The following is a 55997-nucleotide window of genomic DNA, read 5'->3' on the forward strand; positions in this document are numbered from 1 at the left end:
TTATGATGTTTGAAAAATTCCTCGCGCTGTGCAGTGGTCAATTCGAGTTGTACTCCTGAATCTGTATCATTTTTATTTACAAAATTATCATCAGATTGCGCATTAATTTCTTTCGGACTCTCTTTAACGGTAAAATCTTTCTTACGTAATGCCTTCGCAATCGCTTTTGCCATTTTAGTATCTTTTCCACCTATATACACGATAGGGTCATCTCCAGAAGAACCATGAATTGAAATTGTCTCATTTGATTTTTCTAACATATTAATTAATTTCGGTTCATCGTAATTCGTTGAAGTCACGTGAAGTTGATCATTATTATGTTTACGTAAACCTTCAAAAGAATAAAAGTTATATTTACCTACGTTCGATACACGTCTTGCAAGTTCTGTTGTACCTGGTTCTATTCCACCACCGTGAATGGCTGTAAGTAAAATATTATTATCCTTTCTATGTTTCGTCACAATTCTCCAATCCTTGTTTTTAGTGGTATTCTTTTTTAATTCTTCAAAATCACTATAGCGATCGCTTGAAGGTTTAGAAGCTGATTTTCTAGTGTTATAGAAAATCAAAACCACTACTATGATAGTGATGACAATTAACGCTATAGCTAAATAATAAAGTATTGAATATAGACTGCCTTTATTGCTCATTATATCTCCTTTGTTTTCAATAATTTAACTCATAAATGATAACAATGATTTTATTAAATAAACAAGTATTTCATCTTTTATTTTCTATATAAAAATAATTGAACTTACTTTAATAGGGTAAACAATTATTGTTAATTCAATGTATTTTTTATTTTAAAAATAATTTACGAAGGTGATAAAGTGGAGGACATTCAGATTAAAAGTGCTCAATCAAGTGATAAGGAAGGAGGAAGATTAACTCATTTAGCCATTGATGAAATGGCACAAGTTATTTTAGGAGAGACATCGAATGAACGATTAAATAAACAGTTACAGCAATTATGGCAAAAGAAGGGTAACCGATTTAGTCATGATATTTCTTATGTAGCAAAAGAAGAGGGACAAGTTTTAGGTGCTATAACTTGTACCTCATTAGTCAAATTAGAAAAATCAATGTTTCAAACTGTGCTTGAAATCATCAAAATAAAAAAATTGAAATCATTAAAAATTATTTTATCCAATTTCAAAAAGATATATTCTCTAATTACAATGGATGAAGGAGAGAAAGATGAATTTCATGTGAGTATGCTTGCAACTCTCCCGAAAGCCAGAGGTAAGGGCGTTGGTACGAAATTATTAAAATTTGCTGAACGTCTTGCTATCAATGATGGTTTTGACAAAATTTCATTAACAGTAGTTCAAGATAATAAGAAAGCTCTAAGCGTCTATAAAAAATTCGGTTTTTCGATTGTAGGAGAAATCAATCAATCGCCATTTTATTTATTTAAGATGAGAAAGAATCTTTAGTGAAAGTTCTAAGTGATATCCAAACTAAAGCGATATTTTCTAAAAATATTATGAATTAATTAAATAATTAGATTGTTTTCACACTCCCTTAACAATAATGTGCTATTTTATAATAAAGGGATGTGATGTTGTTATGGATAAAGAATTATTAAGAAGATATTTGAATGATGATAGTTTTAAAGCAGTCGCGGTGGTCGTTGGAAATAAGAAAATCGTATTGGAGAATGATATTCACGTCGATTATGAAAATGAGATTATCATCTATCCGCTTAAGAATTGCACACGAATTATCCCATTTAGCTCTATTTCTTATTTAGACCTTTTAGATAGAAATGAGCAATTCGTTAACTATTTTAAAGAAGTTTAATTTTATAAAAACCCTCCTTAAACAATAGGTTATTCATTTACCTTAACTATTGTCTGGAGGGTTTAATTTTTAATATTTTTAACTAACTTTAAACGATAGTCATGTGTAAAATTATCTTTTAATGCATATGGTGAAATGATGTATAATCCATGATCACTTACAGCATTTTTATCTACACCGTATTTGTAAGCTTGATAAATTATTTTAGTGCAATAAGTGAATTTTTGACTTTTCAAATTTAGCGTAACGAGATATCGGCTATCACTATTTTCGTAATTACGTTTTACCCAATTTGCTGCTTTTTGACCAGCATCTGGTTTTACACTACGATACACTTTTATCCAATCGTCTTTTCCAGTACCGAAACGCCGTTGATATGATTCAAATGATTCAGTTATAGGTTGATCACCAGGGCCTTCAATTTGAAGCACAGTATCTTCATCTATGGCTATACTTGAATGGCCGAAGAACCCGAATAATACAGGACCTTTAGTAATGATAATGTCGCCCGGTTTAAGTTTAAAATCTTTAGTGTCTATGCTTTCATAAGATTCTTTATCTTTATTGAAGACGTTTATTGAAAATAAAATTAAAAGTACTATAACCAAAGTTATAAATAGAATGGTAAGTTTATATTTAGTTTTCATTTATAGTGAAAACTCCTTCATTAAATATACTAAATTAATTATTATATTAAATGACTCTATATGTAAAATAAACTTCATTTTCAAAAATAAAAAAGCTAAGTCAAAAATAATGACTTAGCTAAAATCAATATTAGCGTGAGCTAACTGAACTCAAAGGTGAATTGTAATTAATATCGCTCTACTAAAAAAGGTTACAACCCGAAAATGAGTGTGTATATAAGCATAGCAAATCCAAAAATCAAGAATATTACAGTAAATCCTAAATAAGATTCTTTTCTTTCTTCTTTCTTAGTCTTAAGCATAATTGTTAAAATAATAGCTCCAGCGACAATAAATATAATTGCTAGCCATAACAATATTTGAAAATGCAAACTCACAATGATTCCCTCCTTATCTCAGTGTTACTTAATTACAAGAAGTCGTAAAAATAGGATAAATATAGTAAAGTGCTAATACAATATTTATGAAAAATATAATTTCGCTTAGCAAATCAGTGTAAATAATAGCTATTATTAGACTAGTGAATAAAGCGACGCCACAAATACATAATCCTGGTATCAACCATAATTGATTATCAACATTTGCGTTATAAGTTATAAGCACATTAAAGGCTATAAATAATATGGTCAATAAAATATTAATCACATTTATACTAAATATTTTCATAGGTGGCCACCTCATTAGACACGTATAGCATAAAGTCTTTTACATACTATAATATCATTAATTACTCACAGGTAAATCAATTACTTTTAATTATATACAATTTACATTTTAATTTACTCATACTCATAAGATATTGTAAAACAAATGAATTAGAAAGTTTACTAAATTTGTAAATGATGAAGTATTTTGTGAGAGTTTTGGACTCATTTAGGTCATGAAAAGTTAATTGTATTTAAGAGTAAATGATTACTAAATAAGAAACCAATAAAGATTATGAAATATTTTAAATGTAATTATATGTGATGAATTTTAAAAGAGCATAATAAAAAAAGTGCAAAAGTAAAATTTTGCACATAGACAATCTCGAGTAATTTGGTATGATAAAGAGTAATACTATATAACTTAGCTATTAATAAGTGGAAAAGGGGTTGAGGTGGAATGACTTTTTATGATTTTATTTTAGGTTTTATAAATGATGATACACCTTTAGGTAGTTTAGCAAATTATATTTTAGATGATATTCATTTTCCCCGTGAAGAAAAAAACAATAAAGCCATTCGTGCATACGTGCTTGATCACTATAGAGACCATCAGTTAATTGAAAGTACGAATAGAGCAATTAGTTTATATAAATTAATTTGAGTAATACCAATTATGAGTATTAAGCGCTTCCCATACATCTTTAGTCTTGAAATTAACTTCGTTATTTCTTATAGAAAAAGGTTCAATAAGATCTTTGTCTAACCATGCATTAATCAATTCTTTTGGAACGCCATCTAATAACATATCAGTTTTACTAATAATAAAACATTCCCAGTCTAACGAAACTGAATTAGGATTTACATAATTGCATTGATTATGACTATCCATAATAGACACTCCTTTAGTAAATGGAAATCTGATGTTAAGTTATACCCATACTCACAAATTTAAAACAATTTAATATGCAGATAAGCAAATTTGTATATTATTAGAAGTCGTTTACATCTCATTTTCATAGTGATTAAATGAATATTGAAATAGAAATTGCATAGAATGCTAAATAGTAAAAGTAAGTCATTGTAGTGAAGAGGTGTTTATTATGACTAAAACATTATATTTAATGAGACATGGTCAAACAGTTTTTAATTTAAAAGGAAGAATTCAAGGTGCGAGTGATTCGCCATTAACAACATTAGGGGTTAGGCAGGCTCAGTCTGCTAAAGGTTATTTTGAAAAGCATCATATTACATTTGATACAATAGTATCGTCATCACAAGAACGTGCCTGTGAAACTCTTGAAAATGCAGTGCCTAACCAAAATTATAAAAGATTAAAAGGTATTAAAGAATGGGGTTTTGGTTTATTTGAAGGAGAGAGTATTGAGTTATTAAAGGCAATTAAAAAGCCTGAGAATTTATATGGTGATTATGTAGTACCCTTTGGTGGTGAATCAAAATCTGAGGTTGAATCCAGAGTTTATGAAACACTTGAGGATGTCGTCGCTAATCAAACTAATCAAACAGCTTTGGCAGTAAGCCATGGTAGTACGATCGGTTTATTTATTAGAAAGGTGTTAGGTAATCAAGAGGGTAGTACTTATGATATCGGTAATTGTCATATCTTAAAATTTGAATATGATGATAATCAATTTAAATTCATTGAAATCATTGATCCTACAAACTAAAAATAATAAGCTCAAGCCCTTAAATAGCTATATTATGGGCTTGAGCTTATTTGTACTAAAAAAGAAGTTGACACAATTTTTTAATGATTAAAATTGCAACAGCTATAATGATAATGCAAGATAACTTGTTTATCACAACTAATAATTTACCTGATTTATCGATTCTTCCCACTGATTTACCTAATAAAGCTAAGAAGATAAACCAAATCCATGAAACAAATATACATGTTAAAGTAAAAGCGAATTTGTTATTTCTTTCGTAAGCGGACGCACTTGTACCTATAACGCCAATAGTATCCATAATTGCATGTGGATTTAACAAAGAGACAGATAAAGCAAAACTTATTTGTTTTGTTGTAGATAGTCCACCTTCTTGTTTAATAGGATCAGGCGTTTCATTCCAAAGTGTCCATGCCATATAAAGCAGAAAAATAAGTCCAATAATGTAGATCACTATTTGTAAAAGAGGTAGTGACATTAATACTAAAGAAACACCGATAACTGCTAAGCTAATTAGTATAGAATCACATATTCCTGCTGTAATAACTGCTGGGAAGGCTTTAATTAGCTTAGATTGATTTGCTCCTTGATTAAAAACGAAAACATTTTGTGCGCCTAAGGGTAAGATTAACCCTATAGCTAAGAGAAAACCGTGTATTACTGCTTCGCTCATAAAAGGGATCACCAGCCTTTAAAGATTGAAAATTCTGATAATTTAAGCTGATTATAACTTTTAAAAATAATAATGTCTAACACTTATGTATATTTATAAAAACTAAATCATAGCGGAAACATACGCCCGCAGATAGGGTATCTTCCATACCCCATTTACGCATGTTTTAAATAAACTTTCTTAAGAATTCGATGGAATGTCAGAAGTATAGTAAATGAGCCAATTCTCATCTAAATATTCATCCCCAATTTTACTAGCATTTTTTTCAAAGGCTAAATTTTCAAACCCGAGAGAACTGAAAAATATTTTAGCGCTTATGTTATTTGAAGCGATTGTGGTCATCAACATTTCAATACCTTGCGTTTTAGCGAATTCAATTATGTGATTAATGAGCTCTCTATTAATAATTTCATCATTATCTTTAACAAAATTATTCTCTAAAACGGCTTTATGACGCTTTCCAACAAATTTTATTTGCTTTAACGTACATGTTGCAACAAGATGATTGTTATCAAATGCGCCGAAAACGTTTAAATACTTTGTTTCTTCCGAGAGAATAGAGTTTAGACATTCTTCAGTAACATGTTCTAAATAATATTGATCCCAAGCATAATTATGATAGCCGTTTGACATTAATTCTTTATAAGATTCTAAATCATCAGTATTTAATACACGGATATTTTTCATGTTGACCTCCAGGTTCAAAGAAAATAAAAACATATTTAATATCTTTAGACTAAGATACTTATCAAATACATAATAAAAGAATTATTAAAAATACGCAATAATCGTTTTATATTAACAAAAAGCATTTGTGATAATTTAATTATGTGGAAATTCAAATTATAAAAATATTATTTTGAAATTTCATCTATATCCATATCTTAAAAGGGTTTAACTACATACTATTTTATCAGATATTGTAATCATACAATTATGTTTACTAAATCTTAATAAAAAATTTTAATAAACTTAAGTTTGAAAATTTCTGTTAGAAATGTACTGTTTAGAAAGAAAAAAGCTACCAACACTTCTTGTACAAAGGTTGGTAGCTATAAGCAACACTTAGATATTTAATTGAAATGACTAAAATGTTTAGTCAATAACTTCTACATTTAGATTTACATCAATGTTACCGCGAGTTGCTTTTGAATATGGACAAAACTCATGTGCATCTTGTAAATATTTTTCAGCATCTTCTTGAGATAAAACATTTTTAACTTTTGCATCAATATCTACACTCAATTTAGGACTCTCAGCATTTGGATCGTCCTCTAAACGTACTGTTAGAGTAACTTCTGGTTCAGCATCACGTACTTTGTTTTGTTTTAAAATAAGATCAAAAGCACCATTAAAGCATGAAGCGTAACCTGCTGCAAATAATTGTTCAGGATTTGTAGCATTTCCATCAGCTTGTTGTGGTGGTAATACATCAACATTTATTGCGTTATCGTCAGTGTGCACATGTCCTTTACGTCCACCAACGTTTGTAGCTTTAGTTTCATATTGAACTGCCATTATTATTACCTCCTAAATCTTTATATATTTTTACCATACCCAGTGCTAGATTTTTTAAATCATGATTAAATTCTTTAAATAAAAATCAATCTCCCAATCATCATTTGTAAGTTGTGAATAAATTAATATAAAATAATCTTAATATTATTCTTATGAATAGAGGGATATCATGACGCAAGTAGATGTTGCAGTAACCATTTCGCCAGAAGAAACAATAACGCAATTGTGCTTAGATGAATTAATAAAATATAAAGACTATATAGATATCGTAGAACTACGAATAGATCAGTGGGAGAACTTCGTTATTAAAAATGTTGATACTGTGATTCAACAATTAAGAGGATTGAATTTAGATTTTAAGATTTTAGTGACTTATCGTACCTCTAATCAAGGTGGTAAAGGAAATGTTGAAGAAACAACTTATATAGATATTCTTAAGCTATTGATTGAATATGCCCAATTTGAATTACTTGATATTGAATGGAGTGGAGCTATTAATACAGACCAATATGCTCAATTAATCACTGATGCTCAAGAAAAGAATTTAAACGTAGTGTTATCGCATCATAATTTTGAAGAAACACCATCATTAGAAGAGATTAAATTTATATATTACAAAATGCAAAAATTAGCACCACAATATTTAAAACTTGCAGTAATGCCAAACAATAAAGAAGATGTACTACATTTATTAGAGGCAATGAGTGTGACTTCTGATAATACACCTTATAAAGTTATCGGAATATCTATGTCTCATCTAGGATTAGTAAGTCGTGTTGCACAAGGGGTGTTTGGGGGATCAATTTCATACGGTTGCTTAGGTGAGCCACAAGCTCCTGGTCAAATTCATGTTAAAGCTCTGAAACAACAGCTTGAATTTTATCAATGATAAACGAATAAGTTGAATTTAACGGTTTTGTGACTTATAATTGATAATTGTTATCAACGAACGTAGAAGGAGCGAATTAAAGTGGAATTACAAGAAGCTATATCTAATAGAAGAAGTATTAAGAAATTTAAACATGATATGGTGATTGACGATAAGGCATTATATGATGCTATCGAAAAAGCTACCGACGCTCCAAATCATGGAATGCGTGAACCTTGGAGAGTCGTTCATGTTTCAAAAGACAAATTAGGTGATTTTAGTCATGACATTACTCGATTTGCATTTCCAGATCATCCCGAAAAAAGAGAAGATCATTATAATGCTGTAACAAATTTAGGTGGTTTATTATTACTCATTTTGAAAAATGATCCTAGACAAAGACAAAACAGAGAAAATTACTTTGCATTTGGAGCATTTGCTCAAAATTTAATGTTGTTACTTTACGAAGCGGGAATTGGCACATGTTGGAAAACACCTCACTATATTTTTGAACCTAAAGTACGTAGAGCTTTAGATATTCAAGATGATGAAATTTTAGCTGGTTTCATGTATCTAACGGATTTAGAAGTTGAGCCAACTAAAGCTAAACGTAAAAATAAAAATTTAATCACTAAGTTTGAGTAATTATTTTAATTTTCAAAGTACCTAAAAAAGAGCTTTCTCTACTTTAAATTTGTAGAGAAAGCTCTAATTTTATTTTTATTGATTTAAGTTTTCATCTAGGAAAGATTCGACTTGTTCTGGTGATTTCGCATTAGCCGAATGTAAATGCGCTAATTTTTCGCCATTTTGGAAAATTAAGATGCTTGGTATACCCATAACATCATTTTCAGTAGTAACATCTTCTAACTCATCACGATCTACTACATACCAATGATAGTTATTATATTTTTCTGTAATAGGGTCAATCCACATATCCATTGCTTTACAATCTGGACACCAATCTGCTTCGAATTTGATAATAACTGGTTCTTTACTATTGATTGTAGAATTAAAGTCTTCTGTTTTATGAATACCTTGCATAGTTATATGCTCCTTTTCACTATTAGTAAATTTATTATAACCAATGATATCTTTTTTATAAAAATATTAGCTTAAAAAGTAGAGCGTTTTCCTAAAGAAAATGATATATTTGTCTTAATAAAGAGAAGGAGGTAACAAACGAATGATTAAATTTTATCAATATTCAAATTGTACGACTTGTAAGAAAGCCGCTAAATTTTTAAATGAATATGGTGTGAGCTATGAACCTATTGATATCGTACAACACACACCTACTAAGAAAGAATTTGAAGATATCATTGAAAAAACAGGTGTTGAAGTAAATAAATTATTTAACACTCATGGCGCTAAATATCGTGAACTTAATTTGAAAGATAAACTTAAAGACATGTCAGATGATGAAAAATTAGATTTATTAGCATCTGATGGAATGTTGGTAAAACGTCCATTAGCTATCTCTGGAGAAAAAATCACTTTAGGATTTAAAGAAGATCAGTATAAAGATACTTGGTTATAGTATTTAAATATTTATTTTAAAAGTGAACATTAAAAACTGAAATGATGCGAATATGATATTTTACATAAATAAACACGGATTTTATCATATTAAATCTTTTAGATATTAGTTGATTGAACAATATCAGTGTGGCATCATTAAAATGTAATTAATAATTAGGAGGGGATTCTCGTGGCAGTACCGAGCGAATTTAAATATTCTAAAGAACATGAATGGGTTAAAGTAGAAGATAATGTAGCTACTATTGGTATCACAGAATATGCTCAAAATGAATTAGGTGATATCGTATTTGTTGAATTACCTGAAACAGATGAAGATTTAAATGAAGGCGATACTTTTGGTAGTGTTGAATCAGTTAAAACTGTATCAGAATTATATGCGCCTATCTCAGGTAAAATCGTCGAAGTTAACGACGAATTAGAAGATAGTCCTGAATTTGTTAACGAATCACCATATGAAAAAGCATGGATGGTAAAAGTAGAGATTAGTGATCAAAGTCAATTAGATCAATTATTATCAGCAGAGCAATATTCTGAGATGATTGGTGAATAGTATGTTTAAACTCCTCGATTAATATAATCAAGGAGTTTTTTTAGATTACCTTAGAAACACTTAGCATTAAAAATGCTAAGTGGAAAAGAGGAACGTCTGAACTGACGCTCATGCATAAGAAACACTAACCACTAAAGTGATAAGTGAAGAAAAGGAACGCCTGAGCTAAAGCTCATGCATAAGAAACACTAAGCATTAAAAATGCTAAGTGTTTCTAAAAATGTTTAGTTTTTGAGGATTCTGTGAATGATGTAAGTGACAGTTAACTATCGACTCTTAGAAGGTGGATTGACATGACTATTGTGAATAAAGTTATCATTGTTGAAGGTAAGTCGGATAAGAAACGAGTGCAACAAGTTATTGCAGAACCAGTAAGTATTATTTGTACCCATGGGACCATGAGTATAGATAAAATCGATGATATGATAGAATCACTTTATGGCAAACAAGTTTATGTTCTTGCAGATTCTGATGATGAAGGAGAAAAAATTAGAAAATGGTTTAAGCGATATTTAAGCGAAAGTGAACATATATATGTTGATAAAACATATTGTGAAGTAGCTAAATGTCCTAAAAACTATTTAGCTAATGTTTTAAATAGATACGGATTCGCAGTGCGAAAAGAGAAGAATCTAATGCCTAATTTAAACACTGAAAGGTTAGTTTTAGTTAATGAGTAGTACAATCGATCTCGAAGATATAACAGAAAACTATAATGAAGATAAACATCTTATTTTTGGATATACACCTATGTGTGGGACATGTAAAGTCTCAGAAAGAATGTTAGATATTGCTAATGATATATTACAGCTGCCTATTAAGAAGGTAGATTTAAATTTTCATCCGGATTTTAGTAAAGAAAAAGAAATAATGTCAGTTCCTGTTCTATTGGTAATGAATAAGGACAAAGAAGAAAATAGAATCTATGCATTTCAATCAGTTCCTTATTTGTTAGAAAATTTAAAATAATTATTGACGAAACTCTAGTACGATGGTAGGATTAATACAAATTAAATGATGCGACAACTCTTATCGAGAGAGGTGGAGGGATGTGCCCTATGAAGCCCGGCAACCGTCTGATATAGAAATGGTGCCAATTCACATAAAGTTCAACTTTAGAAGATGAGAGAAAGAAGATTTTTAGAATGCTTTCTCAACTCTCTATAAGTTGAGAAAGCATTTTTTAATTTATATATGCAATTTAAGGAGGCTATTAACGTGATTGAGTTAAATCAAATAGTTAAACGATATCATACTAAGAACAAAGATGTTCTTGCAGTTGATCACGTTGATTTAAATATTGAATCAGGCTCAATTTTTGGCGTTATTGGTTTCTCTGGTGCTGGTAAAAGTACACTAATTAGAATGTTCAACAACTTGGAATCTCCAACTTCAGGAGATGTAATAATTGACGGGGACAATATTAGTAAATTATCTAAATCAGAGCTACGAAAAAAACGACAAAAAGTAAGTATGATTTTCCAACATTTCAACTTATTATGGTCAAGAACCGTTTTAAAAAATATCACATTTCCACTTGAAATCGCAGGAGTCCCAAGTGGTAAAGCGAAGCAAAAAGCACTCGAATTAGTAGAATTGGTAGGTTTGAAAGGACGAGAAAGTGCTTATCCATCAGAGTTATCTGGGGGACAAAAACAAAGAGTAGGTATTGCTAGAGCATTAGCAAATGATCCTGATGTTTTACTTTGTGATGAAGCTACAAGTGCTTTAGACCCTCAAACAACTGACGAAATTTTGGACCTATTACTTAAAGTAAGAGAACAGCAAAATCTTACTATCGTTTTAATTACTCATGAAATGCACGTAATTAGACGTATATGTGATGAAGTTGCTGTAATGGAAAGCGGTAAAGTAATAGAGCAAGGTAAAGTAAGTGAAGTGTTTGAGAGTCCTCAACACGCGGTTACAAAACGCTTTGTTAAAGACGATTTAAATGATGATTTTGAAGATTCTTTAGATGAATTAGAACCATTAGCGAGTGATTCTTACATAGTGAGATTGAACTTTACTGGTGATAATGCAACTGAACCTATTGTTTCGTATATCACGAAAACACATAATATTGACGTTAATATTCTGGAAGCTGACATCAAGAATACTAGAAATGGTTCTATAGGATTCTTAGTGATTCATATTCCACACATTAATAATGATAGCTTTGAACATTTTAAAAATGATCTTCATGAGCAACATGTGAATGTGGAGGTGTTGAGACATGGGTAAGTCTTATGGCGAAATTTTTCATGAAATGTTTACAATGCCTAATGTTCAATGGCCAGATGTATGGCAAGCTATTTTAGAAACGCTGTATATGACAATTGTTTCTACTATTTTCGCCTTTATATTTGGTTTGATTTTAGGTGTGTTACTTTTCCTATCTGCGAAGAGTCATTCACCAGCAGCTCGAATTTTCTATACAATTGTCTCATTTATAGTGAACTTATTTAGAGCCATTCCGTTCATTATTTTAATTTTATTACTCATACCATTTACGAGTGTCATCTTAGGTACTATTAGTGGACCGACAGGAGCATTACCTGCACTTATAATTGGTGCAGCTCCATTCTATGCTCGTTTAGTAGAAATTGCATTTAAAGAAATTGATAAAGGTGTAATTGAAGCGGCTTGGTCAATGGGAGCTAACACATGGACTGTTGTACGCAAAGTACTACTTCCTGAAGCGATGCCAGCTTTAGTCTCAGGTATTACTGTAACCGCTATTGCTTTAGTTGGTTCAACTGCCATAGCAGGTGTAATCGGGGCAGGTGGTTTAGGTAACTTAGCATACTTAACAGGATTTACTAGGAATCAAAATGATGTCATATTAGTTTCTACTGTATTCATTTTAATTATTGTATTTATAATTCAATTCCTTGGGGATTGGCTTACAAATAAAATTGATAAACGCTAAAGAAAAGGGGAAAACGTTCAATGAAAAAAATTTTAGGTATTATTTTAGTTTTGGCATTAACAGTTGCTTTAGCTGCTTGTGGTGGCGGTGGTGACAAAGAGAAAACAATCACAGTAGGTGCTTCACCAGCCCCTCACGCTGAAATTTTAGAAAAAGCTAAACCATTACTTGAGAAAAAAGGTTATGACTTAAAGATTAAAACAATTAACGATTACACTACACCTAATAAATTATTAGATAAAGGTGAAATCGACGCAAACTTCTTCCAACATACACCATACTTGAAAACTGAAAGTAAAGAAAAAGGATACAAAATTGAATCTGCTGGAGATGTAGAATTAGAACCTATGGCAGTTTACTCTAAAAAATATAAAAGTTTGAAAGATTTACCTAAAGGTGCAACGGTCTACGTTTCAAATAATCCTGCTGAACAAGGACGTTTCTTAAAATTCTTTGTGGATGAAGGCTTAATTAAACTTAAAAAAGGCGTTAAGATTGAAGACGCTAAATTTAGTGATATCGAAGAGAATAAAAAAGATATCAAATTTAATAACAAACAATCAGCCGAATACTTACCAAAAATTTACCAAAATCAAAAAGCTGATGCAGTCATCATCAATTCTAACTACGCAATTGACCAAAAATTAAGTCCTAAAAAAGACTCAATTGCCTTAGAGAAAGCCAAAGATAATCCTTATGCTAACTTAATTGCAGTTAAAAAAGGACATAAAGATGATAAGAAAATTAAAGCTTTAATGGAAGTTCTTCAATCTAAAGAAATCAGAGATTATATCGATAAAAAATATGATGGTGCAGTCGTACCAGCTAAGTAAAACAAAAGATCACTTTCTTAACGCATATGTTAAGAGAGTGATCTTTTTATTTAAATTTTATACTACTCTATAAAGAATACCTACACCGAGACCACCGTATCCCATTTGATAATCAAATTTTAAGACTTCTATATTTGGATTTTGTTCTAAAAAACGATTAACTTTCTTATTAAGTCCACCTTCAGTCATAGATGTAATATTGACGAATTTCATAACTACACTCCTTAAAAAGTTTTTGGTAATTTTAGTATATGAAAATCACTGTATAAAGCAATCTTTTAAAATAAAAAATTAAGCGATTATCATTATATTGATGTTTATTCTAGATTTTAGAGGGTATAAATTATAAAGATAAAGTCATAAGGAGGAAATTACAATGGCTGAAGATAATAAATTTGAACAAGCTAAAGGTAATATTAAAGAAACAGTAGGTAACGCTACAGATAATAAAAATTTAGAACAAGAAGGCAAAGAAGACAAAACTTCAGGTAAAGCTAAAGAAGTTGTTGATAACGCTAAAGAAAAAGCTAACGATGTAATTGATAAACTTAAAGGCGACAAATAAATTTGTCTCTTTACTTTTAGAAAGCCCTCAGGTACAGAATCGTACGTGAGGGTTTTATTGTGTTAAAAATATTAAAATTTATTGATTATCTGATTTTGCTGTAATTAGTCCTAAGGTAAAACTAACAATAAAGCCTATAATTATTGTTAAAAATGAGATTATCCAAACTAGGCCATTTTCAGGGAAGCCTGGGAAAACGGCATAAATTGAACCAATTACAAATCCTATAATCAATGCGAACGTCATCGTTGTGTGATGGTGCAGGAAGTACTGAATCATACGGCTAGACAGCATAAATCCTGTCAAAATACCTAATCCAACGATGATTAAAATAGGTAATGCTGTGAAATTTAAGTTCACTAGCTCAGAGATTGAAAACATTACCGTCCCATAGGCACCAAATACTAATAACATAAAAGATCCAGAGATTCCGGGTAATAACATTGCACTTGAGGCGAACATACCAGCTATAAAATATTTAATAATAAGACCAAAAGATAGAGTTAATGTTTCGCCAGAATGTTTATCACCATTATTAAGAAGTGTAATGATGACCAAAATAATAATTCCAATTAAAATCATTAGATAGTGCTTGGTTTTAAAGGTTTGTTTAAAGTTAGAAGTTTTTAGTAAGTATGGAATGATTCCAATAATCAATCCTGTGAAAAAGAACATAGTTGGAATTTCGTGATAGCTTAATAAATAGTTGAATAAGTTGCTTAATAAAGCGATGGCTAAACCCATTCCTAATAAAATAGGAAGTAAAAATTTAAAACTCGGCCAAAAACGTTTCGAGAACAGTCCGCTTACAGAACTAATAAAATCATCATAGATACCTAGCAGTAAAGCTATTGTTCCACCACTTACACCAGGAATTAAATCACTTGTACCCATGCCAAAACCTTTAAGAATATTCGTCCATTTGAAGTTGTTCATGAATGGCTCCTTTCATTTAAGATTTAAAGGTTAAACTGCATAATATCACAAAATTCAAATTTTAGGGAAACAAACCCTTTATTTTGTCTAAAAATTGGCTATTGAGAAATTGAGCTTATCTTTATCATTTAATGAAATTTTACGAGTTAAATAAAAATAATTTTATTTAAAGAATTAATCTAAATAAAAGGTTTAAAAAGTTTATATTAGTGCTTAAGTGCGTTATAATAAAGAGAATTGAAATTCACTAAGTCTTTTTGACTACAGATTAAAATTATTATAAACTAGTTAAGAAAACTTTATATTTTACGGAGGGAATATAAATGTCATCAACATTAGAAATCAAAGACCTACATGTGTCTATTGAGGATAAAGAAATTTTAAAAGGTGTAAACTTAACTGTTAATACAGGAGAAATACACGCAATTATGGGCCCTAACGGCACTGGTAAATCAACATTATCATCTGCAATCATGGGACACCCTAGTTATGAAGTGACACAAGGGGAAGTATTATTAGACGGCGTTAATATTTTAGAATTAGAAGTTGATGAAAGAGCTAAAGCAGGTTTATTCCTAGCAATGCAATATCCTTCAGAAATCACTGGTGTTACAAATGCTGATTTCATGCGTTCTGCTATTAATGCTAAACGTGAAGAAGGACAAGAAATTAATTTAATGCAATTTATCAAGAAATTGGATAAAGAGATGGATTTCTTAGATATTGATCAAGATATGGCTCAACGTTACTTAAACGAAGGTTTCTCTGGTGGGGAGAAAAAACGTAACGAAATTCTACAATTAATGATGTTAGAACCGAAATTCGCTATTCTAGATGAAATTGATTCTGGTTTAGATATCGATGCTTTAAAAGTTGTATCTAAAGGAATTAATCAAATGCGTGGTGAAGACTTTGGTGCATTAATGATTACGCACTATCAACGTTTATTAAACTACATCACACCTGATAAAGTGCATGTTATGTATGGTGGTAAAGTAGTGAAATCTGGTGGCCCAGAGCTAGCTAAACGCCTTGAAGAAGAAGGTTATGAATGGGTTAAAGAAGAATTTGGTGCAGCTGAATAGTCGTCAATAGGACTTTTTACAATGAGATGTTCACTTTTAAAGATGAAAATGAACATACTAAGCAAATTATATTTCATCAAGTAGGAGGCAAAGAAAGTTATGACAACTGAAACTTTGAACATTTCTGAAGAACAACTTGTTGATTATTCAAAAGCGCACAATGAACCTTCTTGGATGACAGAATTACGTAAAAAAGCGTTGAAATTAACAGAAACTTTAGAAATGCCAAAACCTGATAAAACAAAATTACGAAAATGGAATTTTGATACATTTAAACAACATGAAACAAAAGGCAGTGCATATGAAAACCTTAGCGAATTACCAGAATCAGTAAAACAAATTATTGATGTTGAAAACTCTGAAAATTTAGTGATTCAACACAATAACGATTTAGCTTATAGTCAAGTGTCAGACCAAGCTAAAAAAGATGGTGTCATTATTGAAGGTTTATCAGAAGCATTGGTGAATCACAGTGAATTAGTTCAAAAATACTTCATGACTAAAGCTGTAGATATTGATGAACATCGTTTAACAGCGCTACACACTGCATTAATGAATGGTGGTATATTTGTATATGTACCTAAGAATGTTGTAGTTGAACATCCAATTCAATACGTTGTACTTCATGACGACGATAATGCAAGTTTCTATAACCACGTTATTCTTGTTACTGAAGAAAGTGCAGAAGTAACTTATGTAGAGAATTATTTATCTAATGCAAATGGTGAAGATAATCAAATTAATATTGTTTCAGAAGTGATTGCAGGAGCTAATTCTAATGTCACTTATGGCTCTGTAGATTACTTAGATAAAGGTTTTACCGGTCACATTATTCGTCGTGGTACAACTGAAGCAGATGCCTCTATTAATTGGGCATTAGGCTTAATGAATGAAGGTAGTCAAATTATTGATAATACTACTAACTTAATTGGTGATCGTTCAACAAGTGAATTGAAATCAGTTGTAGTTGGAACAGGTGACCAAAAAATTAATTTAACATCTAAAATTGTTCAGTATGGTAAAGAAACTGACGGTTATATCTTAAAACATGGCGTAATGACAGAAAATGCATCTTCAGTGTTTAATGGTATTGGTTATATTAAACACGGCGGTACTAAATCTATCGCTAATCAAGAATCTCGTGTACTAATGCTATCTGAAAATGCACGTGGTGACGCTAACCCTATCTTATTAATTGATGAAGACGATGTTGAAGCAGGTCACGCTGCGTCAGTAGGTCGAGTTGACCCTGAGCAACTTTATTACTTAATGAGTCGCGGTATTTCAAGAACTGAAGCTGAACGTTTAGTTATACATGGTTTCTTAGACCCAGTAGTTCGTGAATTACCAATTGAAGACGTTAAACGTCAATTAAGAGAAGTTATTGAACGTAAAGTTTCTAAATAAATCTTTAATTTAAATTTTCAAAAATTATTAACCCAATAAAACGAGATTTTTAATTATAGAAAGGTCGTGAATATAGTGGCCGAAAAAACTTTTAATGTGAACAATGTCATTAAAGATTTCCCGATTCTTGAACAACAAGTTAACGGAAAGCGCTTAGCGTATCTTGATTCAACTGCTACAAGTCAAACGCCTGTTCAAGTGTTAAATGTATTAGATGATTATTATAGACGTTATAACTCTAACGTCCACCGTGGTGTTCACACTTTAGGATCACTAGCAACAGATGGCTATGAAAGTGCTCGTGAAACTGTTCGTCGATTTATTAATGCTAAATATTTTGAAGAAATTATTTTCACTAGAGGGACAACTGCATCAATCAATATTGTTGCACGTAGTTATGGTGACGCTAACGTCGAAGAAGGCGATGAAATAGTTGTGACTGAGATGGAACATCACGCGAATATTGTTCCATGGCAGCAATTAGCTAAGCGTAAAAATGCATCACTAAAATTTATCCCAATGACTGATGAAGGCGAACTTAGAGTAGATGACATTAAAGAAACAATAAATGAAAAAACTAAGATTGTAGCTATTGCACATGTATCAAACGTCTTAGGTACAATTAATGATGTTAAAACGATTGCAGACATCGCACACGAACATGGTGCTATTATTAGTGTTGATGGCGCTCAAGCTGCACCACATATGGCCTTGGATATGCAAGATATTGATGCTGATTTTTATAGTTTTAGTGGACATAAGATGTTAGGACCTACAGGTATTGGTGTTTTATATGGTAAACGTCAATTACTTAAAGATATGGAACCTGTAGAATTCGGTGGAGATATGATTGATTTTGTTAGTAAATACGATGCTACTTGGGCCGATTTACCAACGAAATTTGAAGCTGGAACACCTCTTATTGCACAAGCAATTGGTTTAGGTGAAGCGATTCGTTACATTGAAGACCTTGGCTTTGATGCTATACACAAGCATGAGAAAGAGCTGACTGAGTATGCATACGATCAAATGTCTGCAATTGAAGGTTTAGAAATATATGGACCACCTAAAGATCGTCGAGCAGGTGTGATTACTTTCAATCTTTCAGATATTCACCCTCATGATGTTGCGACAGCAGTTGATACTGAAGGTGTGGCTGTTCGAGCTGGACATCACTGTGCACAACCACTAATGAAATGGCTTAATGTATCCTCAACTGCACGAGCAAGTTTCTATGTTTACAACACTAAAGAGGATATTGATCAGTTAGTTCAAGCATTGAAACAAACGAAGGAGTTTTTCTCTTATGAATTTTAATAATTTAGATCAACTATATCGATCTGTAATTATGGATCATTATAAGAACCCTAGAAATAAAGGTGTTTTAGATAACGGCTCAATGACAGTGGATATGAATAACCCTACTTGTGGTGACCGTATTCGTCTAACATTCGATATTCATGACGGTATAATTAATGATGCAAAGTTCGAAGGAGAAGGTTGCTCAATTTCTATGTCAAGTGCATCAATGATGACAGAAGCGGTAAAAGGTCATTCTCTTGCTGAAGCTATGCAAATGAGCCAAGAATTCACTAAGATGATGCTCGGTGAAGACTATGAAATTACGGAAGAGATGGGTGACATTGAAGCATTACAAGGTGTATCTCAATTCCCAGCACGTATCAAATGTGCAACTCTTGCTTGGAAAGCTTTAGAGAAAGGTACAGTTGAAAAAGAAGGTAAAGCAGAAGGTACAACTGAAGAAGAATAATTAATTATTAATATCTTCTTCAGTGTGTTTTAAAATGAATCGGGTAAACTTAAATTATAGCAACTATGTAGTCTTTAGATGACTACAGTATGTTGTTATAATATATATTACAACTTTAAAGAATAGTCATTTTTAAGTATTACACTTTTAACTATATAAATTAAAAATCTCATGCGCACGTTGTTTATTAATTATCAATTCAAGGAGTGATTAAAATGGCTAAAAAAGCACCTGATGTTGGAGATTATAAATATGGTTTCCACGATGAGGATGTGTCCATTTTCAGATCAGAGCGAGGTTTAACAGAAAATATCGTTACTGAAATTTCTAAGATGAAAGAAGAACCGCAATGGATGTTAGATTTCCGTCTTAAAGCATTGAAATTATTCTATAAAATGCCTATGCCACAATGGGGCGGAGACTTATCAGAATTAGACTTTGATGATATTACTTATTATGTTAAACCATCAGAGCATACAGAACGTTCTTGGGATGAAGTCCCTGAAGAAATTAAACGTACGTTTGATAAATTAGGTATTCCTGAAGCTGAACAAAAATATTTAGCTGGTGTATCTGCACAATATGAATCAGAAGTTGTTTATCATAACATGGAGAAAGAATTAGAAGAAAAAGGAATTATCTTCAAAGATACTGATAGTGCATTACGCGAAAATGAAGATTTATTCAGAGAATACTTTGCATCTGTTGTACCTGCTGCAGATAATAAATTCGCGGCATTAAATTCAGCAGTATGGTCAGGTGGATCATTTATCTATGTACCGAAAAACGTTAAATTAGACACACCTTTACAAGCATACTTCCGTATTAACTCTGAAAATATGGGTCAATTTGAGCGTACTTTAATAATTGCGGATGAAGGTGCATCAGTAAACTATGTTGAAGGTTGTACTGCACCAGTTTATTCAACAAGCTCATTACATTCGGCTGTTGTTGAGATTATAGTGCATAAAGATGCGCATGTTCGTTACACAACTATTCAAAACTGGGCAAACAATGTCTATAACTTAGTTACTAAACGTACTTTTGTTCATGAAAATGGTAACATGGAATGGGTAGACGGTAACTTAGGTTCTAAGTTAACAATGAAATACCCTAACTGTGTATTACTAGGTGAAGGTGCTAAAGGTAGTACATTATCAATTGCTTTCGCTGGTAAAGGTCAAGTTCAAGATGCCGGTGCTAAAATGATTCATAAAGCTCCTAATACATCTTCAACTATCGTTTCTAAATCCATCTCTAAAAATGGTGGTAAAGTTATTTATCGTGGTATCGTTCACTTCGGACGCAAAGCTAAAGGTGCACGTTCAAATATTGAATGTGATACGTTAATCTTAGATAATGAATCTACGTCTGATACAATTCCATATAATGAAGTATTTAATGACAATATTTCATTAGAACACGAAGCTAAAGTGTCTAAAGTGTCAGAAGAACAATTATTCTATCTTATGAGTCGTGGTATTTCTGAAGAAGAAGCCACTGAAATGATTGTTATGGGCTTCATTGAACCATTCACTAAAGAATTACCAATGGAATATGCAGTAGAAATGAACCGATTAATCAAATTCGAAATGGAAGGTTCAATCGGCTAATTATACACTAAAGTTACGAATTTAATAATTTAGAATATTAAACCTGTCATCAACCTTATATCAGAGTTGTTGGCAGGTTATTTATTTGATTCATTTATTGTCATAGTGGTTTATCGTTTCGAATGTTTATTTCTTGGGAAATAGTGTATAAAAGTTCACAATGATTACTTTATAAGGAGAATACATCATGATTGTCTCGATTATCATTTTATTTTTAGTTTCGTTTTTCTTCTCTGGAAGTGAAACGGCATTAACTGCTGCTAATCGTACTAAGTTTCAAACTGCTGCGAAGAATGGTGACAGAAAAGCTAAAGGACTTTCAAAATTATTAGATAAACCCAATGAATTTATTACGACTATTCTTATAGTTAATAACGTAGCAAATATTATTTTACCTATTCTAGTAGCTATTTTAGCTATTCGAAAGGGAGTCAATATTGTCGTTGCTTCTGTAATTATAATCATATTAATTATTTTAATTTCAGAGGTTATTCCGAAATCAATTGCTGCGACATTTCCAGATCAAATTTCACGTTTGGTTTATCCAATTATCAATATTTTAGTAATTATTTTAAAGCCTATCACATTCGTATTGAATAAAATGACAGACGGTATTAATCATTTGTTTTCTCGAGGAAAACCTGTGGAAAAGCGTTTTTCAAAAGAAGAAATACGTACATTATTAAATATTGCAGGACGAGAAGGTGCATTTAATGAAGTTGAAAATGCACGTTTACAAAATGTGATGGACTTTGAAAAATTAAAGATAACTGATGTAGATACAACACCACGCGTGAAGGTAGTGGCATTTTCAAAAGAAGTCACTTATGATGAAGCATATGAAACAGTTATGAATGAACCTTATACAAGGTATCCGGTGTATGATGAAGATATTGATGATATTATCGGTGTATTTCATTCAAAATATTTATTAGCATGGAGTAAGCATAAAGACGATAAAATTACGAATTATGCATCGAGTCCACTATTTGTAAACGAGCACAATCGAGCGGAATGGGTGCTTCGTAAAATGACTGTGACGCGTAAGCATTTAGCGATTGTGTTGGATGAATATGGTGGTACCGATGCGATCGTGTCACATGAAGACTTAATTGAAGAATTACTGGGCATGGAAATTGAGGATGAAATGGATCAAGAAGAAGAAGAAAAATTAAAAAATCAAAGACTTCCTCAAAGTATGAAAGGCCGATAACTTTATTAAGAAGGGTGAAACATGATGTGGAATGAAAATGGAATGACGAAAGTATTGGGCATACAATATCCTATCATTCAAGCAGGAATGGCTGGTAGTACGACGCCTCACCTAGTCTCTACTATAAGTGAACGTGGTGGTTTAGGCACAATTGGTGCAGGTTATTTTAATGCTGAAAAGTTGGAAAATGAAATTTTAGAGGTGCAACGATTGACTGATAAACCTTTTGGCGTGAATCTCTTTGTTCCTAGTAAAAATCGTTATCTACCAGACCAAATTAATCATATGAATGCTTGGTTGAAACCATATAGACGTGCATTTAATTTAGAGGAACCTGTTGTCAACGTCACAGAGGATATACAGTTTAAACAAGCGATTGATTTAATTATTAAGTATCGTGTGCCTGTATGTTGTTTCACATTCGGTATTCCTGATGAAGAAACAATTCAAAAACTTAAAGAAGCAAATGTCACTTTAGTCGGTACAGCTACAAGTGTTGATGAAGCAATTGAAAATGAGCGTTCAGGAATGGATATCATTGTCGCACAAGGCAGTGAAGCAGGTGGACACAGGGGTTCATTTCTCAATCATGGCGATGATGAACCTATGATAGGAACAATGTCGCTTGTACCTCAAGTGGTAGATAATGTGACGGTACCGGTTGTTGCTGCAGGCGGAATTATGGACGGTAGAGGTTTGCTTGCGAGCATGATGCTTGGCGCACAAGGTGTGCAAATGGGTACAGCATTCCTAATTTCTGATGAAAGTGCTGCGAGTGATTTATTAAAAAATGCTATTCTAGGAAGCAATGAAACAGACACTGTAGTTACTAAAGTATTTAGTGGTAAGTATGCACGAGGGATTCATAATGAGTTTATTGATGAAATGAATCAGTTTGATGGCGAAATTCCTGATTATCCAATTCAAAATCAACTGACTAATAGTATCAGAAAAGCTGCAGCTCAAGATGGTAATAGAGAACTTACACATATGTGGAGTGGACAATCTCCACGTCTTGCTGAGAAAATGCATGCTGCAATGATAATGGATAGAGTCATATCGCAAGTGAATAAGAAATTACAACTTATATAGATATAGTTCAATTAAGAGAGGGAGGGCATCCGTTGATAATAACGGAGTATCCTTCTCTTTTTTATATGAAAATCATCGATTTTTATAATAATAAAGAATATGTAAATTTTAGCTTGTTCGAGTGAACCACTCTATTATAGTGTGGTATCATGTTGATGGTGATAAAAATGATAGAAATAGGTCTTACTGGTTGGGGAGACCATGATACATTATATGAGGATTTAGACCGCAAAAGTGACAAGTTAAAGACTTACGCTAGTCATTTTCCTATAGTGGAATTAGATGCCTCATATTATGCAATTCAACCAGAACGAAACATAATGAAATGGATAAATGAAACGCCTAAACGTTTTCAATTTATTGTAAAAATACATCAAGCATTAACCCTTCATGCAGATTATAAAGAATATGCGGAAACACGTAGTGAATTATTTGAACAATTTAAAGAGATGCTTGAGCCTCTTAAAGAGCATAATAAACTTGCGATGGTCCTAGTTCAATTTCCACCATGGTTTGATTGCAACGCTCAAAATATTAACTACATTTTATATGTAAGAAAGCAATTAGAGGAAGTTCCTATGTGCGTGGAGTTCCGACACCAATCTTGGTTCGATGATCGTTTTAAAGAGCAAACTTTATCATTTTTAACAGATCATCAAATTATACATTCTGTTGTTGATGAACCTCAAGTAAAAGAAGGTAGTATTCCTCTCGTTAACAGAATTACAAACCAAGTAGCTTTTGTACGTTATCATGGCCGTAATCGTCATGGATGGACGAAAAAAGATATGACAGATCAAGAATGGCGAGATGTTAGATATTTGTATGATTATAATGAAGAAGAACTTGAAGATTTAGCACAAAAGGTTAAAATCTTAAATCAAAAAGCTAAAAAAGTTTATGTAATTTTTAATAATAATTCTGGTGGACATGCAGCTCAAAATGCTAAAACATATCAAGGTATACTAGGCATTGATTATGAAGGTTTAGCTCCACAACAATTAAAATTATTTTAAGAGGCGAATATCATGTTATTAACTATTATTTTACTTGTTTTAATAGGTGGACTCTCAGCAATCTTAGGGTCAATTGTAGGTATAGGAGGCGGCATAATTATTGTGCCGACGCTTGTATATTTAGGAGTAAATCATCATATACTTCATGGCATCACACCACAGATTGCTATTGGTACATCTTCAGTTATCCTTATCGTTACAGGATTATCATCTTCATTAGGATATTTAAAAACGAAACAAGTTGATATAAAAAACGGTTCTATTTTTCTTTTTGGCTTATTACCAGGATCACTCATAGGTTCATTTTTAAGTCAATTTTTAACTTTAGATTCATTTAATTTATACTTTGGTATTTTTATGATTTGTGTAGCAATATTGCTTATGGTGCGTCATAAAATTAAACCTTTCAAAATATTTGATAAACCACAATATGAACGTACATATGTTGATGCAGAGGGTAAAACCTATCATTACAGTGTGCCACCATTCTTTGCATTTGTCGCAACTTTATTTATAGGTATACTTACCGGTTTATTTGGTATAGGTGGAGGAGCTCTAATGACTCCATTAATGCTCATTGTATTTAGATTTCCACCACATGTTGCTGTAGGAACAAGTATGATGATGATTTTCTTTTCAAGTGTAATGAGTTCTATTGGACACATTGTACAAGGTCATGTTGCTTGGGGTTATTCAGTGGCATTGATTATTTCTAGTATTATTGGAGCGCAAATTGGAGTTAAAGTGAATCGTTCACTTAAATCAGATACTGTAGTCATGCTACTAAGAACAGTCATGTTATTATTAGGCGCATATTTAATAATTAAATCTCTCTTGTAATACTCTAAGCACTTCTACTTTTAGATAGAGATGTTAAATGCTAAAGTAACTAATAAGTATAATTGATTGATTAATTTGAGAGGGGGACGTGTCATGGAATTAACAATTTATCATACAAACGATATTCACAGTCACTTAAACGAATATGCCCGTATTCAATCTTATATGGCTAGCCATCGACCACAACTTCAACATCCCTCCCTTTATTTAGATATTGGTGATCATGTCGATTTATCAGCCCCTGTCACAGAAGCAACGATTGGTAAAAAGAATATTGAATTACTTAATCAAGCACATTGTGATATTGCGACGATTGGTAATAACGAAGGTATGACGATTTCTCATGAAGCACTACAAAATTTATACACTGACGCGAATTTTAAAGTCATATGTGCAAATGTGTTTGATGAGAAAGGATATTTACCTAATCATATAACGTCTTCATATGTTAAAGAAATTGAAGGTAGTCGTATATTATTTGTGGCTGCAACAGCACCATTCACTCCTTTTTACAGAGCACTGGATTGGGTTGTGACTGATCCATTAGCGGCAATTAAAGATGAAATTGAAGCTCATAAGGGTCAATTTGATATTTTAATTGTTATGAGCCATGTGGGTGTTTTCTTTGATGAGAAATTATGCCAAGAAATTCCTGAAATTGATGTCATTTTCGGGAGTCATACACACCATTACTTTGAAAATGGTGAATTTAACAATGGCGTACTTATGGCCGCAGCTGGGAAATATGGTCATTTCTTAGGAGAAGTCAACCTAACCATCGAACATGGTAAAGTCTCTGATAAAAAAGCGAAATTACATCCTCTTGATGCGTTACCACAAGTTGAAACGCACTTTGAAGAAGAAGGTAAAGCTTTATTAAGTGAGCCTGTCATTGACCATCATGTTAAATTACTGAAAAAAACGGATGTCATTACCGAAACTTCTTACTTATTAGTAGAGAGTGTTTATGAATTTACGCATGCAGATTGTGCATTAGTGAATGCTGGGTTAATTGTGAATAGTATAGAGGCTGATAAAGTCACGGAATATGATATTCATCGTATGTTACCGCATCCGATTAACTTAGTGAGGGTTCGTTTAACCGGTGACGAATTAATTAAAGTCATTCAAAAGAGCCAAAAACAGGAATACATGCATGAACATGCTCAAGGCTTAGGTTTTAGAGGTGACATTTTCGGTGGTTATATTCTTTATAATCTAGGATTCATAGAATCTGAAAATAGATACTTCATAAATGGTGAAGAAATTCAAACAGATCATCAATACACGTTAGGTACTGTCGATATGTATACATTTGGTAGATATTTCCCAATTTTAAAAGGCTTGCCAACAGATTATATCATGCCAGAATTTTTAAGAGACATTTTCAAGGAAAAGTTGCTTAGATTTTAAATTTAACGTATATTAGATTTTAATTTATTGTTAATTTCGTTATAATAAACGAAGAGATATTAAACAGGAGGGTATGCGTTGTTATGGCGACTAAAAATGAAGAAATTTTGCGTAAACCAGATTGGTTGAAGATTAAGCTTAACACGAACGAAAACTATACTGGTCTCAAAAAGATGATGCGTGAGAAAAATTTACACACAGTTTGTGAAGAAGCAAAGTGTCCAAACATACACGAATGTTGGGGAGCTAGACGTACAGCTACGTTTATGATTCTAGGGGCTGTTTGCACAAGAGCTTGTCGATTCTGTGCGGTTAAAACTGGTTTGCCGAACGAGTTAGATTTAAATGAACCAGAACGTGTCGCTGAATCAGTAGAGTTAATGAACTTAAAACATGTGGTTATTACTGCAGTTGCTCGTGACGATTTAAGAGATCAAGGCTCAAATGTCTATGCTGAAACAGTGCGTAAAGTTAGAGAAAGAAACCCATTTACAACGATTGAGATTTTACCATCGGATATGGGTGGAGATTATGAAGCACTTGAAACTTTAATGGCTTCAAGACCAGACATTTTAAATCATAATATTGAAACAGTTCGTCGCTTAACGCCTAGAGTACGTGCTCGTGCTACGTACGATCGTACGTTAGAATTTCTACGTCGTTCTAAAGAACTACAACCTGATATTCCAACGAAATCTAGTCTTATGGTCGGCTTAGGGGAAACAATGGAAGAAATTTATGAAACAATGGATGATTTACGTGCAAATGATGTAGACATCCTTACAATAGGACAATACTTACAACCTTCTCGTAAACATCTTAAAGTTGAGAAATATTATACACCATTAGAATTTGGTAAAATGAGAAAAGTTGCTATGGATAAAGGCTTCAAACATTGCCAAGCAGGTCCACTTGTACGTAGTTCATATCACGCAGATGAACAAGTTAACGAAGCAGCTAAAGAAAGACAACGCCAAGGTGAAGAACAATTAAGTAAATAAGATGTAATATATATTCTGAAACTTAGGTTGGTTCGTCATCAACCTAAGTTTTTATATTAATTAGATTAGGTGAAACGATGATTAAAGTAGAAGAACAATACTTTGAATTAATTGAAGAATATAGAGATTGTTTCAATGAGGAAACATTTGCAGCGAGATACTCAGATATTTTAAATAAGTATGATTATGTAGTTGGTGATTTTGGTTATGATCAATTACGTTTAAAAGGTTTTTATAAAGATAGCAATAAGAAAGCTGAGATAAGTAAACGGTTTTCAAGTATTCAAGATTACATACTAGAATACTGTAATTTTGGTTGCCCATATTTTGTAGTACGACATATACCCGAAAATGAACTAGTAGACGAAGTAGAGGATGAAGCGGATCTTATAGATAAACTTCATGATGTTAAAATACAACCTACCATTCAAGATACTGAGAAGACACATGATACTGAAGATAGATAAAGGCCCATTAAGTCGAGCACTATATCTCGATTTAATGGGCCTTTATGATGTATAAGTAGATATATATCATTTTTGCTCATTGTTGTAGTGGTATGATTACGTTCTTGTTAACAGATATATTTAATGAATCACTTCGTTCAAGTATTCAATAATTTCATCGCCTTCTTCTTCTGTGACACCAAGTATATGTGCAATATAGCCTTCTTCTTCAATATCATCTGTTCCTATAATTCCGAATTTATTTGTTTGCATATTTAATACGAGTGTTTTCCCATAGTGTCTGTCAGTTTGAACGAGCATTAAATCATAACGACTGTGTTCTCCAACAAACCCTACGAACTGAACTTGGCTTTGTTCTTCGTCATCATATAAGTACATATCAATCATGCGTTATGCGCTCCTTTATTTTCCAAAAAGTGTTACGTCTAAGTATAACGACAAATGAAGACGACTGCAAAATTATGATATGATATGCATGATAGATGTATGAAGAGGTGACGAACGAATGTATTTCGTAGATAAAGAAAAATTGACGCAGAAATTGACCTATTTACAAGGTTTGACAGAGGATTATGATAAAAATAAAGAAAATCATTATGCGTATGAACGTATTGCTCAAATGTTAATCGAATCATCAGTAGATATTGGAAATATGATTATAGATGGGTTTATTTTAAGAGATCCAGGTAACTATAAAGACGTGATTGATATTCTAGAATTAGAAAATGTAATTTCTAAGGAAACTCAAACCCATATTAATGACACTGTAGATGTCAGAAAACAATTTGCACACAATTATACAGAATTAAATGTAAAAGAAATCATGCCTTTATTTGATAAATCATTGCCATATTATAAGAAATTTATCAAAGAGGTTGCACAATTTCTTGAAAGTGAGAACGTTCCAATTACTGCATTTGGAAAAGGGGAGAACCAATAGTGAAGAATTATAAAGCCTATTTAATCGATTTAGATGGTACGATGTACAAAGGTACAGATGAAATCGATGGAGCGGCACAATTTATAGATTATTTGAATCGCAATGAAATACCACATTTATATGTTACAAACAACTCAACGAAGACGCCGGACCAAGTTGTTGACAAACTTCGTGAAATGAAAATTGATGCGAAACCTGAGGAAATTGTGACTTCAGCACTTGCTACTGCTGACTTTATTTCAGAAGAACACCCAAATGCATCAGTTTACATGCTTGGTGGTAATGGCTTGAAAACAGCTTTAACTGAAGCAGGATTAACTGTAAAAGCTAATGAACATGTAGATTATGTGGTGATTGGTTTAGATGAAGAAGTTACATATGAGAAACTTGCAGTAGCCACATTAGGAGTTAGGAATGGTGCTAAATTCCTCTCTACTAATCCTGACGTCTCCATTCCTAAGGAAAGAGGGTTCTTACCTGGAAATGGCGCTATTACAAGTGTTGTTAGTGTTTCTACTGGGGTACAACCACAATTTATTGGTAAACCTGAAACGATAATTATGGATAAAGCTCTAGAAATACTAGGTTTAAATAAAGAGGATGTAGCCATGGTAGGAGACTTGTATGATACAGATATTATGTCAGGTATTAATGTAGGCATTGATACGATTCACGTTCAAACAGGCGTAACTACTTACGAAGAAATTCAAACTAAAGAAGTACCACCCACACATTCTTTCGCAGATTTAAATGTTGCTATCACTGAACTTGAAAAGTAACCCATAGTACTGTGTAATAATTTTCTAAGGTAAGCATTAAATAATAGATGTATAAATAAACTGGGGTGAGTGGATGAACAAAATACTAATTACTCGAAAGATTCCTCAAAAATTTATTGAACAATTAGAACAAATCGGCGATGTCGTCATGTGGGATAAAGAATTAACACCAATGCCTAGAGAAACATTTTTAAGTGAAGTTAAAGACGCTACTGCCTGTTTTATTACTTTAAGTGAAAGCGTAGACGAAGAAGTATTGACAGAAGCGTCTGACCTTAAAATTATTGCAAATATGGCTGTAGGTTATGACAACATAGATGTCGTCAGAGCGAATGATCATGACATTACTGTAACTAACACACCTGATGTATTAACTGAAACGACTGCTGAATTAGGTTTTACACTTATGTTAACAGTTGCTAGACGCATTATTGAAGCGGAAAGATATGTGCAAGAGGGTCAATGGCAAAGCTGGGGGCCTTATTTACTTTCCGGAAAAGATGTTCACGGTTCGACAGTAGGTATATATGGTATGGGCGGTATTGGTAGAGCGTTTGCACGTCGTTTAAAAGGTTTTAATACTCGTATTTTATATCACAACCGTACTCAGAATCCAGAAGCTGAAAAAGAGTTAGATGCGACGTACGTTTCGTTTGAAACTTTATTAAAAGAAAGTGACTTTGTCATTTGTACAGCACCGTTAACACCACAAACTGAGAATCAATTTGATTCAAAAGCATTCAATTTGATGAAGAATGATGCCATTTTCATTAATATCGGACGAGGTGCCATTGTTGATGAAACTGCATTGGTTGAAGCGCTACGAAATCATACTATTTTAGGTTGTGGACTTGATGTATTGCGTCAAGAACCTATTGATGTGAATCATCCTCTATTGAAACTTGATAACGCGGTGATTGTACCTCATATTGGAAGCGCATCACGTCTCACAAGAGATCGAATGGTACAACTTTGTGTTAATAATATTTTAGCTGTTTTAAATCATCAACTACCTATCACTCCGGTAAAAGTTAATAACTAAAAAGGTTTTTTAAACTCACGCAATCTAGGGATAATTATCCTTTTGAGGTTGCGTGAGTTTTTAGTGATTTAATCTAACAATTTTGTTAGTCGGTATGTAATTGTTTATTAGATGTTTTAGTCTTAAAATAATGATGTTCTAATAAAAAGAGGAACTTAAGTCTTTCCCAATGCGTGACGAAAAAATGTTTTACAAAGTCTTGATATCAAAGTGAAACATGCAATAATTATAAAAAATAGAATTGAATTATAATTCAATTGTGACTATAATGAATTGTAAAACAAAAATATAGAAGTAGCATTGTATTTTTATGTTAACGATTCGAGAAAGCTTTAAATTTTGACGAATATATTTTTATATGTAAGATGATTGTTTATATACATATCAAACAATCTAAGTTTAAGAGGTGCTATATGAAAACTAAAAGTAAAGAACCTAATAAGTATTATGAAAAAATGAAGCCTTACTTACTTACATTATTATATTTAGCTATATTTATAGCTTTATACTTAATATATGGTAGTGGCGATACACATAATAACTTCATTTATAATGAATTTTAATGAGGGAGAGTAATGATGGCAGAAATTATTAATACGTTAAATCATTTCGCTAAAGAACAGCCAGATAAGATAGCTGTTAGACATATAGAAGATGTCTTGACTTATAAAGAATTAGATGAAGCTTCAAGTAAGTTAGCACATCAATTACAAGATGGTAAAAAACCAATGGTATTATATGGACACATGTCTCCGTATATGATTGTCGGGATGTTAGGAGCAATTAAAGCGGGTTGTGGTTATGTACCTATCGATACATCAGTACCAGAAGAACGTGTAAAAATGATTATCGAAAAAGTTCAACCAGAATTTATTTTTAACACTTCAGATGAAACTTTAGAGCAATCTATCGGAAAAGAAATTTCTATTAAAGATATTCAAGACTCACAAGATCCTGTTATTTTTGATAGTCAAATGAAATATAACGATGTTGTGTATACTATCTTTACATCTGGTTCGACAGGAGAACCTAAAGGGGTTCAAATTGAATATGCAAGTCTCGTTGAATTTGCCGAGTGGATGGTATCACTGAATGGAGCTGGACAAGGTCAAGAATGGCTAAACCAAGCACCATTCTCATTTGATTTATCGGTCATGGCGATATATCCATGCTTAACGTCCGGTGGTACTCTTAATTTAGTGGATAAAGATATGATTAAAAAACCTAAACTGTTAAATGAGATGTTAATGAACACACCAATTAATGTTTGGGTATCTACTCCTTCATTTATCGAAATGTGTTTATTATTACCAAATCTTAATGAGAAGCAATATAATAGTTTAAATCATTTCTTCTTCTGTGGGGAAATTCTACCTCATAGAACAGCTAAAGCTTTAGTAAGTAGATATCCTAGTGCCACAATTTACAACACGTATGGACCTACAGAAGCTACAGTGGCTGTAACAAGTATTCAAATCACTCAAGAGGTATTAGAGCAATATAATCCTCTACCAGTAGGCGTATCACGACCAGGTACAACACTATCAACTACTGATGAAGGTGAGCTTGTTATTGAAGGACAAAGTGTGAGTTTAGGTTATCTTAAGAATGAGGAGAAGACTACAGCGGTTTTCAACTTTGAAGATGGTACTAGAACTTATCACACTGGAGATAAGGCTAAAGAAGAAGATGGATTATGGTTTATTCAAGGACGTATCGATTTCCAAATAAAGTTAAACGGTTATCGAATGGAATTAGAAGAAATTGAAACGCAATTACGTCAATCACAATATGTAAGAGAAGCAATTGTCGTACCAGTTTATAAAAATGGTAAAGTTGTACATCTTATCGGTGCTGTTGTACCTTATGATAGAGTTGAAGACAACTTAGAAATTACAACGAATATCAAACATGAACTTAAATCACGCTTACCAGAGTATATGATTCCGAGAAAGTTCGAATGGATGGAAAAATTACCACTTACTTCAAATGGTAAATTAGATCGTAAGAAGATTGCAGAGGTAGTTAACGGATGATTCCATATGGAACGTTTACCTTCTTCTTAATTGCTTTTATTGTGCTTATACCAGTTATAATACTCGGATTTTTAGGTAAGCGTAGTTATATTTATAACGGTATAAGTACCGCCATTATGATTGTACTTATCTTTTCTTCAGATAAACACAATCTTCTTGGTCAAAAGTATTTAAGTGTGCAATTGTTAAGTTTTATTATTTATGTAATTTGGCAAGTCGCATTAATCATGTTCTATTATAAGTCTCGTCAAAAGAATAATACATTTGCTAAATTTACTACTGTCATGGTGTTATCTATCCTACCATTAGCGATTGTGAAGATTCTTCAAAGTTCATGGTTAGGCGGACATCAGATTCATTTTCATGAAAGTAAATTAATCGAATTTGTCGGATTCTTAGGTATATCCTACGTAACATTTAAAAGTGTTCAACTTATTATGGAAATTAGAGATGGTTCAATTAAAGAGATCAAAGTTTGGAAGTTAATTCAATTTATTTCATTCTTCCCAACAATTTCTTCTGGACCAATTGATCGTTATAAACGTTTTGTTAAAGACGATAAGAAGGTGCCTACAGGTGGAGAGTATAGAGAGCTTGTTCTTAAAGCCATCCACATGATTATGTTAGGGTTCTTGTATAAATATATTATTGCGTACTTTATTCAAGTGTATGCAGTTAACCCATTACAAATGAACTTACACGGTTTAACACATATGTGGCTTTATATGTATGCATACAGCTTATACTTATTCTTTGACTTTGCAGGATATAGCTTGTTTGCGATTGCAGTAAGTTATTTATATGGAATTAAAACACCACCGAACTTTAATCAACCATTTAAAGCTAAAAATATTAAAGATTTCTGGAACAGATGGCATATGACTTTATCGTTCTGGTTTAGAGATTGCATTTACATGAGATCATTATTCTATATGTCTCGTAAGAAGTTATTAAAAAGTCAATTTGCAATGTCTAATATGGCATTCTTCTTAAACTTCTTTATTATGGGCATATGGCATGGTCTTGAAGTATATTACATTGTTTATGGTTTATACCATGCGGCATTGTTTATAGGGTATGGTTATTATGAACGCTGGCGTAAAAAACATCCACCACGTTGGCAAAATGGATTTACTACAGCATTGAGTATTATCATTACTTTCCATTTTGTAACATTTGGATTCTTAATTTTCTCAGGTAAATTTATTTAATAAAGGAGTAATTAATTATGGAATTTAGAGATCAAGTTTTAGACTTATTAGCAGAAGTAGCTGAAAATGATATTGTAAAAGAAAACCCAGATGTAGAAATTTTTGAAGAAGGTATTATTGATTCTTTCCAAACTGTAGGTTTACTTTTAGAAATTCAAAATAAATTAGATATTGAAGTATCTATTATGGATTTTGATAGAGATGAGTGGGCAACTCCTAATAAAATTGTAGAAGCATTAGAAGAGTTACGATGAAATTTAAACCTTTCTTACCTATCTTAATTAGTGGTGTGATATTCGTTATCTTCGTCCTATTGCCAGCAAGCTGGTTTACAGGCTTAGTAACGGATAAAACGCTAGCTGATAATAGAATTTCTTTAACAGATCAAGTATTAAAAGGCACGCTCATTCAAAATAAACTATTTGAGTCAGATAAGTATTATCCAATATATGGTTCAAGTGAACTTGGTAAAGATGATCCTTTTAATCCAGGTATTGCATTGAATAAACACAATTCAAGCAAACAAACGTTTTTACTCGGGACTGGAGGATCAACGGATTTGATTAATGCTGTTGAATTGGCATCACAATACGATAATCTCAAAAGGAAGAAATTAACATTTATTATTTCTCCTCAATGGTTTACCAATCACGGTTTAACAAATCAAAACTTTGATGCTCGTATGTCACAGACTCAAATCAACCAGATGTTCAATCAAAAAAATATGCCTGCTGACTTAAAGAAACGTTATGCTCAACGATTATTACAATTCCCGCATGCTCACAATAAATCATATTTAAGAGAGCAAGCGAAACATCCAGGGGAAGTTTCAGGTAACTATATTTCTGCATTTAAAGAAAACCAACTTATAAAAATTGAAGCAATTAAATCTCTATTCTCATTTAAAAAGCCTCCATTAGCACATGTTAAACCTGCTACTGAAGAAGATGCATCTTGGAATGAGATGAAAGATAAGGCTATAGATATTGGGAAGGCTAATACTAAAACTAACAAATTTGATATTAGAGACCCATACTGGAAGTTAATTAAAGAGAATAAACGTAAAATAAAACGTGATTATGAATTTAATATTGATTCTCCAGAATTCCAAGACTTACAATTATTAGTGCAAACTCTGCATGAAGCAGGTGCAGATGTACAGTACGTAAGTATTCCATCAAATGGTAGATGGTATGATCATATCGGTATAGATAAAGATAGACGTGAGTCTATTTATAAAAAAATCCATTCTACTGTAGTAGATAATGGTGGTAAAATTTATGATATGACAAATAAAGATTATGAGAAATATGTAATTAGTGATGCTGTTCATATTGGATGGAAAGGTTGGGTGTATGTAGACCAACAAATTGCTAAACATATGGATGGTAAAGATCCTAAAAATCATAAAGTTGATTACTCCAAGAATCAGCCACCAAAAAAAGACCACAAAGCCCATGACCATCACGAAAAGAAGCATCATGATGAATAATTTATAATAATCAAGCCAGAGACTACAAATAAGTAGTTTCTGGCTTTTTAAATATAAACGTTGTCAAATTTTTAAAAGTAAATCAAAACTATATGTTAATGAAGAGTATAAAATATAAAAGAAGCAGTAAGATAATTTCTAATAAAAATTATCTTACTGCTGTTAATTTGAGAATAACATCCCAGACTCAATCTATACTCATATATTCGATTAGAATACTTGTTCTACCTCGATAACACCAGGAACTTCTTCATGTAGTGCACGTTCAATTCCGGCCTTTAAAGTGATTGTAGAACTTGGGCATGTACCACAAGCACCGTGTAATTGTAATTTAACAATACCATCTTCGACATCAACAAGTGTACAGTCACCGCCGTCGCGTAGTAAAAATGGACGTAAGCGTTCAATGACTTCAGCTACTTGATCGAACATCGTTGCGTTCTCAGTAGGCATGTGACATGTCTCCTTTCAAGTCATTTATTTCATAATCATTATTAATTCATTATAATAGATTCAGTAGTAAAAATCTATAAAACAAGATGGGGGATTTTTAATGACTAAAATAAGTGTTGTGATTTATGGAGCTGATGTAATTTGTGCAAGTTGTGTTAACGCACCAACATCGAAAGATACATATGAATGGCTTCAACCTTTGCTAAAACGGAAGTTTCCAGAGCATCATTTTGAATTTACATATATTGATATTAATCGAGATACAGAGAATTTAACAGATCATGACGAACAGTTTATTGAAAGAATTCAAGAAGATGAATTGTTTTATCCATTAGTGACGATGAACGACGAGTATGTTGCTGACGGTTACATTCAAATGAAACCAGTTGTACGCTTTATAGAAACGCATTTTGAAGCGTAGTTTAATACAGAAATAAAGGCAAGTTCTTAAATGAGTAGAACTTGCCTTTAATAAATGATTTAACCATTATGATATTTATAAAGCCAAAGCACACCAGATTTTAAAATTGAAGCTAAACGACCAGTGACTGTACGATCCATTATATATGCGAAACCTTGTTTATCTCCAAGAGAACCTAAGAAGCCTTGGATTTTAATTTCAGGCATCTTATCTGGTAGTGATTCATTATTCCATTGCTTTTTGAGTACATCGGCAATTTGATCACCTTGTAGCTCGGCTAATTGTGCACTAGGTGCATGAGGAAGATCAGCACAATCTCCTACTACATACACATTTTTATAAGTTGGAACTTGATGATATTGATTAAGAATGACACGACCTGTATTGCTTAAATCGATTGGTAAGTTACGTACAACTTCAACAGGTTGTATTCCTGCTGTCCAAACTACTAAATCAATATCTTCAGGTTGACCGTTATTATATATCTTACCGGGTTCAACACGATCAATAACTGAATTTGGTACTACAGTAACGTCGTGTTTAGAAAACCACTTTGATATGTATTTACTTAGCTTTTCAGGGAAATTTCTTAAAATACGAGGGCCTCTATCGTATAGAAGAATCTCTAAATCTGAACGACTTTCACGTAATTCACTTGCTAATTCGATACCACTGAGTCCAGCTCCTACAATTCCTACACGCGCACCGGTAGGTAATTCACTGATACTATGAAAGGTTTCACGTGATTTAGATAATGTTTGAATGCTATGTGTATATTCTTCAGCGCCAGGAACATTATGGTATATATCTTCACAACCAAGCCCTATAATGAGTTCGTCGTAGTCGATTTTTGAATTGCCTACAGAAATGATTTGTTCCTCTAGATCAATATCATTGATTTCACCATATACTGTATTAATTTGTTTATTATCTGGAAATTGCATACGTACGTCTTTGTCTGATTTTGTACCTGCTGCTAGTGCATAGAATTCAGGTTTTAATCCGTGGAAAGGCATTCGATCGACTAACGTCACTTGATACCCCTCGGGAATTGAATTTGGTAAGATACGTGACATAATTCGCATATTACCATAACCCCCGCCTAGTAAAACTAAGTTTTTCATTTTTTATACCCCTTTATTCAATTTGTTTAATTTTTGAAAAATTATTGAGACCCTTTGAGACTATCTTTTAAAATGTGCCCGTTTACACTATAGATAGTTAACGATTTACTTTCTAAACCCCTGAATTGAAAGTAAATATGTATATGTCATCATTATATCTGTTTTTCAAAATGACTACAAACAAATGTAGAATACAATTTAATTTTTAGAAATAAGGGTATACCATACATGATGGAAATCATCAAGCTGACCGATAGGCATATGATTAGTAACTTTGTTATAATGTTAAGACTAATAAAATAGTAAGAAGGTGTCTTATGTTTCCGTTAGTAGAATTTTGTGTGTCGAACATGGCAAAGGGCGGAGATATCGTCTATGAAAAATTGGAAAATGATCCGGACGTAGATGTATTAGAATACGGATGCTTGCAAAATTGTGGCATGTGCTCTAGTGGGTTGTATGTACTTGTCGATGGTGATATTGTTGAAGGTGATTCGCCAGACGATTTATTAAACAATATTTATAAACACATTGAAGAAAACGATATTACAAATATGTTTTAATATATAACATAAATTAGCAATAAAATGATGTAGAAATTATAAAATTTCTTTGAGAAATTGGGAGGTAAATTGTATGCCAACAGTAATCTTAACTGAAGCAGCTGCATATGAAGTAAAAGATATGTTAGAAAGTAATGATATGGCAGATGGCTATTTAAAAATTAAAGTGAATGGTGGCGGTTGTACAGGGCTCACATATGGAATGTCTGCCGAAGAAGCCCCTGGTGAGAACGATGAAGTATTAGAATATTTTGGACTTAAAGTACTTGTTGATAAATATGATGCACCAGTTTTAAATGGTACAACAATTGATTTCAAACAATCACTTATGGGCGGTGGCTTCCAAATAGATAACCCAAATGCAATAGCATCCTGTGGTTGTGGAAGCTCATTCAAAACGGCTAAAGTATCAGGTAACCCTGAACAATGCTAAATAAGTCAAACCAAAGAACAGTATTAAATGATGTTAAAAGATTTTAGGCAATCCTGGAAACAGGGTGCCTATTTTTATTATATTATTTGGATGTTTTACAACGTTTCTATGGCATTTGTGAGAACGACGTTAGTTAAATTAAAATCTTCACAATCTAACTCTGTTGTAGCTTGAAAATGTAGCGTAAAAGCTATAAAATTAGAATTGGATTAAAAATTGTCTTTTGTGTGAACAACTAAAGATTTAACCTTGATAAAAGACGTAATAATTTAAGATGTCGACGAAGTCTATAACAATAGGGCAATTTACCTTGTCATAAGTTTATAGCCTTTATCTTCATTTTGGTTAAAATATTATGAAAGCTTAGGTGAATTAGAGATGGCTCAAGATCGTAAGAAAGTGCTAGTTTTAGGTGCCGGTTATGCTGGTTTACAAACAGTTACTAAATTACAAAAAGAAATTTCTGCAGACGAAGCAGAAATTACTTTAATTAATAAGAATGAATATCACTATGAATCAACTTGGTTACATGAAGCTTCTGCTGGTACAATCAATTATGAAGATTTATTATATCCAGTTGAAAGTGCTGTAAAACAAGATAAAGTTAACTTCGTAGTTGCTGAAGTGACAAAAATTGACCGCAATGCTAAACGCGTCGAAACTGACAAGGGAGTATATGACTACGATATCTTAGTAGTAGCTTTAGGTTTCGTAAGTGAAACATTTGGCATTGAAGGTATGAAAGACTATGCTTTCCAAATCGAGAACGTATTAACTTCTCGTAAATTATCTCGTCACATTGAAGATAAATTTGCTAATTACGCAGCTTCTAAAGAAAAAGATGATAAAGATTTATCAATCTTAGTAGGTGGGGCTGGCTTCACTGGAATTGAATTCTTAGGTGAATTAACAGATAGAATTCCAGAATTATGCAGTAAATATGGTATCGATCAAAGTAAAGTTAAATTAACTTGTGTTGAAGCGGCACCAAAAATGTTACCAATGTTCTCTGATGAACTTGTAAACTACGCGGTTAATTACTTAGAAGACCGTGGTGTAGAATTCAAAATTGCCACTCCAATTGTTGCTTGTAACGAAAAAGGTTTCGTTGTAGAAGTAGATGGAGAAAAACAACAATTAGAAGCTGGTACTTCAGTATGGACTGCTGGTGTACGCGGTAGTAAGTTAATGGAAGAATCATTTGAAGGTGTTAAACGTGGTCGTATCATTAATAAGCAAGATTTAACTATCGAAGGTCACGATGATATTTTTGTTATTGGTGATTGTTCAGCATTCATTCCAGCTGGTGAAGAACGTCCATTACCAACAACTGCACAAATTGCAATGCAACAAGGTGAACATGTTGCCAAAAATATCAAACATATCTTAAATGGTGAATCTAAAGAAGACTTCCAATACGTAAATCGTGGTACAGTATGCTCATTAGGTGCTCATGATGGTGTAGGTATCGTTTACGGTAGAGATATTACTGGTAAAAAAGCTGCATTAATGAAAAAAGTTATTGATACACGTGCCGTATTCAAACTCGGTGGTATCGGCTTAGCATTCAAAAAAGGTAAATTCTAAACTAAGCTAATTATATATAAATGTATTTCACCCTTCTGTTTATTAAGCAGGAGGGTTTTTTAATAGGAAACCTATAATACGTTATACATAAATGGAGGTATTTTATGAACATTTACATCAATGAAAAATCTAACACATATATTGAAACGCTCATCGTAGGATTACCAGAACACATTAATCAATTAAGAGACATTAAATATAAGAATCAATCAATTATTGAACAACTTGAGACGTTGAAGCAACATCATATTATTGGAAGCTCGGTTGGAAAGATATCGTCTACTTTGCTTTACATAAATGATCAGCCAAAGCGATTGTTAACAGTGGGATTGGGTAATCTTAAAGAGCTTTCTTATCAGCGATTATTAAAAGTTTGGGGATATACGTTTCAGTATTTAAAACAAGAACATATTAATGAAGCTGAAGTTCTTATAGATACATTTATGTCTAAACATAATGACGTAGTAGAGGTGGCTAAAACTCTCGGATTGCAGAGTGAACAATCCATTTATCAATTTGATAATTATAAATCAGATAAAAAAGCGCCTTATCAACCATCTATTTATTTACAAACTGAACATGATGAGATTGCTTCTGCTATTAATGAAGGTCAACAACTAGGGATGTCTATTAATTTAGCACGTGAGCTAAGTCTAATGCCTCCTAACATATTAACACCACAATATTTTGCTGAAGAAATTGAAGGTCATTTTAAAGATAAAAAGGTATCAGTAGATATTAAAGATGCGGAAACAATTGTATCAGAGGGCTTTGGGCTTTTACATGCAGTCGGAAAAGGTTCGGTGAATGGTCCTCGTTTAATAACAATAACTTACAATGGCGGAAAGTCGAATGATGCACCCATTGCTTTAGTAGGTAAAGGTATTACATATGACTCAGGTGGATATAGCATTAAATCTAAAATCGGTATGCAGACAATGAAATTCGATATGTGTGGGGCCGCAAACGTTGTTGGAATGATAGATATTATCGAGAGATTAAAATTGCCAGTTAATGTAGTGGGAGTTATTGCTTCAGCTGAGAATATGATTAATGAAAAGTCTATGAAACCAGATGATGTTTTTACGGCACTCAGCGGCAAAACTGTTGAAATGTTAAATAGTGATGCTGAAGGACGTATGGTGCTAGGTGATGCCGTTACATATGCTACGCAATTTCAACCACAACTTATTATGGATTTCGCCACTTTAACTGGTGCAGCAATTGTGGCACTTGGAGAGGATAAAGCAGCTGCTTTTCAATCTCACGCTAAAAATGAAATCAACAGTCTGTTAGATATAGCTAAATCAGTAGATGAAAAAGTGTTTGAATTACCTATCACAGATACTGAAAAGCAGTTAATTAGAAATTCGGACATAGCAGACTTAGTCAATCATACGAATGGACAAGGTAAAGCATTATTTGCAGCAGCATTTATTACGCATTTTAGTGGTCTGACACCTCATATCCATTTTGATATTGCAGGACCAGCTACGATTAATAAATCAACTTTTAAAGGTCCAAAAGGGCCAACAGGTTATATGATTCCTACTGTAGTAGAATGGTTGAAACAACAATACCAGTAACACCCTTAGAGTTGTAAAGATGATGTTCATTATGTGTGAAAGCATAATAGTATGTAATTAGTAGTTCTGAGGTTTTCCACAATTGACTTTAATTGAAGAATGTTTTTAACAAATATTTCATCACTTACCATCTCTTGACATAAATGACTCGGGTTAAAAGAAGCTGGAATCTAGCACACTTTTAATCCAGTCATTGATTACGAGTAGGATAATTAAGACTACAACAATAAAATATTTTGCATCATATTTTATATTGACATTAAATTTGTGTCTTGGTACTATTTAAAACATAAATACTTTAGTTCGATAGAGTGGTAAAGGATGGGGAGCGACATGATCAATGCAGTTGTTATAGCAGTTATATTAATGATCGTCTTATGTTTATGTAGACTCAATGTAGTCATTAGTTTATTTATAAGTGCACTCATAGGTGGTTTAATTTCTGGTATGAGTGTAGAGAAAGTCATCAGTGTTTTTGGGAAGAATATTACCGATGGAGCAGAGGTTGCTTTAAGCTACGCTTTACTAGGTGGTTTTGCAGCACTCATTTCTTATAGCGGGATTACTGATTATCTCGTTGGAAAAATTATTGAAGGCATCCATTCAGAAAATAGCAGACTTTCACGTATAAAAGTAAAAGTTATTATTATTCTTGCTTTATTAGCAATGAGTATTATGAGCCAAAATCTTATTCCAGTACATATAGCTTTTATTCCAATAGTTATTCCTCCATTAATTAGTTTATTCAATGATTTAAAAATTGATAGACGACTCATTGGTTTAGTAATCGGCTTTGGTTTATGTTGGCCTTACGTTTTACTTCCATATGGCTTTGGTCAAATCTTCCATCAAATCATTCAAAGTGGTTTCCAAAAAGCGCATCACCCAATTGAATTCAGTATGATTTGGAAGGCGATGTTAATTCCTTCAATGGGTTATATTGTAGGACTTATATTAGGTTTTATCGTGTATCGTAAACCAAGAAACTACGTACAACGTAATGTTGATGAACGTGAAACAGTCACTGAATTAAAGCCTTATGTTTTAATCGTGACAATCATTGCGATTTTAGCGACATTTATTGTCCAAACTTTTACAGATTCAATGATTTTTGGTGCGCTTGCAGGTGTGCTCGTTTTCTTTATTTCTAGAGTTTATAAGTGGTATGAACTAGATGAACAGTTTGTTGATGGTATTAAAATCATGGCGTATATTGGGGTAGTAATACTGACAGCTAACGGCTTTGCAGGGGTTATGAATGCAACGGGTGATATTGATACATTGGTTAAAGATTTAACAAGTATCACTGGTGATCATAAATTAATTAGTATTATTGTCATGTATATTATTGGTCTTATTGTTACTTTGGGTATCGGTTCATCATTTGCAACGATACCAATTATCGCATCATTATTTATACCATTCGGCGCATCTATTGGTCTTGATACTATGGCGCTTATCGCCTTAATTGGTACGGCAAGTGCTCTTGGTGATTCAGGTTCACCAGCGAGTGATTCTACTTTAGGCCCTACGGCAGGACTCAATATCGATGGACAGCACGATCATATACGAGATACGTGTATTCCGAACTTCTTGTTTTATAATATACCTCTAATTATTTTTGGTACGATTGCAGCTATGGTACTATAAAACTTGAAATGAGGTGTGTAAAGCGTGACCAATCTTTTGGAGACATTTGAAATGCGTGTTGAAGAAGAGGATGAAGGTGTTGTAATAATTTCAATGCCTGTTACAGACAAGGTTAAACAACCATTCGGATATTTACATGGGGGTGCAAGTCTCGCCTTAGGTGAAACAGCATGTTCTTTGGGTGCTGCTAATTTAATAGATACAACTCAATATATTCCTCTTGGCTTAGAAATGAATGCTAATCACATACATTCAACAAAAGAGGGACGTGTCACAGCAATTGCTAAGATCATACATCAAGGTCGTACAACACAAGTATGGAATGTTGAAATCAAAAATGACTCGAATCAATTAATTAGTATTATGCGTGGCACTATTGCTATCAAATCAATCAAATAAAAAAGATGCTCCTTTTAATGGTTTAAAGACGATTTAGTCTACATTAGAGGGAGCACTTTTTTAGTTTATGATATCTTTTTATTTAAACGATGTAATGCTTTACTAATTCTCTCAGCACCTTCTTTTCCACCCATGATATTTCTCGCAAAGGGTCCCAATTCTAAATCAGCAAGTCCCCCCACAACAAACAATTGAGGTAGCCATTCAAGTTCCTCACTTAATGAAGGATAGCCACACGAATTTAATGGGGCTTGTTCATCATAGATAAGATGTTGAATCAAAGGTTGATTACAGATTTTATTAACAAAGCCAGTGGCAAGTAAAATATGATGATATTTATAATGACAACCATTGGAAGTGATAGTCTTATTATTTATTTCATCTATAGGTGAATGGTGAATCATTAACCGACCCGCTTGTTCTTGTTTCTTCAATCGTAAAAATAACTCCATGGGCATTGAGCCCTTATGACGTTCTTCATTAATGACGTTTAAACGCGCTTCTGGTGAAGATATTGCTAGCAAGTGATTCATGCGTTTTGGGCCCAACCACCCAGGATCTGCATCAAAATCGTGTATTTCAATGTTTTTATTAAGCCATAAATGTAATTTATTATTATTATCTTGATGATTAATTAATTTTAATGTTAAATGCGCTGCTGAAATCCCTGAACCAACTATATGATTAGCCTTTTCTTCAATTGTTTGATCATAATTCTTATCAAATATATGAGTTACTTTAGGTTTATTAATAAATTGCGAAGGTATAAATGGTTGATGATTACATCCATTTGCTATAACTACGCAATCGGTAAGGATTGACTCTCCGTTATGTAATTCAATTTGCCATTTGCCTTGTTGATTACTCATAATTTTAGAAGCAATGCTTTGAATATGACTTTTGTTTAAATCGTATTGATGTACTAAATCATGAATATGATGCATAAACATATCTCTTTGAGGACGTTTATATGGGCCGTAATATGCCGAAGTATATTGATTTAATTTAGCATATTGTTTTAAATGAAAAGGTTGGGGATGTATATGATGCACAAATGGCGATCTTAAGAAAGGCATACTTATACGTTTGGTATACTCGTTGAATTGTTCACATAGGGAAGGATAAGGATCAATAATAGTTAGTTGATTGCTACTTATTCCTTCATTTCTTAGTTTAATTGCTACAGTTGTACCTTGAATTCCGCCACCAATAATAGTCCAATGCATGTAAAGCACTCCCTTAACTTTCTTATTTTTAAATCGGAATAATTACGATTTAAATCATATCACATTTTATGCATATAGACAAAAGACTATTGATGTATTATGTCGTATAAAAAAACTCTAAGGAAATATGTTTTATTATTTCCTTAGAGTTTTAGAACTATAATTTTGTATCCTTCATATCTTCTTTAATTTCATCAACTTTTGTATCTTTACTGTAAGGTGTTTGAATATTGTAGGCTGCTTTCATAATCATGTGACTAGAAAGTGGACCAGTTATGAAAACGAAGATAATGCCGATGATTAATTGCATATTGACGTAGCCTTCAGTGCCGATGAAATACAGGAAGGCACCAAAGAGTAGAAACATCGCCCCAAGTGTTGCTGCTTTACCGGCAGCATGGGCACGTGAGTAAACATCTTTTAGTCTGATTAAGCCTATCGCTGCAAAGGCACTAATCAAAGCACCTAACATGACAAAGATTACGGCAATACTAATGATGATCGTTGTTATCATGTTTAATCACCTTACCTTCATCCATAAATTTAGAAAAAACTGCAGTACCTAAGAAAGCTAGTATACCTACCATTAAAATAACTACTAGCATGTATTTAATATTTAATAAAATACTAAATAGGGCAATCACAGCCATCAACTGTAGTCCAATAGCATCAAGTGCAACAACACGATCGGCTAAAGAAGGGCCCAGAATGACACGTACTAACATGGCTAACATTGAAGCTACAACAATAATTAATGCAATAATAATGAAAATATTATGTGTCATTCGTTTTCACCCACCTTTCTTACTACCTTTTCTAATGAAGTTTTTATACTTTCAACTTCTTCCTCTTTAGTACTAAAGTCAATCGCATGAATGTATATTTTCCTACGATCATCACTAATGCCTAATACCACAGTTCCTGGGGTTAACGTAATAAGATTTGAAAGTAAGACAATTTGCCAGTCTGTCTTAAGATCTGTTTCATACACGAAAAAACCTGGTTTATTCGTGATATTTGGTTTGAGGATGATTTTCAGAACATCGAAATTCGCTTTTATCAGTTCACTTAAAAATGTAAGAATTAATACGATGATGCGATAAATTCTTACTAAATAAAAGCGACCTGGCATTACTCGATGTAGGAGGTAAACAAGTATAAGACCAAATAGAAATCCTAGAACAAAGTTATTTAACGTGTAACTATCCGTTACAAATAACCAAATGATAGCGACCAATAAATTGACGATAAATTGTGCGGCCATATTACTTACCTCCTAAAACGCTGTGAATATAGATATTTGGATCAGTGAAAGTTTCAGAACCTTCTTTAACTATAGGGAACAGTAAGTCAGCGGACAAGCCGAATAATACTGTAATAATAGTTGAAATAACGGCGATAGTTGTTAAGTAATTGACGTTCACTTTGCGTGTCATATCATAACCTTTTGCTTCACCGAAGAAACCTTTGAGAAAGATACGTATGACTGAATATAGAACGATTAAGCTTGATAATAAGACAATGATACCGCTTAGGTAGAATCCCTTTTCAAAAGTGGCCTGTACAATATAAAACTTCCCATAGAAACCACTCAATGGTGGTATGCCTGCTAGACTAAGTGCAGCAATAAAGAATGTCCATCCTAATACAGGATAGCTCTTGATTAGACCACCGAAATGTCGCAAGTCTGTTGACTTAGTTATCTTATACATAACTCCTATAAGTAAGAATAGTGAAGCTTTCACTAGCATATCGTGAATAGTGTAGTAAATAGCACCCATCATGCCACTTTCATTCATCATAGATACACCGACTAAAATGACACCAACTGCAATCATAATGTTATATAGAATGATTTTTTTAGTATCATAATAAGCTATGGCACCTACACATCCGAAGATAATTGTAAGTAACGCTAAGAATAGAATGACGTAGTGTGAAAAGCTAACCGTACTATTAAAGAATAAGCTGAGCGTTCTAGCTATAGCGTAGACGCCCACTTTAGTAAGCAGGGCTCCAAAGAATGTGATAATGGCTACAGGTGGTGCGTAATATGCGCCTGGCAACCATACGTACATAGGGAAGACACCAGCTTTAGTTGCAAAGACAAAGATAAATAAGATGAATACGATATTGACTAAGCCACTATCATGAACTGATAAATTAGATAATCTTTCACTAATATGCGCCAAGTTAAGTGTTCCAACTACTGAATAAAGTATCGCTACACCCATAACAAAGAATGAAGAAGAAACAACATTAACTAGAACGTATTTAATCGTTTCTTGAAGTTGAATTTTTGTCGTTCCAACGACTAGTAAACAATAAGAAGACATTAGGAAGACTTCAAAGAACACGAACATATTAAAGATATCACCAGTAGTGAAAGCGCCGATAATACCGATTAACATAAACATAATTGAAAAGTAGTAATAATATCGTTCTCTTTCAATGCCTATAGAACGATAGGAATATAAAATTACTATAATCGTTATAATAATACTTGTGATAATAAGTAAAGCACTAAAAACATCTAATACAAAGACAATGCTGTATGGCGCTTTCCATGAACCTAATTCTACTTTTAAAGGTCCTGAATGTAATACATTTTTTAAATTAAAAAGAGCTACAATCAATGTCAATATTGATCCAGCAAGTGCCACGTAACGTTTAATTAGCGGACGCTTTCCGATAAAGATAAGCAAGATTGCAGTCAAAATAGGTATCACAAGTGTTAAAACGAGCAGGTTACTCTCTTTCATCTTCAGGTGCTCCTTTCATACGCTCAACATTATCTGTTCCAAGTTCCTTATAAGTTCTAAATGCAAGTACTAGGAAGAATGCTGTTGTAGCAAATGCGATAACTATTGCAGTAAGGATTAGTGCTTGAGGTATAGGATCAACATAGCTGGATGTTCCTTTTTCATAGATAGGAACAGTACCATGTTTCAATCCACCCATAGTAATTAAAAATAAATTTGCTGCGTGTGTTAGTAAAGTAGTCCCCATAATAATTCGTATCAAACTTTTAGACAAAACGAGATAGACACTTATTGCTGTGAGAATACCACTAACAAATATCATGATAATTTCCACTATTCGTTCTCTCCAATCGAAATAATAATAGTCATTACAGTTCCTACTACTGCACAAAGTACCCCAAAATCAAAGAACATTGCCGTTGTCATATGCATGGGTTCTAGTAGGGGAAGCGGTATATCAAAAGTGACATGTGTGAAAAAGTTTTTAGACATAAACCAGCTTGCAATGGGTGTACCTACGCAGAACAGTAAGCCTATGCCAATTAAAACTTTGAAGTCCAGAGGAAAAATTTTACGCATTGCTTTTACATCGAATGCGATTGTAATGACTAATAGCGCACTCGCAAACAATAAACCTCCGACGAAGCCACCCCCGGGCGTATAGTGACCTGCTAGAAATAATGAGAAACCGAAGACGATGACCATGAAGAAAATGACGACAGCGGCGTATTGAAACATTAAGTTATTCTTTTGTCTATTCATGGTCATTCACCTCGCTTGATTGATTTCTCTGTTTAAGTCGAAGTTTAATCATCGTATAAACACCTAAACCAGCTATACCTAGTACGGATGACTCAAATAAAGTATCCATGCCACGGAAGTCGACAAGTATAACGTTTACCATATTTTTACCATGAGCTAAATCATATACATGGTCTTGGTAGAATTTTGTAATTGAAGAAAAATGTCTGTTTCCATATCCGATTAAACCTAAAATAATGACTACTAAACCAACACCAACAGAAATGATAGCATTGTTAATTTTGAACGCTGGCGACTCATTATAACGATTTAAATTTGGCAAATGATAGAAACATAATAAGAATAAAGCCGTAGAAATAGATTCAACAACAAACTGAGTTAAAGCTAGGTCAGGTGCTTTAAAGAATATAAATAATACTGAAATTGCATAACCTACAGCACTTAGCATAATTATGCTAAAGAGTCGCGATTTAGCAAATATAATTAAAAGTGAGGCAACGAGTAAGAATAGTACAATGCCACCTTCAAAAATTCTGAACTGACTTACATTTTTAAAATTAATACTAAATGGAACACTGATTAAAGTCACTAATGTAAGTAGTATTAAGATACCGAATATAATGACTAAGTTATTTCTAGAGAAACCAGTAACATAGCTATTGGTCATATTTTCAGAATAACTTGGAATCTTGCGTCCCATAGTATCGTACCAATGATTAAATTTAAGTTGATTAGGTTGAGCTTCTAATAATCGCACCCAATAGCTAAATGTAATGATAAGTAATATACCTATAATATATATAGCTATTGTTGAAATAAATGCTGGTGTAATTCCATGGAAAAGATGGAACTCGGCAGTTATTCCTGTAGATTGACTCACTGATTGAGTTGCAGGCTCGATAATAGATTGCGTTAAAATGCTTGGGAAAAGTCCAAATACAATAACTAAAAGAGTTAAAATAATTGGAGATAAAAGCATTAAAATTGATGATTCATGTGCAGATTGTGGTAAACTTTCACGCTTATATTTACCAAAGAATATATGCATAATAAATTTAATTGAATACACGAAAGTGAAAATACTACCTACAATCGCTATGATTGGGAATATAAAGCCTAAAGTACTGAGGCTCATTAAATTCGCATGTGTCACATCAATCATTGCTTCTAAAAATTTTTCTTTTGATAAGAAGCCGTTAAATGGTGGAACTCCAGCCATACTTAATGCAGTAATAACTGTGATAGTAAATGATATAGGCATGATTGTAAGTAATCCACCTAATTTTCTTACATCTCGAGTACCTGTAGAGTGATCAACACCACCAGTAATCATGAATAATGCACCTTTAAATGTTGCATGGTTGATTAAATGGAAAATGGCAGCAATGAAACCTGCAACATAAACTTGGCTATCAGCACCATTGTAGTGATAACTCACTGCACCTATACCTAACATGGACATAATCATTCCAAGTTGAGATACAGTTGAAAATGCCAAAATGCCTTTTAAATCTTGTTGTTTTGTGGCATTTAATGAAGCCCAAAAAAGTGTGACTAATCCTACTAAAGTGATTGTCCATACCCAACCTTCAGATATAGCAAAGATGGGCGTCATTCTTGCTATTAAATACAGTCCAGCTTTAACCATTGTAGCTGAATGAAGGTAAGCACTTACTGGTGTAGGTGCTTCCATTGCATCAGGTAGCCAAATGTAAAATGGTACTTGAGCTGATTTAGTAAACGCGCCAATCATGACTAATACCATTGCCAAGATAAAGAAAGGACTATTTTGTATGTCACTTGCTTTTTCAATCATCGTTTGAATGCTGAATGTATGGGCGGCTAACGATAATAGGATAATTCCTCCTAACAAGCTTAATCCGCCTAGAACGGTAATAATTAGTGATTTTTGCGCACCATAAATTGATGCTTTTTTCTCTCTCCAAAATGAGATAAGTAAAAAACTTGAAAATGAAGTTAACTCCCAAAATAAATATAAAATAATTAAATTATCTGAAAGTACAACTCCTAGCATTGCACCCATAAATAGTAATAAATAACAATAAAAATTCCCAAGTTGCTCAGATTTACTTAAGTAGCCAATGGAATATAAAACAACCAAGCTACCTATGCCTGTTATAAGGAGGCTAAAGAGTAATCCAAGGCCATCCACAAATAGATTAAAATTCATTCCAAAATGTGGCATCCAATTTAAGGTTTTCATTACTGTATTACCTGACTTCGTAATAGAAATCATAGATAAGAAATAGATAAATAAGAGTATTGGAACAGGTAATACAAACCATCCTAAGTGTATACGTTTAACGAACCGATACAGGATAGGAATAATGAGTGCGAATATTAACGGTAATAGTACCGCAATATGTAACAAACTCATTATGTTGTCCTCCTTTAAAAAATATTTATGACTTACATTATACATGAATGCTCTTAGTCTGAAAAACCTCTTAATCGCTTGAAGGCATTGATTTTGAGGGACTGTTAAATAAGAAGAAACACGTTAAATTTCACAGAAAAAATTTAAGTTTTGTAAACGTTCACGACATTTTTAAAAGAATTTTAGACAAATTCTCTTTTATATTGAATTGAATAATCCTCTTTAAGTTCATTTAAATTTTTAAGTGAGAGACGTGCATGTTCAGAATCATCATCCTTTAATTGATGTTCTAAATCTGTAATAGCTTGTTGAAGTGAATCCTCGTAATTCATTTCTTCTACATTGAATTCTCGTAGCTGTGAACGTTTTGCATATCGTTTTTCAAAGTGGCTTAAAGCCTTACGCTCATGAAAGTAGACACCTTTAGTTTCGTTAGGATTATGTAAATCACCTTGTTTAGGGTGTTTAATGACTTGTTCAACTTGTACTAAAACCTGATCGTCATTCTCTTCTCTAATAGTTACACCATAACTACCAGTCTTGTGAGAAAATCGATATAACATGCTATATTCCTTCCTTTCAAATGTGTTAAGATATGCTTATATCATAACATGAATGGAGAATTTAAATGGCGAACTATCCTCAGTTAAATACAGAGATTCAAGATAACGAAATTAAAGTCGTTATGCATACAAATAAGGGAGATATGACTTTTAAACTTTTCCCAAACATTGCCCCTAAAACAGTTGAAAATTTTGTGACACATTCTAAGAACGGATATTATGATGGCGTGACATTCCATAGAGTAATCAATGATTTTATGGTTCAAGGTGGCGACCCAACTGCTACTGGTATGGGCGGTGAAAGTATCTATGGTGGAGCATTTGAAGATGAATTCTCTTTAGAAGCTTTCAATTTATACGGTGCACTTTCAATGGCAAACGCTGGACCAAATACTAATGGTTCTCAATTCTTTGTAGTCCAAATGAAAGAAGTTCCTGAAAATATGCTAAATCAATTACTTGATGGTGGCTGGCCTCAACCTATAGTTGAAGCTTATGGTGAAAAGGGTGGTACACCTTGGTTAGACCAAAAACACACAGTATTTGGTCAATTGATTGATGGGGAATCTACTTTAGAAGATATCGCTAATACTAAAGTAGGCGCTCAAGATAAACCAGTTTATGACGTGGTTATCGAATCTATCGACGTTGAAGAATAAGATTAAACGTTAAAATGTTTTAAATGAATTAAAGCTTTAAGTCATTATATGTCTGGTTGATGTATATGACTTAAAGCTTTTTTTGTAGCTTTAAAATAGATTAAAAAGGTACGCGTTACACAACAATTTTTAGAATAATTGAAATTTATTATCGTTTTAGTTAGTCCATAAAAATGATTTATGCTATGATATGTGTGTTAAGAAAAATCGAAATAAGGGGTTATCACGTTGAATAATCACTATAAAGTAGGTCAACATATCAAGGTACGTGTGACTGGTATTCAACCGTATGGCGCATTTGTTGAGACCCCTGACCATACTGAAGGACTAATCCATATCTCTGAAATCATGGATGACTATGTCCATAACTTGAAGAAATTTCTATCTGAGGGACAAATTGTAAAAGCTAAAATTTTATCCATCGATGATGAAGGAAAATTAAACTTGTCTTTAAAAGATAATGATTACTTTAAAAATTATGAACGTAAAAAAGAAAAACAGTCAGTCTTAGATGAAATAAGAGAGACGGAAAAGTATGGGTTTCAAACACTTGAAGAACGCTTACCGGTCTGGATCAAACAGTCTAAACGTGCCATTCGTAACGACTGAATGACTGTACATTCGTGCCAATATGTGATGAACTCACTAAGAGTAATTCATCGCATCATAACGATAATCTTTACGATATATAGTCGTAGGATTATCGTTTTCTTTTTGTCTTAAAAGCAATTTTTAATTTATAAATTTAAATACGTTCTATCTTTGAAAAAATAAAAAGTGATACTAAGGAACACAGATTTAAGAAATCTGCGTAATCTCAACTAATTACCTTTCTAAAGGTAAAGTTTCGATAAAAATGCACGTGCAAGCAAAAAATTAGAGATATTTAAAACTTGCATGATATAGTCGTGACAACATAAAAACAAGGAGAGTATTAACACATGAATAATAAATATAAATCTTTATTCGAACCACTCGTGTTACCTAATGGTGTAGAATTGAGAAATCGTTTTGTTTTAGCTCCATTAACTCATATTTCATCGAATGATGATGGAACGATTTCTGATGTAGAAATTCCATATATTGAAAAACGTTCTAAAGATGTAGGACTTGCTATTAATGCTGCAAGTAATGTTAATGATGTTGGGAAAGCTTTCCCAGGACAGCCCTCAGTAGCTCATGATTCTGACATTGAAGGCCTAAAAGAACTTGCAAAAGCAATGAAGAAAAATGGTGCGAAAGCAATAGTACAAATTCACCATGGTGGTGCTCAAGCTTTACCTAATCTAACACCACAAGGTGATGTTGTCGCACCTAGTCCTATTACACTCAAGAGTTTTGGTCAGCAAGAACCTCACGAAGCGCGTGAGATGACTTCTGACGAAATAGAACAAACGATTAAAGATTTTGGAGAAGCAACAAGAAGAGTGATTGAGGCAGGTTTTGATGGTGTAGAAATCCATGGCGCGAATCATTACCTTATCCACCAATTTGTGTCACCTTATTATAATAGAAGAAACGATGTTTGGGCAGATAATCTTAAATTCCCAATGTCAGTTATAGAAGAAGTTGTTAAAGCTAAAAAAAATATGCTAATGATGACTTCATAGTGGGTTATAGATTGTCACCTGAAGAAGCAGAATCTCCAGGTATATCAATGGAAATTACTGAACAACTTATTAATCAAATTGCGAATCAACCGTTAGATTATATTCATATTTCTCTCATGGACGTTAATTCTGAAACACGAGATGGTAAATACAAAGGTGAAAATCGTCTTAAACTGATTCATCATTGGATTAATGGTCGTATGCCTCTTATTGGTATTGGCTCAATATTTACACCTGAAGATGCGTTGAATGCCATTGACAATGTCGGTGTAGAACTTGTTGCGTTAGGTCGTGAAATTCTTCTTGATTATGACTTTGTCGGCAAAATTAAAAATGGACAAGAAGATGAAATTATTAGTGAATATGATCCGAATAGAGAAGATCGTCATGAGTTACCACCAAATTTATGGAAACAATTTGATGAAGGATTCTATCCATTGCCTCGTAAAGATAAATAAACATTTCAATACTAAACCAAGTTCCAACTTAATAGAGGGACTTGGTTTATTTTTTATTCTAAAAGGTTGTAAGTTATAAATTAAAAGTTGTGGAAATATTGTAAATTTTGCTTGTAAATTGTAGCAATATTGTGTCATTATATTTGTAAGGGCTTTCAAAGATGTTGGTGTTCACTTTTGATGTGTTTAATTATTGATTTAAAATAGCCGACGCAAAAATTTTTAGAGGGTATTTCATTTTCAATAAAATAAAGCTTGAGAGCCGTTAGAAATCAGTTATGATATTGTTAATAAGTTTCATAATTTTGATAACAAAGGGGAGATATTATGACTAAATCTGAACAAATTATTGAATTGACTAACCACTATGGTGCACATAACTATGTACCACTTCCAATCGTTATTTCGGAAGCGGAAGGTGTATGGGTTAAAGATCCAGAAGGAAATCAATATATGGACATGCTTTCAGCTTATTCTGCGGTAAATCAGGGACACCGTCATCCTAAAATTATTCAAGCTTTGAAAGAACAAGCAGATAAAGTGACTTTAGTTTCTCGCGCATTTCATAGTGATAACTTAGGGGAATGGTATGAGAAAATTTGCAAATTGGCTGGTAAAGATAAAGCATTACCTATGAATACTGGTGCTGAAGCAGTCGAAACTGCATTAAAAGCAGCTCGACGTTGGGCTTATGATGTTAAAGGGATTGAACCTAACCAAGCCGAAATCATAGCGTTTAATGGTAACTTCCATGGTCGTACAATGGCTCCAGTATCACTTTCATCAGAAGCTGAATATCAACGCGGTTATGGTCCTTTACTAGATGGTTTCCATAAAGTTGATTTTGGTGATGTTGATAAGTTGAAAGAGGCAATTAATGAGAACACTGCAGCGATTTTAGTTGAACCTATTCAAGGGGAAGCTGGTATTAATGTACCACCAGAAGGTTATCTTAGAGAGATTAGAGAATTATGTGATGAACACAATATTTTATTTATTGCAGATGAAATCCAAGCAGGTCTAGGTCGTTCTGGTAAACTATTTGCTACAGATTGGGATAATGTTAAACCAGATGTCTACATTTTAGGAAAGGCTTTAGGCGGAGGCGTGTTACCAATTTCTGTAGTTTTGGCAGATAATGAGGTGCTTGATGTATTTACACCAGGATCACACGGTTCAACATTTGGAGGTAATCCGCTTGCTTGTGCAGTTTCTATTGCAGCATTAGATGTAATTATAGATGAAGACTTGCCGGGCCGTTCATTAGAACTAGGTGAATACTTCAAGGGTGAGCTTCAAAAAATTGAACATCCTTCAATTAAGGAAGTTCGCGGAAGAGGTTTATTCATTGGTATAGAGCTTAATGAAAGTGCTAGACCATATTGTGAAGCCTTAAAAGAAAAAGGTTTATTATGTAAAGAAACGCATGATACAGTAATTAGATTTGCACCACCATTAGTTATCACTAAAGAGGAATTAGACCTAGCATTAGATAAAATTAGAAGTGTATTTGAGTAAGTTCAAAAACTTGTAACATTCGCTTTGTAAACCCTTTAAAAAGCGTATACTTGTGTTACAATAAAATTTGAAAGCGAAATCATTAGTTAAAAAGAGGCGAATAGGATCATGACTGAGAATAATAATTTAGTGACTTCCACTCAAGGGATTATTAAAGAAGCATTACACAAATTGGGATTTGACGATGGAATGTACGATCTTATTAAAG

At 32.8% G+C, this 55997-nt stretch carries 68 protein-coding genes, 1 pseudogene and 1 riboswitch (2 of these 70 running past the window's edge); of the genes and pseudogenes, 46 read left to right on the forward strand and 23 right to left on the reverse strand.

The window, feature by feature from the left end:
* On the reverse strand, positions 1-650 hold the 5' portion of the coding sequence (locus tag HMPREF3154_RS08945; RefSeq protein WP_023350637.1) for a poly-gamma-glutamate hydrolase family protein. Its footprint begins 97 nt before the window's first position; only the first 650 of its 747 coding nucleotides appear in the window; the start codon lies at positions 648-650; the stop codon falls past the left edge of the window.
* Between the two features lie 180 nt (positions 651-830).
* On the opposite strand from HMPREF3154_RS08945, the gene HMPREF3154_RS08950 reads away from it, so the two are divergent.
* Positions 831-1436, forward strand: a complete 606-nt coding sequence (locus tag HMPREF3154_RS08950) for a GNAT family N-acetyltransferase (RefSeq protein ID WP_023350636.1) — start codon at positions 831-833, stop codon at positions 1434-1436.
* Positions 1437-1569: 133 nt separating this feature from the next.
* Entirely contained in the window at positions 1570-1803 is a 234-nt protein-coding gene (locus tag HMPREF3154_RS08955) for a hypothetical protein (protein ID WP_002433190.1), read from the forward strand.
* Positions 1804-1865: 62 nt separating this feature from the next.
* Here the strand turns inward: HMPREF3154_RS08955 and lnsA are convergent, their stop codons facing one another.
* From lnsA to tsaA, 3 genes are all read right to left on the reverse strand, one after another.
* The gene (gene lnsA / locus HMPREF3154_RS08960) at positions 1866-2450 is read right to left on the reverse strand and encodes a lipoprotein N-acylation protein LnsA (protein ID WP_023350635.1); all 585 of its coding nucleotides are present in this window, start codon (positions 2448-2450) and stop codon (positions 1866-1868) included.
* Positions 2451-2641: 191 nt separating this feature from the next.
* Complete coding sequence (gene tsaT, locus HMPREF3154_RS08965; protein ID WP_002433387.1) at positions 2642-2827, reverse strand: type II toxin-antitoxin system toxin TsaT; 186 nt, start codon at positions 2825-2827, stop codon at positions 2642-2644.
* Positions 2828-2855: 28 nt separating this feature from the next.
* The gene (gene tsaA, locus HMPREF3154_RS11690; protein WP_070474684.1) at positions 2856-3116 is read right to left on the reverse strand and encodes a type II toxin-antitoxin system antitoxin TsaA; all 261 of its coding nucleotides are present in this window, start codon (positions 3114-3116) and stop codon (positions 2856-2858) included.
* 438 nt (positions 3117-3554) lie between these two features.
* Between tsaA and HMPREF3154_RS08975 the strand changes: the two genes are divergently transcribed.
* Positions 3555-3758, forward strand: coding sequence for a sterile alpha motif-like domain-containing protein (locus HMPREF3154_RS08975; RefSeq protein ID WP_002432976.1), 204 nt, complete (start codon positions 3555-3557; stop codon positions 3756-3758).
* Here the strand turns inward: HMPREF3154_RS08975 and HMPREF3154_RS08980 are convergent.
* A complete protein-coding gene (locus tag HMPREF3154_RS08980) occupies positions 3750-3986 on the reverse strand; it encodes a hypothetical protein (RefSeq protein ID WP_002433110.1) in 237 nt (78 codons plus the stop codon). The genes HMPREF3154_RS08975 and HMPREF3154_RS08980 overlap by 9 nt on opposite strands.
* 211 nt (positions 3987-4197) lie before the next feature.
* Between HMPREF3154_RS08980 and HMPREF3154_RS08985 the strand changes: the two genes are divergently transcribed.
* Positions 4198-4782 carry a histidine phosphatase family protein gene (locus HMPREF3154_RS08985; protein WP_023350633.1) on the forward strand — a complete coding sequence of 195 codons (585 nt, stop codon included), beginning with the start codon at positions 4198-4200 and terminating at the stop codon, positions 4780-4782.
* Between the two features lie 55 nt (positions 4783-4837).
* Here the strand turns inward: HMPREF3154_RS08985 and HMPREF3154_RS08990 are convergent, their stop codons facing one another.
* From HMPREF3154_RS08990 to HMPREF3154_RS09000, 3 genes are all read right to left on the reverse strand, one after another.
* Complete coding sequence (locus HMPREF3154_RS08990; RefSeq protein WP_023350632.1) at positions 4838-5455, reverse strand: LysE/ArgO family amino acid transporter; 618 nt, start codon at positions 5453-5455, stop codon at positions 4838-4840.
* A gap of 180 nt (positions 5456-5635) precedes the next feature.
* Complete coding sequence (locus tag HMPREF3154_RS08995; RefSeq protein ID WP_002433370.1) at positions 5636-6142, reverse strand: GNAT family N-acetyltransferase; 507 nt, start codon at positions 6140-6142, stop codon at positions 5636-5638.
* 408 nt (positions 6143-6550) lie between these two features.
* The gene (locus HMPREF3154_RS09000) at positions 6551-6973 is read right to left on the reverse strand and encodes an organic hydroperoxide resistance protein (protein ID WP_023350631.1); all 423 of its coding nucleotides are present in this window, start codon (positions 6971-6973) and stop codon (positions 6551-6553) included.
* A gap of 169 nt (positions 6974-7142) precedes the next feature.
* Between HMPREF3154_RS09000 and aroD the strand changes: the two genes are divergently transcribed.
* Positions 7143-7862, forward strand: coding sequence for a type I 3-dehydroquinate dehydratase (gene aroD, locus HMPREF3154_RS09005; RefSeq protein WP_023350630.1), 720 nt, complete (start codon positions 7143-7145; stop codon positions 7860-7862).
* Positions 7863-7943: 81 nt separating this feature from the next.
* Entirely contained in the window at positions 7944-8486 is a 543-nt protein-coding gene (locus tag HMPREF3154_RS09010) for a nitroreductase family protein (protein ID WP_002433309.1), read from the forward strand.
* Positions 8487-8561: 75 nt separating this feature from the next.
* On the opposite strand, the gene HMPREF3154_RS09015 is transcribed toward HMPREF3154_RS09010, so the two are convergent.
* Entirely contained in the window at positions 8562-8885 is a 324-nt protein-coding gene (locus tag HMPREF3154_RS09015) for a thioredoxin family protein (protein ID WP_002433224.1), read from the reverse strand.
* A gap of 142 nt (positions 8886-9027) precedes the next feature.
* Between HMPREF3154_RS09015 and HMPREF3154_RS09020 the strand changes: the two genes are divergently transcribed.
* From HMPREF3154_RS09020 to HMPREF3154_RS09050, 7 genes are all read left to right on the forward strand, one after another.
* Positions 9028-9381, forward strand: a complete 354-nt coding sequence (locus HMPREF3154_RS09020; RefSeq protein WP_002433128.1) for an arsenate reductase family protein — start codon at positions 9028-9030, stop codon at positions 9379-9381.
* A 171-nt stretch (positions 9382-9552) separates the two neighbouring features.
* The gene (gcvH, locus tag HMPREF3154_RS09025) at positions 9553-9933 is read left to right on the forward strand and encodes a glycine cleavage system protein GcvH (protein WP_002433083.1); all 381 of its coding nucleotides are present in this window, start codon (positions 9553-9555) and stop codon (positions 9931-9933) included.
* Between the two features lie 293 nt (positions 9934-10226).
* Positions 10227-10613, forward strand: coding sequence for a toprim domain-containing protein (locus tag HMPREF3154_RS09030; protein ID WP_002452796.1), 387 nt, complete (start codon positions 10227-10229; stop codon positions 10611-10613).
* A complete protein-coding gene (locus HMPREF3154_RS09035; RefSeq protein ID WP_002433313.1) occupies positions 10606-10902 on the forward strand; it encodes a thioredoxin family protein in 297 nt (98 codons plus the stop codon). Before HMPREF3154_RS09030 ends, HMPREF3154_RS09035 begins: the two co-directional genes overlap by 8 nt.
* A 57-nt stretch (positions 10903-10959) precedes the next feature.
* Positions 10960-11062: riboswitch (SAM riboswitch) on the forward strand.
* Between the two features lie 89 nt (positions 11063-11151).
* Positions 11152-12177: a methionine ABC transporter ATP-binding protein gene (locus HMPREF3154_RS09040; RefSeq protein ID WP_023350629.1), complete on the forward strand. Its 1026-nt coding sequence runs from the start codon at positions 11152-11154 to the stop codon at positions 12175-12177.
* Positions 12170-12865 (forward strand): methionine ABC transporter permease, encoded by a 696-nt coding sequence (locus tag HMPREF3154_RS09045; RefSeq protein ID WP_002433122.1) that lies wholly within the window; start codon positions 12170-12172, stop codon positions 12863-12865. Before HMPREF3154_RS09040 ends, HMPREF3154_RS09045 begins: the two co-directional genes overlap by 8 nt.
* 20 nt (positions 12866-12885) lie before the next feature.
* Positions 12886-13698, forward strand: a complete 813-nt coding sequence (locus HMPREF3154_RS09050) for a MetQ/NlpA family ABC transporter substrate-binding protein (protein ID WP_002452800.1) — start codon at positions 12886-12888, stop codon at positions 13696-13698.
* Between the two features lie 57 nt (positions 13699-13755).
* On the opposite strand, the gene HMPREF3154_RS11570 is transcribed toward HMPREF3154_RS09050, so the two are convergent.
* Entirely contained in the window at positions 13756-13911 is a 156-nt protein-coding gene (locus HMPREF3154_RS11570; RefSeq protein WP_002433227.1) for a hypothetical protein, read from the reverse strand.
* A gap of 163 nt (positions 13912-14074) precedes the next feature.
* On the opposite strand from HMPREF3154_RS11570, the gene HMPREF3154_RS09055 reads away from it, so the two are divergent.
* A complete protein-coding gene (locus tag HMPREF3154_RS09055; RefSeq protein ID WP_070474686.1) occupies positions 14075-14263 on the forward strand; it encodes a CsbD family protein in 189 nt (62 codons plus the stop codon).
* A 78-nt stretch (positions 14264-14341) separates the two neighbouring features.
* On the opposite strand, the gene HMPREF3154_RS09060 is transcribed toward HMPREF3154_RS09055, so the two are convergent.
* Positions 14342-15199: a polyprenyl-phosphate transporter PopT gene (locus HMPREF3154_RS09060; protein ID WP_023350628.1), complete on the reverse strand. Its 858-nt coding sequence runs from the start codon at positions 15197-15199 to the stop codon at positions 14342-14344.
* A gap of 323 nt (positions 15200-15522) precedes the next feature.
* Here HMPREF3154_RS09060 and sufC point away from each other — a divergent pair, with 323 nt between their 5' ends.
* The 12 genes from sufC to HMPREF3154_RS09120 all read left to right on the forward strand — a co-directional run bounded on the left by sufC (position 15523) and on the right by HMPREF3154_RS09120 (position 28117).
* Complete coding sequence (gene sufC, locus HMPREF3154_RS09065) at positions 15523-16284, forward strand: Fe-S cluster assembly ATPase SufC (protein WP_002433436.1); 762 nt, start codon at positions 15523-15525, stop codon at positions 16282-16284.
* 99 nt (positions 16285-16383) lie between these two features.
* On the forward strand, positions 16384-17691 hold the full coding sequence (sufD, locus tag HMPREF3154_RS09070; RefSeq protein ID WP_023350627.1) for a Fe-S cluster assembly protein SufD: 1308 nt from the start codon (positions 16384-16386) through the stop codon (positions 17689-17691).
* 66 nt (positions 17692-17757) lie between these two features.
* Positions 17758-19008: a cysteine desulfurase gene (locus HMPREF3154_RS09075; protein ID WP_171817103.1), complete on the forward strand. Its 1251-nt coding sequence runs from the start codon at positions 17758-17760 to the stop codon at positions 19006-19008.
* Complete coding sequence (gene sufU / locus HMPREF3154_RS09080; RefSeq protein WP_023350625.1) at positions 18998-19462, forward strand: Fe-S cluster assembly sulfur transfer protein SufU; 465 nt, start codon at positions 18998-19000, stop codon at positions 19460-19462. The genes HMPREF3154_RS09075 and sufU overlap by 11 nt, the downstream gene beginning before the upstream one ends.
* A gap of 215 nt (positions 19463-19677) precedes the next feature.
* Complete coding sequence (sufB, locus tag HMPREF3154_RS09085) at positions 19678-21075, forward strand: Fe-S cluster assembly protein SufB (protein ID WP_002433495.1); 1398 nt, start codon at positions 19678-19680, stop codon at positions 21073-21075.
* Positions 21076-21262: 187 nt separating this feature from the next.
* A complete protein-coding gene (locus HMPREF3154_RS09090; protein ID WP_002433202.1) occupies positions 21263-22288 on the forward strand; it encodes a hemolysin family protein in 1026 nt (341 codons plus the stop codon).
* Between the two features lie 24 nt (positions 22289-22312).
* A complete protein-coding gene (locus tag HMPREF3154_RS09095) occupies positions 22313-23380 on the forward strand; it encodes an NAD(P)H-dependent flavin oxidoreductase (protein WP_037560671.1) in 1068 nt (355 codons plus the stop codon).
* 167 nt (positions 23381-23547) lie between these two features.
* Positions 23548-24396 (forward strand): DUF72 domain-containing protein, encoded by an 849-nt coding sequence (locus tag HMPREF3154_RS09100; protein ID WP_002433507.1) that lies wholly within the window; start codon positions 23548-23550, stop codon positions 24394-24396.
* A gap of 12 nt (positions 24397-24408) precedes the next feature.
* Positions 24409-25236, forward strand: a complete 828-nt coding sequence (locus HMPREF3154_RS09105) for a sulfite exporter TauE/SafE family protein (protein WP_002433256.1) — start codon at positions 24409-24411, stop codon at positions 25234-25236.
* Between the two features lie 93 nt (positions 25237-25329).
* Positions 25330-26649: a bifunctional metallophosphatase/5'-nucleotidase gene (locus HMPREF3154_RS09110; protein ID WP_023350623.1), complete on the forward strand. Its 1320-nt coding sequence runs from the start codon at positions 25330-25332 to the stop codon at positions 26647-26649.
* Positions 26650-26732: 83 nt separating this feature from the next.
* Positions 26733-27650: a lipoyl synthase gene (lipA, locus tag HMPREF3154_RS09115; RefSeq protein WP_002433269.1), complete on the forward strand. Its 918-nt coding sequence runs from the start codon at positions 26733-26735 to the stop codon at positions 27648-27650.
* 77 nt (positions 27651-27727) lie between these two features.
* Positions 27728-28117 carry a YutD family protein gene (locus HMPREF3154_RS09120; RefSeq protein ID WP_023350622.1) on the forward strand — a complete coding sequence of 130 codons (390 nt, stop codon included), beginning with the start codon at positions 27728-27730 and terminating at the stop codon, positions 28115-28117.
* Between the two features lie 120 nt (positions 28118-28237).
* On the opposite strand, the gene HMPREF3154_RS09125 is transcribed toward HMPREF3154_RS09120, so the two are convergent.
* On the reverse strand, positions 28238-28504 hold the full coding sequence (locus HMPREF3154_RS09125) for a DUF3055 domain-containing protein (RefSeq protein ID WP_002433513.1): 267 nt from the start codon (positions 28502-28504) through the stop codon (positions 28238-28240).
* 118 nt (positions 28505-28622) lie between these two features.
* Between HMPREF3154_RS09125 and HMPREF3154_RS09130 the strand changes: the two genes are divergently transcribed.
* From HMPREF3154_RS09130 to dltD, 8 genes are all read left to right on the forward strand, one after another.
* Positions 28623-29057 carry a DUF86 domain-containing protein gene (locus HMPREF3154_RS09130; RefSeq protein WP_023350621.1) on the forward strand — a complete coding sequence of 145 codons (435 nt, stop codon included), beginning with the start codon at positions 28623-28625 and terminating at the stop codon, positions 29055-29057.
* A complete protein-coding gene (locus HMPREF3154_RS09135) occupies positions 29057-29836 on the forward strand; it encodes a TIGR01457 family HAD-type hydrolase (protein WP_002433242.1) in 780 nt (259 codons plus the stop codon). The genes HMPREF3154_RS09130 and HMPREF3154_RS09135 overlap by 1 nt, the downstream gene beginning before the upstream one ends.
* 73 nt (positions 29837-29909) lie before the next feature.
* On the forward strand, positions 29910-30878 hold the full coding sequence (locus tag HMPREF3154_RS09140; protein ID WP_023350620.1) for a 2-hydroxyacid dehydrogenase: 969 nt from the start codon (positions 29910-29912) through the stop codon (positions 30876-30878).
* Between the two features lie 413 nt (positions 30879-31291).
* On the forward strand, positions 31292-31441 hold the full coding sequence (locus HMPREF3154_RS09145) for a teichoic acid D-Ala incorporation-associated protein DltX (RefSeq protein WP_002433492.1): 150 nt from the start codon (positions 31292-31294) through the stop codon (positions 31439-31441).
* 15 nt (positions 31442-31456) lie between these two features.
* Positions 31457-32914, forward strand: a complete 1458-nt coding sequence (dltA, locus tag HMPREF3154_RS09150) for a D-alanine--poly(phosphoribitol) ligase subunit DltA (RefSeq protein WP_037560609.1) — start codon at positions 31457-31459, stop codon at positions 32912-32914.
* Positions 32911-34125, forward strand: a complete 1215-nt coding sequence (gene dltB, locus HMPREF3154_RS09155) for a D-alanyl-lipoteichoic acid biosynthesis protein DltB (RefSeq protein WP_023350618.1) — start codon at positions 32911-32913, stop codon at positions 34123-34125. The genes dltA and dltB overlap by 4 nt, the downstream gene beginning before the upstream one ends.
* 17 nt (positions 34126-34142) lie before the next feature.
* Complete coding sequence (dltC, locus tag HMPREF3154_RS09160) at positions 34143-34379, forward strand: D-alanine--poly(phosphoribitol) ligase subunit 2 (RefSeq protein WP_002433359.1); 237 nt, start codon at positions 34143-34145, stop codon at positions 34377-34379.
* A complete protein-coding gene (gene dltD, locus HMPREF3154_RS09165) occupies positions 34376-35617 on the forward strand; it encodes a D-alanyl-lipoteichoic acid biosynthesis protein DltD (RefSeq protein ID WP_023350617.1) in 1242 nt (413 codons plus the stop codon). The genes dltC and dltD overlap by 4 nt, the downstream gene beginning before the upstream one ends.
* A gap of 210 nt (positions 35618-35827) precedes the next feature.
* Here dltD and HMPREF3154_RS09170 read toward each other — a convergent pair whose 3' ends face one another.
* Positions 35828-36070 carry a NifU family protein gene (locus HMPREF3154_RS09170; RefSeq protein WP_002433501.1) on the reverse strand — a complete coding sequence of 81 codons (243 nt, stop codon included), beginning with the start codon at positions 36068-36070 and terminating at the stop codon, positions 35828-35830.
* A 100-nt stretch (positions 36071-36170) separates the two neighbouring features.
* Between HMPREF3154_RS09170 and HMPREF3154_RS09175 the strand changes: the two genes are divergently transcribed.
* Complete coding sequence (locus HMPREF3154_RS09175) at positions 36171-36491, forward strand: YuzD family protein (protein WP_023350616.1); 321 nt, start codon at positions 36171-36173, stop codon at positions 36489-36491.
* Positions 36492-36550: 59 nt separating this feature from the next.
* On the opposite strand, the gene HMPREF3154_RS09180 is transcribed toward HMPREF3154_RS09175, so the two are convergent.
* Entirely contained in the window at positions 36551-37615 is a 1065-nt protein-coding gene (locus HMPREF3154_RS09180) for an NAD(P)/FAD-dependent oxidoreductase (RefSeq protein WP_070474688.1), read from the reverse strand.
* A gap of 317 nt (positions 37616-37932) precedes the next feature.
* Between HMPREF3154_RS09180 and HMPREF3154_RS09185 the strand changes: the two genes are divergently transcribed.
* The 6 genes from HMPREF3154_RS09185 to HMPREF3154_RS09210 all read left to right on the forward strand — a co-directional run bounded on the left by HMPREF3154_RS09185 (position 37933) and on the right by HMPREF3154_RS09210 (position 43833).
* On the forward strand, positions 37933-38178 hold the full coding sequence (locus HMPREF3154_RS09185) for a YuzB family protein (RefSeq protein ID WP_002469913.1): 246 nt from the start codon (positions 37933-37935) through the stop codon (positions 38176-38178).
* 73 nt (positions 38179-38251) lie between these two features.
* A complete protein-coding gene (locus tag HMPREF3154_RS09190; RefSeq protein ID WP_002433168.1) occupies positions 38252-38611 on the forward strand; it encodes a HesB/IscA family protein in 360 nt (119 codons plus the stop codon).
* 378 nt (positions 38612-38989) lie between these two features.
* Positions 38990-40198, forward strand: a complete 1209-nt coding sequence (locus HMPREF3154_RS09195) for an NAD(P)/FAD-dependent oxidoreductase (RefSeq protein WP_002469921.1) — start codon at positions 38990-38992, stop codon at positions 40196-40198.
* Positions 40199-40302: 104 nt separating this feature from the next.
* Positions 40303-41784: a M17 family metallopeptidase gene (locus HMPREF3154_RS09200; RefSeq protein WP_023350615.1), complete on the forward strand. Its 1482-nt coding sequence runs from the start codon at positions 40303-40305 to the stop codon at positions 41782-41784.
* Positions 41785-42117: 333 nt separating this feature from the next.
* The gene (locus HMPREF3154_RS09205; protein WP_037548539.1) at positions 42118-43434 is read left to right on the forward strand and encodes a Na+/H+ antiporter family protein; all 1317 of its coding nucleotides are present in this window, start codon (positions 42118-42120) and stop codon (positions 43432-43434) included.
* Positions 43435-43458: 24 nt separating this feature from the next.
* A complete protein-coding gene (locus tag HMPREF3154_RS09210; protein ID WP_023350613.1) occupies positions 43459-43833 on the forward strand; it encodes a PaaI family thioesterase in 375 nt (124 codons plus the stop codon).
* A gap of 65 nt (positions 43834-43898) precedes the next feature.
* Here the strand turns inward: HMPREF3154_RS09210 and HMPREF3154_RS09215 are convergent, their stop codons facing one another.
* The 9 genes from HMPREF3154_RS09215 to kapB form a co-directional block, all read right to left on the reverse strand.
* Positions 43899-45059: an FAD/NAD(P)-binding protein gene (locus HMPREF3154_RS09215; protein WP_023350612.1), complete on the reverse strand. Its 1161-nt coding sequence runs from the start codon at positions 45057-45059 to the stop codon at positions 43899-43901.
* Positions 45060-45216: 157 nt separating this feature from the next.
* Positions 45217-45573 (reverse strand): Na+/H+ antiporter Mnh1 subunit G, encoded by a 357-nt coding sequence (mnhG1, locus tag HMPREF3154_RS09220; RefSeq protein ID WP_023350611.1) that lies wholly within the window; start codon positions 45571-45573, stop codon positions 45217-45219.
* Positions 45551-45844, reverse strand: coding sequence for a Na+/H+ antiporter Mnh1 subunit F (gene mnhF1, locus HMPREF3154_RS09225; RefSeq protein WP_002433123.1), 294 nt, complete (start codon positions 45842-45844; stop codon positions 45551-45553). The genes mnhG1 and mnhF1 overlap by 23 nt, the downstream gene beginning before the upstream one ends.
* The gene (gene mnhE1, locus HMPREF3154_RS09230; protein WP_002433263.1) at positions 45841-46323 is read right to left on the reverse strand and encodes a Na+/H+ antiporter Mnh1 subunit E; all 483 of its coding nucleotides are present in this window, start codon (positions 46321-46323) and stop codon (positions 45841-45843) included. Before mnhE1 ends, mnhF1 begins: the two co-directional genes overlap by 4 nt.
* Before the next feature lies 1 nt (position 46324).
* Positions 46325-47821 (reverse strand): Na+/H+ antiporter Mnh1 subunit D, encoded by a 1497-nt coding sequence (gene mnhD1 / locus HMPREF3154_RS09235; RefSeq protein ID WP_023350610.1) that lies wholly within the window; start codon positions 47819-47821, stop codon positions 46325-46327.
* Positions 47808-48155, reverse strand: coding sequence for a Na+/H+ antiporter Mnh1 subunit C (gene mnhC1, locus HMPREF3154_RS09240; RefSeq protein ID WP_023350609.1), 348 nt, complete (start codon positions 48153-48155; stop codon positions 47808-47810). Before mnhC1 ends, mnhD1 begins: the two co-directional genes overlap by 14 nt.
* Positions 48155-48583, reverse strand: a complete 429-nt coding sequence (gene mnhB1, locus HMPREF3154_RS09245; RefSeq protein ID WP_023350608.1) for a Na+/H+ antiporter Mnh1 subunit B — start codon at positions 48581-48583, stop codon at positions 48155-48157. Before mnhB1 ends, mnhC1 begins: the two co-directional genes overlap by 1 nt.
* Positions 48576-50981: a Na+/H+ antiporter subunit A gene (locus tag HMPREF3154_RS09250; RefSeq protein ID WP_049326437.1), complete on the reverse strand. Its 2406-nt coding sequence runs from the start codon at positions 50979-50981 to the stop codon at positions 48576-48578. The genes mnhB1 and HMPREF3154_RS09250 overlap by 8 nt, the downstream gene beginning before the upstream one ends.
* A gap of 182 nt (positions 50982-51163) precedes the next feature.
* On the reverse strand, positions 51164-51544 hold the full coding sequence (kapB, locus tag HMPREF3154_RS09255; protein ID WP_023350606.1) for a sporulation phosphorelay system protein KapB: 381 nt from the start codon (positions 51542-51544) through the stop codon (positions 51164-51166).
* Between the two features lie 65 nt (positions 51545-51609).
* Here kapB and HMPREF3154_RS09260 point away from each other — a divergent pair, with 65 nt between their 5' ends.
* The 5 genes and pseudogenes from HMPREF3154_RS09260 to HMPREF3154_RS09280 form a co-directional block, all read left to right on the forward strand.
* Positions 51610-52203, forward strand: a complete 594-nt coding sequence (locus HMPREF3154_RS09260) for a peptidylprolyl isomerase (protein WP_002433133.1) — start codon at positions 51610-51612, stop codon at positions 52201-52203.
* 228 nt (positions 52204-52431) lie between these two features.
* Positions 52432-52812: a S1 domain-containing post-transcriptional regulator Ygs gene (gene ygs, locus HMPREF3154_RS09265; protein WP_002433374.1), complete on the forward strand. Its 381-nt coding sequence runs from the start codon at positions 52432-52434 to the stop codon at positions 52810-52812.
* A gap of 332 nt (positions 52813-53144) precedes the next feature.
* A pseudogene (locus HMPREF3154_RS09270) lies at positions 53145-54271 on the forward strand (NADH-dependent flavin oxidoreductase).
* Between the two features lie 327 nt (positions 54272-54598).
* Positions 54599-55789, forward strand: a complete 1191-nt coding sequence (locus HMPREF3154_RS09275; RefSeq protein WP_023350605.1) for an ornithine--oxo-acid transaminase — start codon at positions 54599-54601, stop codon at positions 55787-55789.
* A 108-nt stretch (positions 55790-55897) separates the two neighbouring features.
* Positions 55898-55997: the 5' end (the start) of a Glu/Leu/Phe/Val family dehydrogenase gene (locus HMPREF3154_RS09280; protein WP_023350604.1), read on the forward strand. 1145 nt of this gene lie beyond the right edge of the window; only the first 100 of its 1245 coding nucleotides appear in the window; its start codon is at positions 55898-55900; its stop codon lies beyond the right edge, outside the window.

The organism is Staphylococcus sp. HMSC06C11 (genome assembly GCF_001808345.1).
GTDB classification, from domain to species: domain Bacteria; phylum Bacillota; class Bacilli; order Staphylococcales; family Staphylococcaceae; genus Staphylococcus; species Staphylococcus capitis.

Excerpts from the sequence above, each read along its gene's own strand:
- HMPREF3154_RS09000 (WP_023350631.1), bottom strand. The coding sequence starts at position 6,973 with ATGGCAGTTCAATATGAAACTAAAGCTACAAACGTTGGTGGACGTAAA.
- HMPREF3154_RS09260 (WP_002433133.1), top strand. The coding sequence starts at position 51,610 with ATGGCGAACTATCCTCAGTTAAATACAGAGATTCAAGATAACGAAATT.
- HMPREF3154_RS08985 (WP_023350633.1), top strand. The coding sequence starts at position 4,198 with ATGACTAAAACATTATATTTAATGAGACATGGTCAAACAGTTTTTAAT.
- HMPREF3154_RS09190 (WP_002433168.1), top strand. The coding sequence starts at position 38,252 with ATGCCAACAGTAATCTTAACTGAAGCAGCTGCATATGAAGTAAAAGAT.
- HMPREF3154_RS08995 (WP_002433370.1), bottom strand. The coding sequence starts at position 6,142 with ATGAAAAATATCCGTGTATTAAATACTGATGATTTAGAATCTTATAAA.
- mnhF1 (WP_002433123.1), bottom strand. The coding sequence starts at position 45,844 with ATGACACATAATATTTTCATTATTATTGCATTAATTATTGTTGTAGCT.
- sufC (WP_002433436.1), top strand. The coding sequence starts at position 15,523 with ATGTCATCAACATTAGAAATCAAAGACCTACATGTGTCTATTGAGGAT.
- mnhE1 (WP_002433263.1), bottom strand. The coding sequence starts at position 46,323 with ATGGCCGCACAATTTATCGTCAATTTATTGGTCGCTATCATTTGGTTA.
- sufU (WP_023350625.1), top strand. The coding sequence starts at position 18,998 with ATGAATTTTAATAATTTAGATCAACTATATCGATCTGTAATTATGGAT.
- dltB (WP_023350618.1), top strand. The coding sequence starts at position 32,911 with ATGATTCCATATGGAACGTTTACCTTCTTCTTAATTGCTTTTATTGTG.
- HMPREF3154_RS09095 (WP_037560671.1), top strand. The coding sequence starts at position 22,313 with ATGTGGAATGAAAATGGAATGACGAAAGTATTGGGCATACAATATCCT.
- HMPREF3154_RS09200 (WP_023350615.1), top strand. The coding sequence starts at position 40,303 with ATGAACATTTACATCAATGAAAAATCTAACACATATATTGAAACGCTC.
- HMPREF3154_RS09140 (WP_023350620.1), top strand. The coding sequence starts at position 29,910 with ATGAACAAAATACTAATTACTCGAAAGATTCCTCAAAAATTTATTGAA.
- kapB (WP_023350606.1), bottom strand. The coding sequence starts at position 51,544 with ATGTTATATCGATTTTCTCACAAGACTGGTAGTTATGGTGTAACTATT.
- HMPREF3154_RS09050 (WP_002452800.1), top strand. The coding sequence starts at position 12,886 with ATGAAAAAAATTTTAGGTATTATTTTAGTTTTGGCATTAACAGTTGCT.
- HMPREF3154_RS09110 (WP_023350623.1), top strand. The coding sequence starts at position 25,330 with ATGGAATTAACAATTTATCATACAAACGATATTCACAGTCACTTAAAC.
- HMPREF3154_RS09100 (WP_002433507.1), top strand. The coding sequence starts at position 23,548 with ATGATAGAAATAGGTCTTACTGGTTGGGGAGACCATGATACATTATAT.
- dltC (WP_002433359.1), top strand. The coding sequence starts at position 34,143 with ATGGAATTTAGAGATCAAGTTTTAGACTTATTAGCAGAAGTAGCTGAA.
- HMPREF3154_RS08990 (WP_023350632.1), bottom strand. The coding sequence starts at position 5,455 with ATGAGCGAAGCAGTAATACACGGTTTTCTCTTAGCTATAGGGTTAATC.
- aroD (WP_023350630.1), top strand. The coding sequence starts at position 7,143 with ATGACGCAAGTAGATGTTGCAGTAACCATTTCGCCAGAAGAAACAATA.
- HMPREF3154_RS08955 (WP_002433190.1), top strand. The coding sequence starts at position 1,570 with ATGGATAAAGAATTATTAAGAAGATATTTGAATGATGATAGTTTTAAA.
- HMPREF3154_RS09130 (WP_023350621.1), top strand. The coding sequence starts at position 28,623 with ATGTATTTCGTAGATAAAGAAAAATTGACGCAGAAATTGACCTATTTA.
- HMPREF3154_RS09180 (WP_070474688.1), bottom strand. The coding sequence starts at position 37,615 with ATGAAAAACTTAGTTTTACTAGGCGGGGGTTATGGTAATATGCGAATT.
- HMPREF3154_RS09120 (WP_023350622.1), top strand. The coding sequence starts at position 27,728 with ATGATTAAAGTAGAAGAACAATACTTTGAATTAATTGAAGAATATAGA.
- HMPREF3154_RS09060 (WP_023350628.1), bottom strand. The coding sequence starts at position 15,199 with ATGAACAACTTCAAATGGACGAATATTCTTAAAGGTTTTGGCATGGGT.
- HMPREF3154_RS09145 (WP_002433492.1), top strand. The coding sequence starts at position 31,292 with ATGAAAACTAAAAGTAAAGAACCTAATAAGTATTATGAAAAAATGAAG.
- dltD (WP_023350617.1), top strand. The coding sequence starts at position 34,376 with ATGAAATTTAAACCTTTCTTACCTATCTTAATTAGTGGTGTGATATTC.
- HMPREF3154_RS09185 (WP_002469913.1), top strand. The coding sequence starts at position 37,933 with ATGTTTCCGTTAGTAGAATTTTGTGTGTCGAACATGGCAAAGGGCGGA.
- HMPREF3154_RS09035 (WP_002433313.1), top strand. The coding sequence starts at position 10,606 with ATGAGTAGTACAATCGATCTCGAAGATATAACAGAAAACTATAATGAA.
- mnhG1 (WP_023350611.1), bottom strand. The coding sequence starts at position 45,573 with ATGATAACAACGATCATCATTAGTATTGCCGTAATCTTTGTCATGTTA.
- HMPREF3154_RS09045 (WP_002433122.1), top strand. The coding sequence starts at position 12,170 with ATGGGTAAGTCTTATGGCGAAATTTTTCATGAAATGTTTACAATGCCT.
- HMPREF3154_RS11570 (WP_002433227.1), bottom strand. The coding sequence starts at position 13,911 with ATGAAATTCGTCAATATTACATCTATGACTGAAGGTGGACTTAATAAG.
- HMPREF3154_RS09250 (WP_049326437.1), bottom strand. The coding sequence starts at position 50,981 with ATGAGTTTGTTACATATTGCGGTACTATTACCGTTAATATTCGCACTC.
- HMPREF3154_RS09170 (WP_002433501.1), bottom strand. The coding sequence starts at position 36,070 with ATGCCTACTGAGAACGCAACGATGTTCGATCAAGTAGCTGAAGTCATT.
- HMPREF3154_RS09055 (WP_070474686.1), top strand. The coding sequence starts at position 14,075 with ATGGCTGAAGATAATAAATTTGAACAAGCTAAAGGTAATATTAAAGAA.
- HMPREF3154_RS09020 (WP_002433128.1), top strand. The coding sequence starts at position 9,028 with ATGATTAAATTTTATCAATATTCAAATTGTACGACTTGTAAGAAAGCC.
- lipA (WP_002433269.1), top strand. The coding sequence starts at position 26,733 with ATGGCGACTAAAAATGAAGAAATTTTGCGTAAACCAGATTGGTTGAAG.
- dltA (WP_037560609.1), top strand. The coding sequence starts at position 31,457 with ATGGCAGAAATTATTAATACGTTAAATCATTTCGCTAAAGAACAGCCA.
- HMPREF3154_RS08975 (WP_002432976.1), top strand. The coding sequence starts at position 3,555 with ATGACTTTTTATGATTTTATTTTAGGTTTTATAAATGATGATACACCT.
- sufD (WP_023350627.1), top strand. The coding sequence starts at position 16,384 with ATGACAACTGAAACTTTGAACATTTCTGAAGAACAACTTGTTGATTAT.
- HMPREF3154_RS08980 (WP_002433110.1), bottom strand. The coding sequence starts at position 3,986 with ATGGATAGTCATAATCAATGCAATTATGTAAATCCTAATTCAGTTTCG.
- HMPREF3154_RS09030 (WP_002452796.1), top strand. The coding sequence starts at position 10,227 with ATGACTATTGTGAATAAAGTTATCATTGTTGAAGGTAAGTCGGATAAG.
- HMPREF3154_RS09105 (WP_002433256.1), top strand. The coding sequence starts at position 24,409 with ATGTTATTAACTATTATTTTACTTGTTTTAATAGGTGGACTCTCAGCA.
- tsaA (WP_070474684.1), bottom strand. The coding sequence starts at position 3,116 with ATGAAAATATTTAGTATAAATGTGATTAATATTTTATTGACCATATTA.
- mnhD1 (WP_023350610.1), bottom strand. The coding sequence starts at position 47,821 with ATGAAAGAGAGTAACCTGCTCGTTTTAACACTTGTGATACCTATTTTG.
- HMPREF3154_RS09125 (WP_002433513.1), bottom strand. The coding sequence starts at position 28,504 with ATGATTGATATGTACTTATATGATGACGAAGAACAAAGCCAAGTTCAG.
- HMPREF3154_RS09215 (WP_023350612.1), bottom strand. The coding sequence starts at position 45,059 with ATGCATTGGACTATTATTGGTGGCGGAATTCAAGGTACAACTGTAGCA.
- HMPREF3154_RS09015 (WP_002433224.1), bottom strand. The coding sequence starts at position 8,885 with ATGCAAGGTATTCATAAAACAGAAGACTTTAATTCTACAATCAATAGT.
- HMPREF3154_RS09195 (WP_002469921.1), top strand. The coding sequence starts at position 38,990 with ATGGCTCAAGATCGTAAGAAAGTGCTAGTTTTAGGTGCCGGTTATGCT.
- HMPREF3154_RS09275 (WP_023350605.1), top strand. The coding sequence starts at position 54,599 with ATGACTAAATCTGAACAAATTATTGAATTGACTAACCACTATGGTGCA.
- sufB (WP_002433495.1), top strand. The coding sequence starts at position 19,678 with ATGGCTAAAAAAGCACCTGATGTTGGAGATTATAAATATGGTTTCCAC.
- HMPREF3154_RS09175 (WP_023350616.1), top strand. The coding sequence starts at position 36,171 with ATGACTAAAATAAGTGTTGTGATTTATGGAGCTGATGTAATTTGTGCA.
- mnhB1 (WP_023350608.1), bottom strand. The coding sequence starts at position 48,583 with ATGAATAGACAAAAGAATAACTTAATGTTTCAATACGCCGCTGTCGTC.
- HMPREF3154_RS09090 (WP_002433202.1), top strand. The coding sequence starts at position 21,263 with ATGATTGTCTCGATTATCATTTTATTTTTAGTTTCGTTTTTCTTCTCT.
- HMPREF3154_RS09205 (WP_037548539.1), top strand. The coding sequence starts at position 42,118 with ATGATCAATGCAGTTGTTATAGCAGTTATATTAATGATCGTCTTATGT.
- lnsA (WP_023350635.1), bottom strand. The coding sequence starts at position 2,450 with ATGAAAACTAAATATAAACTTACCATTCTATTTATAACTTTGGTTATA.